The sequence below is a fragment of the Priestia sp. SIMBA_032 genome, assembly GCF_046535215.1.
In the GTDB taxonomy this organism is placed as follows: domain Bacteria; phylum Bacillota; class Bacilli; order Bacillales; family Bacillaceae_H; genus Priestia; species Priestia aryabhattai.
In genome coordinates, this window is record NZ_JAWRXD010000002.1 from 575,227 (window position 1) to 632,897 (window position 57,671).

The following is a 57,671-nucleotide window of genomic DNA, read 5'->3' on the forward strand; positions in this document are numbered from 1 at the left end:
AATCAATGAGCTGTTAGATGTAGAAAGGGGATACGTATGGGCAGTATAGCTGTTTGTCCAGGAAGCTTTGATCCAGTTACAAATGGACATTTTGATATTATTAAACGAGGCGCAAATGTATTTGATACGATTTATGTGGTTGTTTTAAATAACTCCTCAAAAAGTCCTCTATTTACAGGGGAAGAGCGAGTAGCTTTGCTGAAAGAAGTAACAAAATCACTTCCTAATGTGGTAGTAGAGTCGTACAGTGGATTATTAATGGAATATGCAAAAGAAAAGCAGGCAAAGACCATTTTAAGAGGTTTGCGTGCAGTATCGGACTTTGAGTACGAAATGCAAATCACATCTGTAAATCGCGTATTAGATAAAGAAATCGAAACGTTATTTATGATGACAAATAATCAATACTCGTTTTTGAGTTCTAGTATTGTAAAAGAGGTAGCTAAATATGGCGGGAATATTTCTGAATTAGTTCCTCCCCCTGTTAGAGAAGCGCTTGCGGAAAAATTTGAACAGCTGTCTCAAAAATAAGATGAAAAAAGAACGTGATGTTTTCTTTGCCGATAAGAAAACGTCACGTTCTTTTTTTACTAGGAGCGATGAAGAAACGCTCGTTTTGAATATATATAAATATAGCAGCACAGCGTAAAAATCGTTAAGAGCGGACCGTACACGTTTAGCCACTGAGATAGAATCGTAACGGACTCCAAGTGAGAAAAAACCGGCAGTGCTCCTTCAGATGCTTGAAAAGTAGTAATGGATTCTCGAAGAGGACCCCATAGAAAGATAGTGAATACTACCGCAAAACACCCGTGGAAAATGCGTGCAATAAAAAACGGGAAAAATCGAATATCTGTTTCGGCGAGTATGCTAGCCACTTGTGCTTGAACGGAGAAACCGCTAAAGCCTAATACAAAGCTAACGATGATAATTTGATGAAACAGCAGCGTGTCCTGTGCTTCGCTTGCTAGGCGGCTTCCTAGCGTGATTTCAAAAAGTCCCGAAATAAAGGGCAGGCTCAGTTCAGTCCCTATATGACAAAGGGAAAATAAATAAGCTAGACCGCTGCTTAAAACGGCCGTGATATGAGTAACATATAAAAGTTTGTTTAATACAGAAAATAAAATGATAAAACCGCCAATCATTAAGAGAGATTGAACTGCAGAAGTAACCGCATCTCCTAAAAGCTTGCCGATAGGACGCTTATCTTTTAATCGCGTTTTATGCATTTCATGAAAAGCTAACGATAAAGAAGGTTTTTGAATTACTTGTCCTTTAGGTTTTGCTGATCCATAAAAACGCATCACCAGTCCTACACAAATATTCCCTATGTAATGAGAGAGAGCTAATATGATACCGACCGCTGGATTGTGAAAAAAGCCAACTGCCACAGCTCCAAAAATAAAAATAGGGTTAGATGAGTTAGTAAATGATACGAGTCTTTCAGCTTCAATAGCTGTTAGCTGTTTTTCTTGGCGCAGCCGGGAAGTGATTTTTGCACCGGAAGGAAACCCAGAAGCCATGCCCATGGCTAAAGCAAAACCCCCTACTCCAGGTACTCGGAATAAAGGCCTCATAAACGGCTCTAATAAGATCCCAATGAACTTCACTACGCCAAACCCAATAAGCATTTCTGAAACAATAAAAAAGGGCAGCAGAGAAGGAAAGACGACCTTCCACCATGTATTGAGACCTCTCACTGAACCTTCTAGCGCTTCTTTTGGATATACGATAAGCGCAATAGCGAGAAGTGTTACGCTCGTCCCGAGCAAAAGTGTTTTCACCATCGATTTATTCAACGAACGATTCATCTCCTTTTCTAAGCTCACGTCATTTTGATATGAATGAAATGAGGAGTTTTAGGCAAATGTACAAGTTCTTCTATATATCAATATACGAAGCTATGCATCGACTTTATGCCTATGTGTAAGGAGAAAATAAATTCATACTGAATAAAAAGGCGTCTTGTCACATTTGGAAATACAATTCATATACATAAATCAATGCACTTCTAGGATAGTCAAGGAGTAAAAAAACCTATACGCAGCAAGAGAAGAGTAAGAATTTCTTAAAACAACCTTCAGTATAGTATAATGCTTAATAACCACCGTGGATTGAGCAAACCATATCTTTAGCTTCATACCAAATGAACAAATAGAAAATGAAGAATAGTCCTACTGAAGACAGGGCAACAATGATAGAGAAGCTCATCAAATGTTTTTACATTTTTAGAAGTCTATAAGGTAAAACGAGGGGGCAGGTAAAGTGGAAAGCCCAAAAATAGGAGTTGCGTTAGGCTCAGGTGGAGCTAGAGGTTTTGCACATTTAGGAGTAATCAAAACGCTAACAGAAAATAACATTCCTATTGATTTTCTAGCTGGCAGCAGCATGGGAGCTTTAGTTGGTGCACTATATGCGTCAGGTATTGAACTGGCAACTCTTTATAAAATGGCGCTAACGTTCAAACGAAAGTATTATTTGGATTTTACCGTGCCCAAAATGGGATTTATTACGGGCAACAGAGTAAAGTCGTTGGTTCGGACCTTTACGCAAAATAGAAACATTGAACAGTTATCTATACCGTTTGCCATTGTAGCGACAGATTTGAAAACAGGAGAGAAAGTGGTGTTTAAAAAAGGACCTATCGCTGAAGCGGTGAGAGCAAGTATTTCAATTCCAGGAATCTTTGCTCCCGAAGTAATTGATGGGCGATTGCTTGTAGACGGCGGGGTAGTGGACCGTATTCCTGTATCGGTTGTAAAAGAGATGGGATCTGATATTGTCATTGGAGTCGATGTATCAAAAGCGAAAGTAAATGCAGAAATCAGCTCCATTTTTGATGTCATTATGCAAAGTTTAGATATTTTGCAAGATGAGCTAGTAGCTCATCGGACCATTGCTTCAGACATCATGATTCGCCCTAATCTCGATACCTTTAGTTCCAGGGCGTTTACAAACATTCAAGAAATGATTTTAATTGGTGAACAAGCAGCGCATGAGCAGTTGCCTTCTATTCTACAAGCAATTGATCATTGGAAGGAGAACAAAAAAAGTGAAATCTAGAATTAGAATTTTGGTATATTTGGCTGTTATTGCAGTGGTGGCAATGCTTTGTTTTTATCCATTGCCGTACTACATTACAAAGCCTGGAATGGCAGAAGAACTTGCGCCTATTATTAAGGTAGAAGATGGATACCATGAAAAAGGGACGTTTATGCTTACAACTGTAAGAATGGGCAGAGCAACTCCTCTTTCATATGGTCTTGCGAAAATACAGGACTTTCATGAAATTTTCCCTACAAAGCAAATTTTGCAGCAGGGTGAAAGCGATGAAGATTACTCGACAAGGCAATTACATATGATGGATACGTCAAAAAATGCCGCTATTTCAGTAGCATATGAAGCAGCTGGAAAGAGCGTTTCCTATCACAATAAAGGCGTATATGTTACATATGTTGTAGAAAATATGCCCGCACATGGAAAACTTCATGTTGGAGATGTAGTGACGAAAGTAGACGAGAAAAAAATTCAAACTGCGGAGGACTTAATCAACTACGTATCGACTAAAAAAGCAGGAGATTCAGTATCAATTTATGTAAAAAGAGATGGCAAAGAAAGCAAACATACTTTAAAAGTTAAAGCATTTCCTAACGAGCCGAAACGAGTAGGCCTAGGAATTGCCTTAGAAACGAACCAAGAATTAGAAGTCAAGCCGGGTATACATATTGATACTGAAAAAATAGGAGGGCCTTCAGCAGGACTGATGTTCTCGCTTGAAATCTATAATCAGCTTGTTAAAGAGGACATGACAAAAGGCCACCGCGTTGCAGGTACAGGGACGATCAATGATAAAGGAGAGGTAGGACCAATCGGAGGTATTTCGCAAAAAATTGTAGCGGCAGATAAAGAAGGAGCAGAGATTTTCTTTGCACCAAATGAAAAAGGAGCTGCTGGCTCTAACTACCGAGAAGCGGTGAAGACAGCTAAAAAAATAAACAGTGATATGAAAATTGTACCCGTAGATTCATTTTCGGATGCCGTAACATATTTAGAAAAGCTGAAACCATAAAAAAAATCGTCTCTTGCAGACGATTTTTTTATGGCCAAATGATAGGAGGCTGCGTATATTCTTGTTTCATAAACTGAGAGCGCAGAGGCTCTTGAAAAGGCATACTATAAACATGTGTCGCTTTAATATCGGTATCAATTTCTTTTAGTTTACATTGCGATACAGTGGATACAATAGGAAGGGACACCTTTTTCTTAATTGTTTTTAAATAGGCTTGTCCTGTCTTTGACATTCCCAATAAGCGAATATAAGGATCAGCTTGCTGCATCTCACTTTTTGTTGTATTGGTTAAAAGGTGAACGAACATGCGCTGTAAACGGGTTCTCGTATATCGCTTCGTTTTAACATTTGTTAAAAAATCTTCAAATGAAGTAGATGAAGAAATATAAGATAGCAGCCGGTGTTCAATACCTTCTTCTATTTCATAAATACGCTGTAAGTCATAAAGTGGAGTAGTTAATAATTTGTATTTCAAAAATGGGAAATAGTGCTCCCAATGATGAAACTGTCCGTGTGCTTGTTTGTAAGCTGCTAATTCGTTTGCTGTACTAACTGGCATATGCTTGCTCAGGTCCCCATGGCTGCTGGTGTCAAAAATAGCTTTACGTATGCTTGTGGCACTTGAAATAAAAGAGGAAGACAGTGAATCATCGTGATAATGTGATTGAATTCGAGTGATTGTATATGGTTTAATAGATGCATGCTGTTTTTTTATGGCAGCTACATAGCTCATTCCAAGCACATTATTTGGCTGAGATAGATCAATAGGAGCCTCCGTAAAAAGCTGTAAGAAAGCATTGGAAGCTGCTTTTGGATAACTGTTTCCTTTTTTCATCTCTTGTTGAATTAAAGCGGATAGTTCTGATTCATGAGCTTCGAGCAAATCAGAGGTGCGGGTAAATGAGTCAATATTGCCATTTTCGCTCCCAAAGCATACAAAGTCAGCGTGAAGAGATTCTAAAATAGAAATAGCGCCGCTTGCGAATGTTTCAGCTTTTTGAGTAGAAAAAGCATAGGGTAATTCAACGACTAAGTCTGCACCAGCGGCTAAAGCCATTCTTGTGCGGGACCATTTCGATACAAGAGCAGGTTCTCCGCGCTGCAAAAAATGCCCGCTCATCACAGCGATCACACAATCTGCTCCGGTTTGTTGTTTCGCTTGCTGCAAATGATAAGCATGTCCGTTATGAAAAGGATTATATTCGACAATTATTCCAACTGCTTGCATAATGTCTCCTTTTAATTTATTATTTTTAGTCTAGCTCTTTGTTTTAAAAACATTTTTTTATGAAAGTAAGAAATTTTTACAAAAAAGCATATTTAAGTACATTATAGTGTAAAGAAAAAATATTGACAAATAATCTTGTGAAAGCTATAATAACCTTTGTTGCCTTGAGGTGATTAACAATGAAATGGACAATACATCAATTGTATCAGTTGCAAAATAAAGGTCTAACATTTGACGAAGTGATTGACGGCAAGGAGTTTATGAATGCTGATCCTCAAATTCGTAGAATGTCAGATGTAAACGTGAAAGGAAGAGCCGACATTAGCTCTTCGAAAGTAACGTTTCACCTTAAAATTTCAGGAGAAATGACGTTACCTTGTGCTCGTACATTAGTTGACGTTCCGTATCCGTTTGAAATTAACGCAACCGAAACGTTTTTATTGAATGTGAATGCTGATTATGAAGAAGATGCTGAAGTACGTGTTGTAGAGGGAGAAACGGTTGATTTACAACCTTTGATTCAAGAGTTAATTATTGTTGAAATTCCTCTGCAGGTATTTAGTGAAAATCAGCAAGCGGCAGGAGCAGCTCCAAAGTCAGGAAAAGATTGGGAAGTTGTTACCGAAGAAGAACAGCAGGAAAAAGTAGATCCCCGCTTAGCCGTACTCGAAAATTTCTTTAAAGACAAAAAGAAATAAAAATGCGAAGATCCGGCTTTCGGGCCTTCATATGATTTTAAAATTCTTTTAAGGAGGTGGGAATAATGGCTGTACCTTTTAGAAGAACATCTAAAATGAAGAAAAGAACGCGTCGTACGCACTTTAAATTACAAGTTCCTGGTATGGTAGAGTGCCCAAATTGTGGTGAAATGAAACTATCACACCGCGTATGTAAAGCTTGTGGTACTTACAAAGGAAATGACGTAGTAAGCAAATAATTGCTTATTTAAATAAAAGACCCTTTTAAAGGGTCTTTTATTTTTTTTTGCCTTTTTTCCTTCCCTGCCCTTTGGAAGAGAAGGATTTTTCTTATAGAACAAGAACTCTTTTTAAATAAACAATTACTGTTATAAAAGGATTCATACCTTGTCTATAAGGAGGAAAAAGCATGAAAAAAAGCGAGCTGTTCACTACAAGCCAAGGCATTGCTACATTTGTGATTAATCGTCCTGAAAAGCGTAATGCTATTGATTATGATGTGATGAATGAACTGCAGCAAGCTGTAGATTATGTGAAACATAATCAGTTAGTAAAAGCTTTTGTAATTACAGGTGCTGGTTCAGACGCATTTTGCAGTGGAGGAGATTTAAGCGTATTTCATGAGCTAAAAACTTCGAAAGAGGCGTCTCAAATGTTAACGAAAATGGGGAAAATTCTTTATGAGATCTTAACGCTCCCAAAACCAACAGTTGCTCTTTTGAATGGAACATCGGTTGGGGGAGGATGTGAGCTTGCGATTGCATGTGATTTCCGTATAAGTGCAACACATAGCGAAATGGGCTTTATTCAAGGGAATTTAGGAATTACAACAGGCTGGGGAGGAGGAACCATTCTTCTGGAAAAGCTGCGTTATCAAGAAGCGATGGAAATGATCTACAGTGCTCAGCTGTATGGAGTAGAACGAGCAAAGCAAATTGGGTTTCTTTCCTATGTCACGTCCTTTAAAGAGCTAACTATGAGGTGTGAGGAGTGGTTAGCGCCTATCACTCATAAATCGACCCAAGTATTGCAAGCTTACAAAGAAATCGCTATTGAAAAATGGGAGCAAAGCCGGGTTTGGAATCGAATGGAACAAGAAATTCATCGCTGTTCGATTTTGTGGGAGTCTCCTGAACATGAAGAAGCGGTTCAAAAGGTCATCGTTAAAAAAACATAGTTATGAACTGCATTTCCATAGCAATATAGTTAATAAGCGAAAGATGAAAGAATCACGGGTTTCCCATTTTGCTTCAAAGTATATGAAAGATTTTCTTGATTGAGAAGAGGAACAATAGTCTATCTTATCTAGTAGGTGCATATTCATTTAATAAGTACGGATAAGGAGGGATAGAAAAATGACTTCTTCTCGTCAAGATGCATGGACTCATGATGAAGATTTATTACTCGCAGAAATTGTACTGCGTCATATACGTGAAGGTGGCACTCAGCTAGCTGCATTTGAAGAAGTGGGGAAGAAACTTACACGAACATCAGCAGCTTGTGGCTTCCGCTGGAATTCTTTTGTGCGCAAACAATACAAGACTGGTATTGACCTTGCGAAAAAACAGAGAAAAGAATTAAAAGCAAGAACTGTTTCAAAAGACGACGAGCAGCCTGCACGCTTATCATATATGGAAGCAGAGAAACATATTTCGCTTAATGAGGTAATTAAGTATTTAGAAAATGTAGATCAAGGGCAAAAACACTCGTCGGAGCTTCTCGAAGCTAATGAAGAACTGCAGCAAAAGATTGAACGTTTACAAGAGAAAGTAACGATTTTGGAAAAAGAAAAAAAAGCTTTGCAAAACAACTTGTTAATTGTGGAAGATGACTATAAAGCTCTTATTGAAATTATGGAGAGGGCTCGTAAAATGGTTGTATTAAAAGAGGATGAAAAAAGTAGAAAAGTGAAATTTCAAGTGGATAAAAATTTAAACTTAGAAAAAGTTCAAAAGTAAAACGATAGCTTGAATGCTCCCTACTTCATGTTGATTATATATACCACATAGATATAAAATAAACAGCTGAAAATCAGCTGTTTATTTTTGTTCGCTCACACCGTTTGGTAGCCAAATAAGAGGGTTTTCTCCCAAATCACGATCGATATCATACGTTACAGGTACGAACCCCATTTTTGACCAAAAATCACTCGATTTTACTCGCGGGCTTGTTTTGATAGGTAATTGAAAGGACTTGGCATATTCAACGAGCGTTTGCCCTAATCCTTTGCGCTGAAAATCGCTGAGCACTTCAAGTTTCCACACTTCAATATACGTTTGAGGCGGCTCGAAATATTGATCGTACTGTTTGTTTCGCTTATAGAGACTCATGCGAGCCACTAAGCTATTTCCAAAATAAATGCCGTAAAAAGGAGAATTTATTTCATTATCGGAAATCTTAGCATGTAATTCTTCTAGCATTGAAAGTTCCTGAATGCCATATTCTTTGAATTTCTTGAACTCTTCTAGCGTTTTAAAATTAATTTTTAAATGCTTTACTTCGTAATTCATCCCATATCCCCCTTGTTATGTCTCCTTGCTAGATGAACGAACCAAGCCAGTTCGTTCATCTAATATTATATAACAAAAATACAAAATATTCTGTTTTTATGATTGGTGAACGAATAGTCAATGTGCATAAGGAAAAATGAATTCTTTCGGTTAAATATGAAGAATACATTACTATAAGCATCATTTTTTAGAAAGGAAGCAAAAGGGAAGCAGAATTCAAATAGAAAGCGTTTTCAAAAATTGTAGAGGAGTTTTAAAATTATTGTAGAATTATATGGGTGAAAGTAGAAATTTGAGGAAAGGGGAGAGAAAGGTGAAAAAAATACTGATTGCAAATCGAGGAGAAATTGCTCTTCGTATTATTCATACATGCAAACAAATGGGCATTGAAACGGTGGCTGTCTATTCCGATGCAGATGCAGAACTTCCTTATGTTCAAGCGGCTACAAAAGCACGTCGAATTGGAGAGCCTCCTGTACAAAAGTCATATTTAAATGTGGAAGAGCTGCTGCGAATTAGTCATGAAGAAAAAGTAGACGCCATTCACCCTGGATATGGATTTTTATCGGAAAATAGTGCATTTGCTAAAAGAGCGATTGATGAAGGTTTTTGTTTTATCGGTCCTTCTCCCGAAATCATTTCAATGATGGGCGACAAAATTGCTGCCCGCGCTGCGATGAAAGAAGCAGGTGTACCTGTTGTCCCCGGCAGCGAAGGCGATGTGACGTCAGTTGAAGAGGCTTGTAAAGTAGCGGGAGTAATTGGATATCCAGTTATGTTAAAAGCGAGCGGAGGCGGCGGAGGAATTGGGATGGTGCGCTGCGATAACGAAGAAGCAGTCAAACAAGTATATGCCTCAACAAAAGCAAGAGCAAAAGCATATTTTGGTCATGAAGGAATGTTTATTGAAAGGCTTATCACAAACGCAAGACATATCGAAGTGCAGGTGTTTGGAGATCAGCATGGCAATATTGTTCATCTTTTTGAACGAGATTGTTCTGTACAAAGAAGAAATCAAAAAGTGATTGAAGAAGCCCCGGCGCTTTCTTTAAAAGAAAATACGCGACAAGCTATGCAAAATCAAGCCGTTCAAGCGGCTAAAGCAATCGGCTATTATAACGCAGGTACGGTAGAGTTTATCGTGGACGAAGAAGAAAATTTTTATTTTCTTGAAATGAACACGCGGCTTCAAGTTGAGCATCCGATCACCGAGCAAATTGCAGGAGTCGATTTAGTTAAGTGGCAAATCTTAGCGGCTCGCGGTGAGAAGCTTCCTCGTGTGCAAGAGGAAATAGCAGCTAATAACTACGCAATTGAATTTCGAATTTATGCAGAAGATCCGTTTACTTTTTTACCGGCTCCCGGAAAAATTACGGGTTATCAATTACCCGAACGAACTTATGCACGAGTAGATGGCGGTTACAGAAATATGAATGCGGTTACACCTTTTTATGATCCAATGATTGCAAAAGTTATCATTACTGGTCGTACACGTTCAAATGCAATTGAACTAGCTAAATCATATTTTACAGAAGCTGTCGTAGAGGGAATCAAAACGAATATTCCTCTATTTAAGCAGTTGTTAAATGAAGAGTTATATGAAAAAGGCGCCTATAACACATCGTTATTATCAACCGTATTAAATAAAGGAGGAGCACCGCAATGAGTGAAATTAAAGCGACAATGGCAGGCATGGTATTTAATGTGTTTGTTCAGCAAGGTGCAAGTGTAGCTAAAGGAGAAGTTGTTGTTGTATTAGAATCTATGAAAATGGAAATTCCTATTGAAAGCGATCAAGCCGGTATTGCAGAGACTGTCCATATAGCCGTAGGTGACTTTGTGAACGAAGGTGACGTTTTGGTGACTATTTCATAACTCATAAAGGAGAGATATCATGATACATACAGGTGAATCTCAGAAAAAATATGATGAAAATCGTCAAAAAGTAGAGCGTGGCAACGCGGAAAAGTATAAAGAGAAACTTGCAAAACAACAGAAGCTTTTTGTAAGAGATCGTCTAGCCCTTTTATTTGATGACGGGAAATATGAAGAAGACGGCATGTTTGCAAATAATAAAGCCGAAGGGTTGCCGGCAGACGGTGTTGTAACCGTAATTGGAAAAGTAAACGGTGAAACGATTTGTGTAATGGCTAATGACTCTACTGTAAAAGCAGGGTCTTGGGGGGCCAGAACAGTAGAGAAAATTATTCGGATTCAAGAAGTAGCGGAAAAATTGCATGTGCCTTTGCTGTACCTAGTGGATTCTGCTGGAGCACGTATTACGGATCAATTAGATATGTTTCCAAACCGCAGAGGAGCTGGACGGATCTTTCACAATCAAGTAAAACTTTCCGGCGTCATTCCTCAAATTTGTTTGCTTTTCGGTCCGTCAGCAGCTGGAGGGGCTTATATCCCTGCATTTTGTGATATTGTTGTGATGGTAGATGGAAATGCTTCTATGTACTTAGGCTCGCCGCGTATGGCCGAAGCCGTTATTGGAGAAAAGGTTACGCTAGAGGAAATGGGAGGAGCACATATGCACTGCAGCGTTAGCGGGTGCGGGGATGTGTTAGCTTATTCTGAAGAAGAAGCTATTTCGTATGCCAAATCTTATTTAACCTACTTTCCACAAAACTATCAAGAGAAGCCTAAAGTACAAAAAGCTAAAGAGCCTAAGCAGACAAAAGCGTTAGTAGAACTCATTCCGGAGAATCAAAATGTTCCATTTGATATCTATGAAGCAATTGATACCCTTATTGACGAAGGGAGCTTCTTTGAAGTGAAAAAACTGTTTGCTGCCGAACTGGTAACAGGGCTTGCACGAATAGATGGAAAAGTAGTAGGGATTATTGCTAATCAGCCGAAGGTCAAAGGAGGAGTGCTGTTTGTAGATTCAGCAGATAAAGGCGCAAAATTTATTCAACTGTGCGATGCCTTCCATATTCCTTTGCTATTTTTAGCAGACGTACCTGGATTTATGATTGGAACCAAAGTAGAAAGAGCAGGCATCATTAGACATGGAGCAAAATTGATCGCAGCGATGAGTTCAGCTACAGTTCCTAAAATTTCCGTAGTCATGCGCAAAGCTTATGGCGCAGGGCTTTACGCTATGGCTGGTCCAGCTTTTGAACCGGATTGCTGCCTTGCATTGCCTACTGCTCAAATTGCCGTAATGGGTCCTGAAGCTGCAGTAAATGCCGTCTATTCTAATAAAATTAATGAAATTGAAGATCCGAAAGAGCGGTTTATGTTTGTTAAACAGAAACAGCAAGAGTATAAAGAACACATCGATATCTATACGCTGGCGTCTGAACTTATTATTGATGACATCGTTCCTGCTAACGAACTGCGTCGAACTTTAATTGACCGCTTTCGATTATATGAAACAAAGTATGTGACCTTTAGCCGTCGTAAACATCCGGTGTATCCCGTATAATAGAAAGAAACGGGACCATTCTAAATAATTAACAATAAGCCCGGTGATTTTTAATCACACGGGCTATATGAATAGGTAAAATTTAAAGAATGCATTTAATTCAAAGCATTTTTTTGCTAAAATGAAACTCAATAATAGAAAGAGGAACAAAAAATACGATGAAAACTATAGGTATTATTGGAGGCGGATCATTAGGTCTGTTGTTTAGCGCGTATTTATCAGATTGTTATGATGTAACCTTGTACACGAAAACACAAGCTCAAGCAAAGTGTATTAACGAAAATGGAATTACCTTACATAGACAAGGGGAATATCACACGAAAAAAGTCAGTGCTATCCCTCTGGAAAAAAACATAAAAGAAGCAGATTTAATCATTATTACTGTAAAACAGTATCATTTAAAAGAGATGATCCCTTTTATTAAAACCCTTACTATACATACTCCCCTTTTGTTTATCCAAAACGGTATGAGCCATATTGAAATTCTCAAAAACCTCCCGCAACTTACTCTTTATTTGGGTACAGTTGAACACGGGGCAATGCGTACAAATATGGATAGCGTCCATCATACAGGAATAGGAGCAACCCGTATTGCTTCGTACAGAGGAGAAATGGAGTCTATCTTGCCAATTATGAATTTTCCTTGGGTGATTGAAAAAGATTGGTATGCGATGCTGGTGAAGAAATTAGTTGTAAATGCGCTCATCAATCCTCTTACAGCGCTGTATCGCGTGAAAAATGGGCAGCTGATTCACAACAGCTATTTTTATAAAACGATGCGTCTATTGTTTGAAGAGATTGCGGATGTATTAAAATTAGATTCAGCTTTTAATTATTGGGAAAATGCGCTGGGGGTTTGTTCCCGCACGAGTACAAATCAATCTTCTATGCTAAAAGATATACAGGAGGGGCGGCAAACCGAGATTGATGCTATCTTAGGTTATATCCAAACACAAGCTGCTGAAAAAAGAACGTCGACGCCTATTGTTGACTTTTTATATGGGTCAATAAAAGGAATCGAAGAAGAAAAGGGTGAGTAACATGGGAAGTTTTATTGCTGGAGTTTTTGCGACGTTTGTCACTCTGCCGCTCGTCGGTTTTTTTATTCTATACATGCTTTTACGCAAACTGACGAAAAATAAAAGGAAATCTGTCCACATAGCAACGTACATTACTACGGTTTTTCTTATTTTGTCCGTGCATTATGCAGCTGTGGAAATTTTCGGGCACTCTTTTTTGTGGTTGATTGCGTTAGTCCTTTTAGTTGTAGCAATGATTATGATGTTTGTACATTGGAAAGTCAAACATGACTTAGAAATGAAGCTTATTGCGAAAGGGTTCTTTCGGATGAATTTCGTTTTGTTTCTTATTGCACATATTGTATTAAATATAGGTGGAATCGCTTTTCGTATTTCCTCTTTGTAAAGCATGTTACTAGACGTGAGCAGTTACATTATGGATAATGAAGCTATATGTAGAGAATATAAGTATTAGGAAAAGAAAGGAAGTTCTTTCATGGAGATTACAGACGTCTCTTTAAAGGCGGGAAACAAACTAACGAACGATTACATAAAAGGTGAAAAGCAAGCACTTTCCTTTTTTCATTATAATATACACGAAAAAGACGTATATGAAAAACGTTTAGCGGATGTTCAAAAGCAGTCTTATCCAAGAGAACAGCTTGCTGAGTATCTGCTTGATTTTAATAAGCGCTACGGAGCATCTTCTAAGACGATTGAAAATATTGAAAAGCTAAAAGACCCTAGCAGCGTAGTAGTCGTTGGCGGTCAGCAAGCGGGGCTGCTTACCGGTCCTTTGTACACCATTCATAAAGTGATTTCAATTGTGCTGCTAGCTAAACAACAAGAGGAAGCTTTAAACGTGCCCGTGCTTCCGGTATTTTGGATTGCTGGAGAAGATCATGATTTTGCTGAGATCAACCATGTATACACAGAGCATAAAAACCAGCTTTTAAAGAAAACGTTAAAGCATTCTTTAAAGAAAAAGCAAATGGTTTCTCAAATCGAGCTAGACCATGAAGCCTGTAGAAGCTGGGTTCGTGATGTTTTTCAAACGTTTAACGAAACGACGCATACAAATCAGGTGTTACACTTTGTTTTAGAGGCGTTGGATAAATCACGTACCTATGTCGATTTCTTTGCTCATTTGGTTACCACAATGTTTGCAGAGTCAGGTCTTATTTTAATGGATGCAGCTTCTAAAGAAGTGCGCAGCATTGAATCTTCTTTCTTTGTGACGTTAATTGAACAAAATGACAAATTATCGTTAGCCGTTATGGAACAGCAAACAGAGATTCAAAAACAGTACAAACGAATGATTGAAGTAGGAGAAGAAACGGCTCATCTCTTTTATTCACACAACGAAAACAGAGTACTTTTAGAAAGAGATGCAGAGCAAGAGCAGTTTGTTGGAAAGCAAAATGAACTCGCGCTGTCTAAAGAAGAGCTGGTTCAAATTGCTAAACAAACGCCAGAGCTTCTTAGTAATAACGTTGTGACTAGACCCCTTATGCAGGAGTACTTACTTCCTACCCTTGCGTTTATTGCAGGTCCAGGGGAAGTAGCGTATTGGGCAGAGCTTGAAAAAGCATTTTCTTTATTTAGCTTTAAAATGCCTCCCGTGGTTCCGAGGTTATCCTATGCAATCGTAGAAAGACATATCGAAAAGTATATGGATGAACTTCAGTTAGACCTTTCGAACGTAATGAACGAAGGCGTAGATGCAGAGAGGGAGCACTGGCTTAAGACAGAAGTTCACAACCCGTACGAAATGTATTTTGAAAAAGCGAAAGAAGATTTTGAAAAAATTCATAAAACTCTTCGTGAAAATATTCAAAAAGAAGACAAAACATTTGATGAAGTCATGCTTAAAAATCGAGCGATTATTCAAAAGCAGTTTGAAACCATTCAAAAGATTGTCGAATCCAAACAGCTAATTAAGCACGATGTGAAGCATTCAAAATATGCTCAAATTGAACTTGCTCTTCGTCCCTACAATGCTCCACAAGAACGCATGTGGAATATTATGTATTATTTAAATGGCTATGGTATGCAATTTGTGTCAGATTTACTAAGTGCTGAAGTCGAATTAAATCACCAGTTAAAAGTCTGCTATGTCTAATAAAATCCTGCTGAAAAGCAGGATTTTTATTTTGGAAAAGAGAACAAGTTTACAAGGTGAATGTCAACCAATTGAATCCTTATAAGGTATTTATTTCTAATTACACAAAAAACCTTATATTCCTTACATTTTATTCTACGAATATGTCCTACTTTTAACAAAATGACACTATTTGTGACAAAAAGACAAAATTCTACTTAATTCTTATATAAATAGCTGAAATAATGTTGAACTTTGATATATAATATAAACGTGTATATATATCAAAGAAAAACACCGTTTTTTGCTTTTTGTATACATAACTAAGTAGTTTAGAAAGAAGTAGGTGTCATAATGTTTAATCACACAACTGTTTTGCTCAAAGAAGCAGCGGAAGGCTTAAATATTAAGCCGGATGGAGTATATGTCGACTGCACGCTTGGCGGAGCAGGTCATAGTGAATATATCGTAAAACAGCTATCAGAAAAAGGGAAATTAATTGCGTTTGATCAAGACGATGTTGCTCTTGAAAATGCAAAAGAAAAATTAGCCCCGTATCTAGACAGAGTTATTCTAATCAAAAGTAATTTTCGCTATTTAAAAGAGCAGCTAATGAAACATGGAATTGAAGAAGTAGATGGAGTATTGTTTGACCTAGGCGTCTCGTCTCCTCAGTTGGATACACCAGAGCGAGGGTTCAGCTTTCATCATGAGGCCCCGCTTGATATGCGCATGGATCAAAACTCAAAGTTTTCTGCGTACAACGTAGTAAATGAATGGCCTTATGAAAAACTTGTAAAAATCTTTTTCCAATACGGAGAAGAAAAGTTTTCGAAACAAATTGCCCGCAAAATTGAGGCATATCGAGAGTCTAAACCAATTGAAACAACGCTAGAGCTGGTTGATCTTATTAAAGATGGTATTCCAGCGCCAGCTAGACGAACGGGCGGACATCCGGCAAAACGAATTTTCCAGGCTATTCGCATTGCTGTAAATGATGAGCTTCAAGTATTTGAAGATGCAATTGAACAGGCTATGGATGTGATCAAAAAAGGTGGACGTGTAAGTGTTATTACCTTCCATTCACTTGAAGACCGAATTTGTAAAGTAGCGTTTAAAAATGCAAGCACGGTTCCGCAGCTTCCGCATGGACTGCCGGTTATTCCAGAAGAATTTAAACCTAAAATGAAAGTCATTACAAGAAAACCTATTTTACCTTCAGAAGAAGAGGTAGAAGAAAATAAGCGAGCGCGTTCGGCAAAGCTTCGAATTGTTGAGAAATTAGTCTAATAAAAGGGTTTAATCAAAGAGGAGGGGACGAGAATGAACAATGCAGCATACAAAGTAAGAGAGCAAGATCAGCAGCAGAAGCAGCAAAAGACGGTACGTCAAGTTGTTCGAAAGACAAAAAGAAAAATCACGGTTGGTGAAAAGATTGTGTATTCTGGGTTTGTCGCACTCATGCTGTTTGGGTCTGTGCAAATCATTTCAAATCAATCTTCGCTTTATAGCATCAGTGAGGAAGTGCAATCACTCGATGGAAAGATTGACAAGCAAGAAGCAAAAAACAATGAGTTAAAATTACAGGTAACAGAATTAAGTGCATACGATCGTATTTGGACAAAAGCAAAAGAACTTGGACTAAAATTGAATGAAAATAACGTAAAAGTCGTTAACGATTAATTGCGATGACTACGCCAAGAAAAAATAGCAATATTAGTACAGGAGCAGCAATATTAATTTTAATATTTGCATTGCTCTTTTTTGTATTAGCCATCAGGTTCTTTTACATCCAAGCGACGGGCAAAGCAGACGGAGAAGCTTTAGCCGAAATTGCACAAAAACAGCATACGCGAACGTCTAAAATTGAAGGACAGCGCGGTACGATTTACGATCGAAACGGAGAGGCAATCGCCCAAGACACGGGTGCTTATACGGTTGTGGCGATTTTAGATAAAAAACAAACAAAAGACAAAGATCACCCGCAACATGTGGTAGACCCAGAAAAAACGGCTGAAAAATTAGCCCCATTATTAAATATGGACGAATCGAAAATTGAAAGCATGTTAACGAGAGGAATTAAACGTGGTACCTTCCAAGTCGAACTTGGCCCAGGCGGACGTGATATTGATAACGTGCTAAAGCAAAAAATTGAGAAACTAAATCTCCCGGGCATCACGTTTTTACGCGATTCGAAGCGCTTCTATCCAAACGGTGTCTTCGCCTCAAGTATTTTAGGATACGCGCAAAAAGATGATACGGGTAAAATCGTAGGGAAAATGGGAATTGAAAAAGTATTTGATAAGCAGCTTTCTGAAGAAGATGGATATGTAAAATACGAAGCTGCTAAAAATGGAATTAAGCTTCCGGATCCAAAAGAGTCAATTGTAGCTCCTAAAAACGGAGACAGCGTTACGCTTACGATTGATGAAAAAATTCAAACGTTTTTAGAGGATGCGATGACAGCTGCTGCTAAAGAATATAAACCAGAAGAGCTAATGGCAACAGTAGTGAATCCGAAAACCGGTGAAATTTTGGCGATGTCAAACCGACCTTCATTTGACCCGAATATTCGTGATATCACTTCTTATCGTAATCCGTTTGTTGAAAACAGCTATGAACTTGGTTCAACGATGAAAATTTTTACGCTAGCAGCCGCGATTGATGCAGGCGTCTATAACGGCGAAGACCGCTATCAGTCGGGATCTTATAAAGTAACGAAAAACAGCGTTCCGATTAACGATCACAACGGCGGAGTCGGCTGGGGAGCTATTACATTTAATGAAGGAATTCAAAGGTCTTCAAATGTAGCAGTTGCCATTTTAGCCAACGAAAAATTAGGTACCGACCGTTTGTATAAATACTTGGACAAGTTTGGCTTTATGGATAAGACAGGAATTGACTTGCCAAATGAAGCTTCTAGCAAGTTAGTGACGAAGTACCCGAGAGACCGCGTAACCACTGCGTTTGGACAGGCGTCTGCTTTTACGCCTATTCAAGAAATTCAAGCGGCTACGGCGATTGCAAATGACGGGAAAATGATGAAGCCTTACGTGATTAAACAAGTAGTTGATGAAACAAATAAGAAAACGATTAAGAAAACAAAACCTACCGTAGTAGGCCAGCCTATTTCTAAAAAAGCAGCGAACGAAACGCTAGGTATTTTAGAAACCGTTGTTTCTTCTGATGATGGAACAGGGAAACCTTACGCGATTGAAGGATACGATGTCGCTGGAAAGACGGGAACAGCTCAAATTCCTGGGCCTACCGGAGGTTACCTGCATGGACACGGGAAAAATTTCATTTCCTTTATGGGCTTTGCACCTGCTAAGGATCCAAAGCTCCTTGTCTATGTAGCCGTTAAAAATCCAACTCTCACGCCTCAAGAGACGGGTACTGCGCCGCTTACAGCTGTATTTAATCCGGTGATGAAAAATAGCCTGCAGTATTTAGGAGTGGAGCCTCAAAAAACGGATGAAGACGGAAAAGAAACGAAAGAAAAGAAAGTGGATTCAGAAATCACGCTTAAATCTTACGTTAATGAATCAGTTGATAGTGCCGTGAAAGACTTAAAACAAAAAGGGCTTGTTCCTGTTGTAATAGGTAAAGGAGATACGGTAGAAAGCCAATCACCGACTTCTGATACCATTGTTACTGGTCAACGCGTGTTCATTAAGACAAACGGAAAAGCCACAATGCCTGATCTAACAGGTTTTTCACATCGTGACGTTATTCGTTTTAGTGAATTTGTCAACGTTCGACCTAGCGCACTTGAAAATGGTTATGTTGTAAGTCAAAGTATTAAAGCAGGAGATCCGCTAAAAGCAGGAACGTACCTGAAAGTGGAACTTGAAACGCCTAAAGAATTTTCAAGCACGTTAAATAAGCTAAAAGAAACGGAAAAAAGTGAATCTGACAGTAAAAAAGACGATAAGCAACTTGACTAGAAAATAAGTTCTAGTGAATCCTGTACAAGCATATATTGGAACGAGCCGATTCAGAGGAGGTTCTAATATATGCGGGTATCAGGAGTCACAGTTCGTAAAAGGCTAGCCATTGTTTTGTTTGTCGGTTTTATTGTGTTTTTGATTATTGATACAAGGCTTGGATATGTACAGTTGCTGACTGGGGATACGCTAACTGAAAAAGCCAAAGACTTATGGAGTCGGAATATTCCTTTTGAACCTGAAAGAGGAAAGATACTAGATCGCAATGATGTGGCACTTGCTACAAATAAAAGTGCACCGACTGTTTTAGTTATGCCAAGACAAGTTGAAAATCCAGCTGTTACGGCTGAAAAGTTAGCAAAAGTGCTGGGAGCATCAAAAGAAAAAGTATATGAACAAATAACAAAAGCTTCTTCTAGCGTATATTTGCGTCCTGAAGGAAGAAAAATTTCACATGCGAAAGCAAATGAAGTGCGAAATTTAAATTTAAAAGGCGTATATATAGCTGAGGATTCGAAGCGGTACTATCCGTTTGGGAGTTATTTGTCGCATGTATTAGGCTTTGCGGGAGTAGATAATCAAGGGTTAACGGGCCTTGAATTATATTATGATAAAGAGCTAAAAGGACAAAAAGGTTCAGTTAAATTGTATTCTGATGCTAAAGGTAAAAAGATGCCCAATATAGCCGATGACTACACAGCGCCTGTGGACGGGCTGGATTTGAGATTGACCATTGATTCACGTGTTCAAACGATCATGGAGCGTGAGTTGGATAATGCTCAGACAGCTTATAATCCAGATGGTATGATTGCCATTGCCATGAATCCTAAAAACGGTGAAATTTTAGGTATGTCAAGTCGTCCGGGCTTTGATCCGACGGATTTTAAAAATGTGAAGCCCGAGGTGTATAATCGCAATCTTCCAATTTGGAGCGTATATGAGCCTGGATCAACGTTTAAGATTATTACATTGGCAGCTGCTCTTGAAGAAAAGAAAGTGGATTTACTAAAAGATCAATTTTACGATGATGGAGCCGCGGAAGTTGGAGGAGCGAGACTTCGCTGCTGGAAAAAAGGCGGACATGGACAGCAGTCTTTTTTAGAAGTTGTACAGAACTCATGTAACCCTGGCTTTGTGGAGCTTGGGGAACGTTTAGGAAAAGAGAAATTGTTCAAATACATTAAAGAATTTGGCTTTGGTCAAAAAACAGGTATTGATTTACAAGGGGAAGCAAAAGGAATTTTGTTCCCGCTTGAGCGCGTAGGTCCAGTTGAACAAGCTACAACAGCTTTTGGGCAAGGGGTTGCTGTTACGCCTATTCAACAAGTAGCTGCTGTTTCAGCAGCCGTAAACGGTGGAACGCTTTATGAACCTTATATTGCAAAAGAGTGGGTGGATCCAACTACCGGAAAAGTTGTAAGCAGTCATAAACCGGTTGCTAAGCGAAAAGTTATTTCCGAGGAAACGTCTAAGCAAGTGCGTTTTGCTCTTGAAAGTGTAGTAGCACAAGGAAGCGGAAAAGGAGCTTTTGTGGAAGGGTACCGCGTTGGAGGAAAGACGGGTACTGCGCAGAAAGCTCAAAATGGAAAGTATTTAAAAAACAATCACATCGTTTCTTTTATCGGTGTTGCACCAGCAGATAACCCTGAAATTGTCGTGTATGTTGCGGTTGATAATCCAAAAGGCACCATTCAGTTTGGTGGAGTTGTAGCAGCTCCGATTGTAGGTAAAATGATTGAAGACAGTTTGCGTGTGATGGACGTTAAACCGCGTAAAGGACAAATTGAAAAAGAGTTAACGTGGCTGGACACACCAATGATAAAAGTACCAAATGTCGTAGGAATGTCAAAAAAAGAGTTACAAGAACAGCTACTTAATTTAAAATTAGATGTGAGTGGCGAAGGAGATAAAGTGGTCAAGCAGTCTCCTGCAGCCGGAACGAAAGTTAAAGAAGGCGAAACGGTTAGAATTTATATGGGAAAATAAAAATCTCTATAAACCATTATTCTTCCTTGCATGATAATCAGCAGGTTACTCTGCGTGTGAACATGAAATCAACAAATAAGCCTTGGGGGTGTTCCCTCCGGGCTTCTTTTTCTGTAAAATGTAATAGGTTAGGTGCTAGAAAAAGAAGAATAGTTGCCATAGCGTCTTATAACAAACGTTTCACTTTACAAATAGAGAGGACATGGTAGGAATGGATTTACGAGAACTACTAACACATTTACATGATTTTGTTCAGCTTCCTGAACAGAATATTGATATTACGTCAATTGAAATGGATTCAAGAGAAGTTAAGCCCGGAGCATTGTTCATTTGTATAGACGGCTATACGGTTGATGGTCATAGCTTTGCACAGATGGCTGTGGAAAAAGGGGCAGTAGCAATCTTAGCAGAAAAACCTGTGGATGTAGAAGTGCCCGTTGTACGCGTGAAGAGTACAAAGCGAGCAATGGCAGTGCTAGCGGATGCTTTCTACAACCAGCCCACACAAAAAATGCATTTAATTGGTGTAACGGGCACAAACGGAAAAACAACGATTACACATTTAATTGAGCATATCTTTAAATCACAACGTAAAAAGACGGGTCTAATTGGAACGATTGAAATTCGTATTGGTGATACGTCTTATGATGTGAAAAACACAACGCCTGAATCGCTGACTCTTCAAAAAACATTTAATCAAATGGTGGAGGAGAATGTAGAAGTAGCGATGATGGAAGTATCATCTCACGCGCTTGACTTAGGACGCGTACACGGGTGCGACTTTGACGTGGCGGTATTTAGTAACTTAACGCAAGATCACCTGGACTATCATCATACAATGGAAGATTATCGTCGTGCGAAAGGGTTGCTATTTGCACAGTTAGGAAACGCTTATAACCATAACCGTCCTAAATTTGCTGTTCTTAATGCTGATGATGCGGCAACCGAGGAATATATTAAAAACACGGCTGCTACAGTGATTACGTATGGTATTGACCGTGACAGTGATATTCGTGCAACAAATATTCAAATTACAAACAGCGGCACAACGTTCGACTTGACAACACCGACAGAAACGGTTCGCGTAGAAATGAAGCTTATTGGGAAATTCAGCGTCTACAACGTATTAGCGGCTACAGCTTCATGTTTAGTGTCAGGTATTCCTCTGTCAGTTATTGTCGAGGAAATAAAAGTGTTAGAAGGTGTGTCTGGGCGTTTTGAAGTGGTCGATGCGGAGCAAGATTTTACGGTTATCGTTGATTATGCTCACACGCCGGACAGCTTAGAGAACGTGTTAAAAACTGTAAAAGAATTCGCAAAACGCAATATATATGTTATTGTTGGTTGTGGCGGAGATCGAGATCGTACAAAACGACCAATCATGGCTCGGATTGCAGCTGAATACAGTACACAAGCTATTTTGACATCTGATAATCCACGAAGTGAAGATCCATTGGCTATTTTAAAAGATATGGAAGAAGGTTTGGGTACAGATAACTATGTGACGATTGCTGATCGGGCAGAAGCGATTCGCTATGCAGTGGAAGCAGCGCATGCAGATGATGTTATTGTCATTGCTGGAAAAGGGCACGAGACCTATCAAATTATTGGTAAAAAAGTATTTGATTTTGACGATCGAGAAGTAGCACGCAAAATGATTGAGGAGCGAAAGTAGTAATGAAATGGGTAGAGAACAAAATGAGTCGGAATGAGTTGGAAGTTAAGGAGGGGACATCGTGCTAGAACAATCAATTTTATTGACAATCGGCGTAGCCTTTTTGATTACGGTTGTATTGTCGCCGATTTTTATTCCCTTCTTAAGAAGATTAAAGTTTGGTCAAAGTATTCGTGATGAAGGCCCGAAATCTCACCAGAAAAAATCAGGTACACCTACAATGGGCGGTATCATGATTTTATTATCTATTATTGTGGCAACTCTTATTATGGTCAATCAATATGCAGAACTTACATATAAGACGTTTCTATTATTATTTGTCACAATTGGATTTGGTTTATTAGGATTTTTAGATGATTTTATAAAAGTAGTGTTAAAGCGTAACCTTGGATTAACATCTAAACAAAAGTTTTTAGGTCAGGTTGTCATTTCAATTATTTTTTACTTTATTGCAAGACAGTTTGAGTTTTCAACTGAAGTGACGATTCCAGGAATTAAAGACCCAATCGATTTAGGTTGGTTTTATGTTGTTTTCCTCATCATCTGGCTTGTTGGTTTTTCAAACGCGGTCAACTTAACGGATGGATTAGACGGACTTGTATCTGGTACAAGTGCGATTGCTTTTGGTGCATTTGCAGTTCTCGCATGGAATGCAGAGCAGTTTGAACTATCTATTTTCTCAGTTGCTGTAGTGGGAGCTGTGTTAGGATTTTTAGTTTTTAATGCCCATCCTGCAAAAGTATTTATGGGAGATACGGGTTCTTTAGCGCTAGGAGGAGCTATCGCTACGGTAGCAGTTTTAATGAAAATGGAATTCTTGCTTGTTATTATCGGTGGTGTGTTTGTCATTGAAACACTATCGGTTATTATTCAAGTCGCATCTTTCAAAACAACAGGAAAACGTGTGTTTAAAATGAGCCCGCTTCATCACCATTATGAGCTAAGCGGCTGGTCGGAATGGCGCGTAGTTATGACTTTTTGGGCTGTAGGACTATTATTTGCAATGCTTGGAATTTATATCGAGGTGTGGATTTAAATGAAATCAGTCAATACGTATCAAGGTAAACAAGTACTTATTTTAGGATTAGCCAAGAGCGGTTTAGCAGCCGCTCAGCTAGTTAAACAGCTTGGTGCTAAAGTAGTCGTTAATGATCAAAAACCTTACGAAGAGAACGCAGCAGCACAGGAATTAGAAAAAACGGGCATTGAAGTTGTCTGTGGACATCATCCGCTTGAGCTGTTAGACAAAGCGGATGTTATTGTAAAAAACCCTGGGATTCCGTATTCAAATGTTCTATTGCAAGAAGCATTAAAGCGAAATATTCCGATTTTAACAGAGGTAGAATTAGCTTATGAAATTAGCGAAGCTCCTTTTATCGGAATTACGGGAAGCAATGGGAAGACAACAACAACAACGCTAATTTATAAAATGTTAGAAGAAGACCAAAAACAGCCGTTGATTGCTGGAAATATTGGAACAGTAGCTTGTGAAGTGGCGCAAAAAGCAACAAAGGACAATGTCATTGTAACGGAGCTTTCTTCTTTTCAGCTGATGGGAATTGAAAAATTCCGTCCGAAAATCTCTTTATTATTGAATTTGTTTGATGCTCACTTAGACTATCATGGCACAAAAGAGGAATATATCAAAGCGAAAGCAAATCTCTTTAACAATCAAACAAGTGAAGACTTTGCCGTTATTAATGCGGATGATGAGCTAGTGATGAAAGCTAGTGCAGATATTAAAGCTACAAAAGTACCTTTTTCGGTTACAGCTCAGACGACAGAAGGAGCGTATATTAAAAACGAAACGATTTTCTTTAAAGATGAAGAAGTGATGTCGTTAAAAGATGTAGTGCTGCCAGGCAAACATAATCAAGAAAACATTTTAGCAGCTGTATCCGTTGTGAAGCTGTACGGCTGTTCGAATGAAGCTATCTACCGTGTGCTCACAACGTTTGCTGGTGTTAAACACCGCGTTCAATACGTCACGACAATTAATAAACGTAAGTTTTATAATGACTCTAAAGCTACGAATATGCTTGCTACAAAAGTGGCTCTTTCCGCTTTTTCGCAGCCGACGATTCTACTTGCAGGCGGACTCGATCGCGGCAATGAGTTTGATGATTTAAAAGAAGAGTTTAAAAATGTGAAAGCTGTTATTACGTTTGGTGAAACGGCTCCTAAAATTGAACGCGTAGCCAAAGAAGAGGGAATACAAATTGTAAAACGTGTCGATAATGTTAAACAAGCAGTTTCAGAAGCATATGCTTGTTCAGATGAAGAAGATGTTATTTTATTATCTCCTGCTTGTGCAAGCTGGGATCAATTTAAAACTTTTGAAGAACGTGGTGACATCTTTATTGAATCTGTGCATAAACTGAAATAAGGGCTTGTCTAAACACCTAGAAAATACACTAGCCCTAATCTATTTTTAGAGGTGTGTGACAGTGTCGACAAAAAGGTCTACCCCAGATTTTTTTCTCATAATCGTTACGCTTTCCTTGCTAACCATCGGCCTTATCATGGTATACAGCGCAAGTGCGGTATGGGCTACATACAAGTTTAATGATTCTTTTTTCTTTGCTAAACGCCAGCTCTTATTTGCAGGGCTTGGAGTATGCGCGATGTTTGTTATCATGAATATTGATTATTGGATGTGGCGTACGTGGGCAAAGCCAATTGTAATCATTTGCTTTGTTATGCTGGTACTTGTATTAATTCCGGGAGTAGGGCTAGTACGGAATGGGTCGCAAAGTTGGATAGGAGTTGGAGCGTTTTCGATTCAGCCTTCAGAATTTATGAAGTTTGCTATGATTATATTTTTAGCGAAATATTTATCAGAAAACCAGAAGAAAATTACATCCTTTAGAAAAGGAATGTTACCGGCGTTATTACTGGTTTTCTTACCGTTTGGCATTATTATGATGCAGCCGGATTTAGGAACTGGAACGGTGCTTGTTGGAACTTGTTTAGTCATGATTTTTGTTTCAGGAGCAAAAGTAAGTCACTTTGCAGGTCTTGGGTTGCTTGGCGTTGCCGGTTTTGTAGGGCTTGTTTTATCGGCTCCTTATCGGATTAAACGCATCACCTCATTTTTAAATCCTTGGGAAGATCCGCTTGGAAGCGGATTTCAAATCATTCAATCTCTTTATGCAATTGGGCCGGGGGGATTGCTTGGATTAGGGTTAGGGCAAAGTAGACAAAAGTTCTTTTATCTGCCGGAGCCTCAAACTGATTTTATTTTTGCTATTCTGGCAGAAGAGCTCGGTTTCATCGGCGGAACACTTGTTCTGCTTCTGTTTAGCTTATTGCTTTGGAGAGGAATTAAAGTAGCGCTCGGAGCACCTGATCTTTACGGAACGTTTTTAGCCTTAGGAATTATTTCAATGGTTGCGATTCAAGTTATGATTAATATAGGCGTGGTAACGGGTCTTATGCCTGTTACGGGAATTACGCTTCCATTTTTAAGTTACGGCGGATCGTCGCTGACGCTCATGCTGGCAGCAGTTGGAGTTTTGTTAAATGTTAGTAGATATTCTCGCTATTAATTGAAAAAAATTGTATAATGTCAAGTAGGCAATGGTCTACTGAAGTAAACCGTCATCTTAAATCCAAGTGCACGCCGGATTTTGTTGGCGGTTTATTTTCGATTTTTTACAGGTAGATGATATTTTTGTATGAAATGTTTTTAAAATGTAATGTTGTGATAACCAATTTTGAGCCCAACTATGGTATGATGTGTAAGGTTAAATGTTTTATCTTAGTGAGTAGGTGAACGTATGTGCACTTATGAGCGTAGCGTTTTTTTATGACTGTCAGCATGTGTTTAACTTCTAAATGAAAAACGATAAAAAAACAATCAAAATTACTTTATATAGCAGATGAACGTACATTCTATGGGTGAATGTCATACGATAAATAAAAATGATGAAATTGACAACAGAATAGAGTGCCTTCGTAGAAAAAATGTATCTTACAAGGTGCTGCTGCTTAGTTATGAATCTGTTCTTATTATTCTTATGCATTAGAAGTAAGGGCGCATTGACATGAAAGTTTTATAACAGCAAAGAGGGTTTTAGGAGGTTCTTATGGAAGCGTTAGTAAAAGAGTTAGTCGAAGCGAATATTGGAAAGGTTCGTGAAAATGAACCGCTAGCAAAACATACAACAATGAAAATTGGTGGTCCAGCAGATGTGCTTGTAGAACCTGATTCTGTTGATCACTTAAAAGTTACAATGGATATTATTAAAAAACATAGCGTGAAATGGAGAGCGATTGGTCGAGGATCTAATCTTCTTGTCTCTGATAAGGGAATTGAAGGCGTGGTCATTAAGCTTGGAGCCGGATTAGATGATTTAACAGTAGATGGAGAGACGGTTACTGTAGGTGGGGGATACCCTAGCATCAAGCTTGCAACAGTTATTACAAAACAAGGTCTGTCTGGACTGGAGTTTTCAAGTGGAATTCCTGGATCTGTGGGAGGCGCTGTTTATATGAATGCAGGTGCCCATGGTTCTGATATGTCTCATGTAGTCGAAAAAGCGCTGATTTTATTTGAAGATGGCACTCTTGAGTGGCTGACAAATGAAGAGCTTCAATTTTCGTATCGTCATTCAATTCTACAAAAAGACCGTCCTGGAGTATGTGTAGAAGCCGTGCTGCGTTTGAAAAAGGGAACGAAAGATGATATTGTGGCGGTCATGCAGAAAAATAAAGACTATCGCCGCGAAACACAGCCTTGGAATTTCCCTTGTGCGGGAAGTATTTTTAGAAATCCGCTTCCAAATTATGCGGGAGACTTAATTGAAAAGTCCAACTTAAAAGGTTTTTCAGTAGGCGGTGCGCAAATTAGTGAGCAGCATGCGAACTTCATTGTCAATACAGGAGATGCAACGGCTTCAGACGTGCTGAATTTAATTGCTCATGTTAAGAAAACAATTAAAGAGAGATTCGATATTGATATTCATACAGAAGTTGAAATTATCGGCCGCTAATTACTCAGCCCGTCGCTGTATGGTTATGCGTGAAAAGGTAGCTTTTATGTGTTTATTCTATGCTATAATGGGGATATTCTCATGAAGCAAAGATTGGAAATAAATAGATGGTAATTCTTCGTTTATTTTCTCAAATGGATAAGGGTGAAAAAAATGGAAAAAGGTAAGTTAATTGTTTTAGAAGATCGGGTACCGAAGTTGCAAGAACAGCGAAAGCAAAAAGCAAATAGACGGCTTATTTTGTATTTATCACTCTTTTTCATCCTTATTTTATTTATTGTATATTCTCAATCTTCTCTGAGTAATGTTTCTAACATTGAAGTACAAGGGAATAAACATGTAAGTGATAAGGATATTGTCAAAGCGAGTGGTCTGTCCAAAAAAACCAGCTACTGGAAAGCTGATGCTGATCAAATTCAAGAAAAAGTCGAAAAAAACCCTGAGGTAAAGGAAGCTGTCATTCACAAAACATTTCCTAATAAGGTCGTAATCGACGTAAAAGAGTACGCAAGAATTGCATATGTAACCTCGGGGAATAAATATTTCCCTGTGAATGAAAATGGGAAAGTTTTAAATGAAGTAAGTGCTAAGAAAGTGTCATCCGACGCTCCGCTGCTAATTGACTGGAAAGACGGAGACGCTATACAAAGCATGGTTCAAGAATTAGCTAAAACGCCTAAGAGCATAAAAGGGGCTATTTCTGAGATTTACTACGCGCCGACAAAATCAGAACCTCTTCACATCGAGGTGTTTATGAACGATACGCGTGAAGTAAGCGGGAAAATTAGCACCTTCTCTGATAAAATTGTTCATTACCCAGCTATTGCAAGTAAATTGAGTGAGGATCAAAAAGGTATTATTGATTTAGAAGAAGGATATGCATTTAAACCTTATAAAAAGAGCAAGCAGTAATTATTTTTTATAAGTGTTAATTAAAGGAAATAGATGAGTTGAGACTGGCAAACTAGCCCTCGTACATTGTATAATCACATGCAAGTATTCTGCATACATATGATTTTCTTCTCCGTTGCTGTGAAATGGAAATGTAATATTTGTTCTAGGTAAGTTTCGCTTTTCTCAGTGTACATCTTAGTGTAGACTTGTAGTTAAATAGCTTTTTTCAGTGAATTTTAGGCTTAAATCTAAAAAAAAGTCAAAACCAGAACGTTTTGTTCTTTGAAAGAGATAAAGTCTGTGAAAAACTTGAAAAAAATTGATTTTACAAAAGGGAAACAGATGTATTTGTGGAATATTTTCATATAATAAAAAATTAATATTGTTGTTCTTCTTAATTTATTAAGATGACATGTGCAGAAAGAAAAAGGAGGTGCCAAAGAATGAACAGCAATGAAATATACGTTAGTTTAGACATCGGTACATCCAGTGTGAAAGTAATCATCGGAGAGATGAGTAACGATTCATTGAATATCATTGGTGTAGGGAATGTTAAATCACACGGACTAAAAAAAGGTTCTATCGTTGATATAGATGCAACAGTTCAATCTATTAGAAAAGCAGTAGAACAAGCTGAACGAATGGTAGGTATTACAATTAAAAAGGTTGTAGTGGGCATAAGCGGAAATCATGTATTTTTACAGGATTGTCACGGAGTAGTAGCCGTGTCAAGCGAGAATCGTGAAATTACAAACGAAGATATTCATCGAGTAATTGATGCTGCTCAAGTCATGTCTATCCCGCCAGATCGTGAAATCATTGATGTTATTCCAAAGCAATTTATTGTAGATGGCTTAGAAGGTATTAATGATCCTAGAGGTATGATTGGGGTACGTTTAGAAATGGAAGGCACAATCATAACGGGATCTAGAACGGTTTTACATAACTTATTACGCTGTGTAGAAAGAGCTGGTTTAGAAATCAGTGATATTTGTTTACAGCCTCTAGCCGCTGGTTCAATTGCATTATCTCGTGATGAAAAAAACTTAGGTGTCGCACTGGTAGATATCGGTGGAGGTTCGACAACGGTTGCGATCTTTGACCAAGGACATTTGAAAGTAACAAATGTACTAGCTGTTGGCGGAGAGCACATTACCAAGGATTTATCGATTGGCCTTCGCACATCGACTGAAGATGCGGAAAATATTAAGATAAAGCATGGACATGCTTTCTACGATCATGCTTCTGAAGAAGAAGTATTTAGTGTACCGATCATTGGAAGCGATCAGCATCAGCAGTTTAATCAGCTCGAAATCTCTGATATTATTGAAGCTAGATTAGAAGAGATTTTAGATATGATTACGCAGGAGGTAAATCGCCTAGGATACAAAGATATTCCAGGAGGGTTTGTTTTAACAGGCGGAGTAGTAGCGATGCCTGGTATTCTTGAGCTAGCTCAAGTAATTTTAAAGAATAACGTGCGCATAGCAGTGCCTGATTATATTGGAGTACGTGAGCCGCATTATACAACAGGCGTAGGATTAATAAAATTTGCATACAAAAATGCTAAAATACAAGGCCGGGAAATTGGAGCGCCAGTTGTGGAAGAAGAGCCGATTGAGCAAGAAATGATCAAACCTAGCCCGAAACCACAGCAGCCGCAACAATCAGCTGAGCAGCCGAAAAAGAAAAATGACCAAAATTTAATGAAGAAGTTTTTTGGATACTTCTTTGATTAACGTTACGGATTGGTAATTTCGAAGAATTAGGAGGAACTATCATGTTGGAGTTTGATACAAGTGTAGACCAATTAGCGACGATTAAAGTAATCGGTGTCGGAGGCGGCGGTAACAACGCGGTTAACCGAATGATTGAACATGGCGTCCAAGGTGTAGAATTTATTGCAGTTAATACAGATGCACAGGCATTAAATTTATCAAAAGCTGAAACAAAAATGCAAATCGGCGCTAAATTAACAAGAGGATTAGGTGCAGGTGCTAATCCAGAAGTTGGTAAAAAAGCAGCTGAAGAAAGTAAGGAACAAATCCAAGAAGCACTAAAAGGTGCAGACATGGTTTTCGTAACAGCTGGTATGGGTGGAGGAACTGGAACTGGTGCAGCTCCAGTCATTGCCCAAATTGCTCGTGAGCTCGGAGCACTAACGGTAGGTGTTGTTACTCGTCCGTTTACGTTTGAAGGTCGTAAGCGTTCTACTCAAGCAGCAGGCGGCATTGCGTCAATGAAAGAAGCAGTGGATACGCTGATTGTTATCCCAAATGATCGCTTATTAGAAATCGTTGATAAAAACACGCCAATGCTAGAAGCGTTCCGTGAAGCGGATAACGTATTACGACAAGGTGTGCAAGGTATTTCAGATTTAATCGCAGTTCCTGGATTAATTAACTTAGACTTCGCTGACGTGAAAACAATTATGTCTAACAAAGGATCTGCCCTTATGGGTATCGGTATTGCTACTGGTGAAAACCGTGCTGCTGAAGCGGCTAAAAAAGCTATTTCAAGTCCACTTCTTGAAACATCTATCGATGGAGCTCAAGGTGTATTAATGAACATCACAGGCGGTACAAACCTAAGTCTTTACGAAGTACAAGAAGCTGCAGATATCGTTGCTTCGGCTTCTGACCAAGAAGTGAACATGATCTTTGGATCTGTTATTAATGAAAACCTAAAAGACGAGATTGTTGTTACAGTTATTGCAACTGGCTTTAGCGACCAAGATTTATCACAGCCAAAACCAGGTCGTCCTTCGCTATCGGCGAATCGCATGCAGCAATCGACACAGCAACCGGCTCCGCAGCCGAAGCGTGAAGTAAAGCGTGAAGAACCTGTACAGCAAGAATATACGCGTCCATCTCAGCCACAGTCTGAAGATGCGCTAGATATTCCAACATTCTTACGGAACCGTAATCGCAGACGCTAAGAAAATAAAAAACCAAGACCTCTGTTTTATACAGAGGTCTTTTTTTATGCAATGAATCTAGAAAACTCAAAAAGAATATAAAAAACATTCGACATGGTCAATATGATGCCTTCAAAGGGTTTGTGTTTTCTTTCTAAAAGTGGTGTGACAAATATCGAATGATTTCCTCAAAAATACTGCTTGTTTCTCGGCATGAACTGACAGACTTTCTAATAGGATGTACTATATACTAATTTTTAACAGAAAAATTCAGAAAGAATGGAGAGGTTATAAACATTGCCAATCTATTTAGATTTAATATGGATGCTGAATTTTGGGTTAGATACGATCTTACTAATGTTATGTGCTGTTGTACTTAAACGGAATTACAAGTGGTGGCGGCTTTTGCTTGGCGGATTTATCGGTTCATTGATTGTCCTTCTTATGTTTACGCCTTTTTCTCATCTTATGGTTCATCCTGCTATTAAAATTTTATTCTCTTTTTTTATGGTATTGATGACGTTTGGTTATAAGCGGCTGCGCTTTTTCTTTGAGAATTTATTAACGTTTTATTTTGCAACCTTTGTTGTTGGTGGAGGGTTAATGGGCGTTCACTTTTTATTTCAAGATCAGTTTCTTGTTCTTAATCAAATGGTTGATACAAAATCTCCACAGTTTGGTGATCCTATTAGCTGGATATTTGTTCTTATCGGTTTTCCGCTATTATCTTATTTTTCAAAAGCACGAGTTGATGATTTGCGAATGAAAAACATTACATTTGATCAGCTGGTAGATGTGGAAGTTATTTTAAACGAACAGACGCTGTCGATGAAAGGACTTATTGATAGTGGAAACCAGCTTGTAGATCCGCTGACGAAAACCCCGGTTATGATTGTTACAGCAGATTCTTTAAAAGAAATATTGCCTGAAGGCTTAATGGAATTAAGCAAAAATGTCCAATCCTTTTCACACAGCGAAGATATTGATCAAGAGTGGTATTCAAAAGTCCGCTTTGTCCCTTATCGAAGCGTGGGCCAAGCCAATCAGCTGCTGCTTGCTCTAAAGCCAGACATGGTAAGGCTGGTGCATCAGTCCAACACGATTGAAGTCACTAAAGTATTAGTAGGTATTAGTCATACAACGCTTTCAGTAGAGAAGCAATATGAATGTATTGTTCATCCGAAGCTTATTGTTATTGGCGAAGTAAGTTCCGCATCGTAAAAGGTGTGAACAAATAAAGGAGGATACAGAATGGCTACATATCGAATTCGATTTCAATTATGGTGGTACAAATTATTAATTAAACTTAAGCTGAAAACAGATGAAGTGTACTATATAGGAGGAAGTGAAGCTCTTCCACCGCCTTTAACAAAAGATGAAGAAGAAGTGCTCTTGAAAAAACTTCCATCAGGAGATGAAGCAGCACGTTCACTATTGATTGAGCGTAATTTGCGACTTGTTGTTTATATTGCCCGCAAGTTTGAAAATACGGGAATCAATATTGAAGATTTAATTAGCATCGGCACCATCGGTTTAATTAAAGCAGTAAACACATTTAATCCTGAAAAGAAAATTAAGCTAGCGACGTACGCCTCTCGCTGTATTGAAAATGAAATCTTAATGTATTTGCGCCGTAACAATAAAATTCGATCTGAAGTTTCATTTGATGAGCCGTTAAATATTGATTGGGATGGAAACGAACTGTTATTGTCTGACGTGATGGGAACCGAAGAAGATATCATCACAAAAGACCTAGAAGCGAATGTAGATCGAAAACTTTTGTTAAAAGCACTGCACCAATTAAATGATCGTGAAAAGCAAATTATGGAGCTGCGCTTTGGGCTAGCCGGCGGAGAAGAAAAAACGCAAAAAGATGTAGCTGATATGCTAGGCATTTCTCAGTCTTATATTTCAAGGCTTGAAAAACGAATTATTAAACGGCTGCGAAAAGAATTTAATAAAATGGTTTAAGTAAAATAGCTGATTGTATAAGGGCTGAGAAGCATCTTATGCAATCAGCTTTTTTAGCGTGGAATTGTCAGAATTGTAAAAGTGCATATTTTTTTCTTCGGAGGAGATACTGAATTCAGAACATCATCTCCTGTTAGGAGGGAAAGAGTTGACAAGAAATAAAGTAGAAATTTGTGGAGTAGATACTTCGAAACTTCCCGTATTAAAAAATGAAGAAATGCGAAAGTTGTTTAAACAAATGCAGGCTGGAGATGGAACAGCAAGAGAAAAGCTAGTAAGCGGAAATTTACGTCTCGTACTCAGCGTGATTCAACGTTTTAACAATCGTGGAGAATTTGTTGATGACTTATTTCAGGTTGGGTGTATTGGATTAATGAAATCCATTGACAATTTTGATTTAAGTCAAAACGTGAAGTTTTCTACATATGCTGTCCCAATGATTATAGGGGAAATTCGCCGCTATTTACGTGACAATAATCCAATCCGTGTTTCTCGTTCCCTTCGTGATATTGCTTATAAAGCTCTTCAAGTTCGTGAAAGGCTTATGAGTGAAACATCCAAGGAACCTACAGCTGAGGAAATTTCAAAGGTCCTAGAAGTGCCGCATGAAGAAATTGTGTTTGCTTTAGATGCTATCCAAGATCCGGTTTCTCTATTTGAACCTATTTACAATGATGGTGGAGACCCAATCTATGTTATGGATCAGCTAAGCGATGAACGCAACCGTGATTCAACTTGGATTGAAGAAATTGCTTTGCAAGAAGGTATGAGAAGATTGAACGAGCGAGAAAAACTCATTTTACGAAAGCGCTTCTTTCAAGGTAAAACACAGATGGAAGTTGCTGAAGAAATTGGTATTTCTCAAGCGCAGGTTTCTCGTTTAGAAAAAGCTGCTATTAAACAGATGAATAAAAATATTCAAAGTTAACAAAAGCTCTCTAGACTGGCAGCTGCTCACGTTCATATAATCAATACCATCCACTTTATTTGATGTTCAACTTAATAAGCATCGTGTCTATAAAAACAGACACGGTGCTTATTTTGTATGTATCAATGAATACATGGCCAAAAGATATTCATATCAAATTTCTTATTTCTGTAAGGAGTTCTAGCTGCTTGTTAAGAATGTTTCTTGATGAAAAGCTTTGTAATTAGTAAACAAAATCCCTATAGAAAGAGAGTGGCAGAGAAAAAATAAGCTTTTCCTTCATGAAATGAAAATTTGAAAATATATATAGGCTAAGGAATAAAGTTGGCTATAGGAGGAGAGCGCATGTTAAAGATTTCAGAATTTCAGCTGAAAGATGTAGTGAATGTAGCTGATGGCAAAAAACTTGGAAATGTAGGGGATATTGATATTGACTTAACAACGGGAAAAATACAGGCTGTCATTATCGGAGGCTCTCGTGTATTAGGCTTCTTTGGAAAAGATGATGAAATTGTGATTCCGTGGAAAAATATTGTGAAAATTGGTTCTGATGTCATTTTAGTACGTTATAAAGACGCATTTCAGCCTGAAGAGAATTAGTTTTTTGTCAACAGCACCTAGCAATCTGTGGTACAATATGTGAGAACAAATGAAACAAGGGATGTGTCACATACATGAATCCTGAGCCATTAAAAAAAAGCCATCACGAGTCGTTTATGTGGCTGAGCCCTTGGGTAGAAAAGAATGATATGCTTGTTGCTGGTTTCACCACAAAAAATGGTGGCGTGAGTAAACCTCCATTTGCTTCTTTTAACCTAGGGCTTCACGTAAACGATAACGTAGAAGATGTTATTACAAATAGAAAAATTTTAGCAGCCGAACTAGACATGTCTTTTGAAAGCTTTGTATGTGCTGAACAAGTACATGAAGCAACTGTTCAAAAAGTAACAAAAGCCGACTGTGCAAAAGGACTCTACAAGTATGAAGAGGGCATAAAAGCAGCGGATGGTATTTATACAAATGAATCTGATGTTTTGTTAGCTTTATGTTATGCAGATTGTGTTCCGCTGTACTTCTATGCGCCTGATCACCATTTAGTGGGTCTTGCTCATGCTGGGTGGAAGGGAACAGTAAAAGATATTGCAGGAAATATGATTCGACGTTGGGTAGAGCAAGAAAATGTTCCGGTTGAAGATATTTACGTGGCGATTGGCCCTTCAATTGAAGATTGCTGTTATGTTGTCGATAACCGCGTCATTACACAAGTAAACGAAGTAGTTGGCCAAAATGGATATCAAGAAGTAAGCCCTGGACAATACGCGCTTAATTTAAAAAAAGTCAATAAGCTGCTGATTCAAAACGCAGGCGTATTGCCGGAACAAATTTTAACATCGTCGTATTGTACAAGCTGTGAAGATGACCTGTTCTTCTCACATCGCCGCGACCAAGGGAAAACAGGACGCATGTTTAACTTCATAGGCTTTAAGGAGGAGTAATTACATAGTGACAGCTAGCGTAAGTGAAAATCTAGAAGCAGTTCAACAAACAATTGCTGAAGCGTGTAAAAAAGTTAATCGAAATCGAGAAGATGTAGAGCTGATTGCTGTAACAAAATACGTTTCCACAAAACGAGCAGCAGAAGCAGTGGATGCAGGCATTTTACATCTTGGAGAAAACAGAGATGAAGGTCTTCTAGAAAAGTATGAATCAATCGGTGAGAAAGCGACCTGGCATTTTATCGGAAGCTTACAAACAAGAAAAGTAAAAAATGTGATTGATAAAGTTGACTATATTCATTCACTAGACCGATTATCTTTAGCAAAAGAAATTGATAAACGTGCAGGACATCGTATAAAATGTTTTGTACAAGTTAATGTTGCCGAAGAACAATCAAAGCATGGCCTTGCTGTAGAAGAGGTAATTCCATTTATTCAATCTCTTGAAGAATTTACCAATATTCAAGTAGTTGGATTAATGACCATGGCTCCTCACACAGATGACGAGTCCTTGCTTCGCAGCTGTTTTCAAGGTCTAAAAAAATTGCAGAATCGTATACAAGAACTAAACCTCCCGTATGCACCTTGTACGGAGCTATCAATGGGAATGTCAAACGATTATGCAATTGCAATTGAAGAAGGAGCAACATTCATTCGACTAGGAACCACATTAGTTGGGAATGAACGTTAAGGAGGTGTAGTTCAAGATGAGTATGAAAAATCGCTTTAGAAGTTTTTTTGCTCTTGATGACGATACTGAATATGTAGAAGAACACTACGAACAAGAAGAGTCGGTAGAAGAGCCTGTACAGCAGTCGAGACCAGCGAAAGTTAGTCAGCAGCCAAATCAGCAGCAAAACGTGATTAGCTTGCAAAGCGTTCAAAAATCATCAAAAATGATGCTTTGCGAACCTCGCGTCTATGCCGAAGCACAAGAAATTACGGATCATTTAAAGAATCGTAAAGTCGTAGTTGTTAATTTGCAGCGCATTCAACGAGATCAAGCAGTAAGAATTGTCGACTTTTTAAGTGGTACAGTTTATGCTTTAGGCGGGGACATTCAAAAAATTGGAACCGACATCTTTTTATGTACACCTGATAATGTAGACGTAAGCGGAAGCATTTCAGATATGATGGGAGAACACGATACAACAAACGTAAAGAGGTGGTAGTTTTTGGACATCGTTTTTGGGATTCTTGGGCAATTGATTGGTCTTTACTCATGGGCACTGATTATTTACATTTTGATGTCTTGGGTACCCGATGTAAGGGCATCTAAGTTTGGTCAGTTGCTTGGCAGTATTTGTGAACCTTACTTAGAGCCTTTTCGTAAAATCATTCCGCCTATTGGCATGATTGATATCTCACCTCTTGTTGCAATCTTTTTACTACGATTTGCGCAAGCAGGTGTACGTTCACTTCACAGTATGGTTGGATTTATTTAAAAAGGAATCGCTGGATTCCTTTTTTACATACCAATAGTAGGAGTAATAATATGTCTATTTATGAACATTTTAGGCAAGAAGAACATGGATTTATTGACCAGGTTCTTCAATGGAAAGAAGATGTCCTACATCAATACAGCCCAAAATTAACGGATTTTTTAGATCCAAGAGAGCAGCAGGTTGTGACGGCTATTGTCGGGACTGAAGGAGAGGTTCAAGTTTCCTTTGATGGTGGACAACCGTTTGCTGAACGCAAGCGTGCGCTGCTATATCCGGATTACTATGTGCCTGAAAGCGAAGATTTTCAGTTGCATATGTACGAACTGAATTATCCTAAAAAGTTTGTGACGATTGAACATCCTCAAGTTCTTGGTTCGGCGATGTCTTTAGGACTGCGCCGTTCAAAATTTGGCGATATTTTGGTCGCGGGAGACGATATTCAGCTTGTAGCCGCGGAGGAAATTTCTTCTTATATTGAGATGAATTTAACATCAATTGGAAAAGCCAAAGTTTCACTTTCTTCTATTCAAAGAGAGCAGCTTCATGTGGTAAAAGAAGAGCTGATTGAACACGTTTATACAGTTTCTTCAATGAGGCTTGATGTTTTGCTGTCGACCATTCACAATTTATCAAGACAAAAAGTCCAGCCGTTTATTGCAAATGGAGCGGTAAAAGTAAATTTTAAAGTCATTGAACAGCCTTCTTTTGAATGTCATGAAGGTGATGTTTTGTCGCTTCGTGGTCACGGCAGAAGTCGTATTGTTTCACTTGAAGGCAAAACTAAAAAAGAAAAATGGCGAATTGTTGTAGGAAAGCAGAAATAAAGAAATCTACTAGCAGGAAATTTTAAAAATATGTCGAATAAACCATTACTAATAATGTAATGAGACAACACGGAGGTGGCCTAGATGCCTTTAACCCCTTTGGATATTCATAACAAAGAGTTTAATCGCGGATTTCGCGGATATGATGAAGATGAAGTAAATGAGTTTCTTGACCAAGTAATTAAAGACTATGAGCTGGTAATGCGTGATAAAAAGGAGTTAGAAGGAAGAGTATCTGAATTAACAGATCGTCTTGGACATTTTACTAACATCGAAGAAACGTTAAATAAATCAATTTTAATTGCTCAAGAAGCAGCGGAAGATGTGAAGCGAAACGCCGAAAAAGAAGCGAAGCTCATTATAAAAGAAGCAGAAAAAAATGCGGACCGTATTATTAATGAAGCACTGTCTAAGTCTCGTAAAATTGCGATGGACATTGAGGAGACGAAAAAGCAGTCTAAAGTATTTAGAACTCGTTTCAAAATGTTAATCGAAGCCCAGCTTGAAATGTTAAACAGCGACGATTGGGATCAGTTGATGGATTATGAGATGCCAGCGCTAGAAGAAAAAATTGACTAGTCAAGACATCATCTTGACTTCTCACGTTTTGTTGTCATATAATTTGGTAACAGATGAAATTTCATATCAAACAGTACGGAGACAGGGACAGTAGCTTTTTTAGTTTGTCAAAGCGAATCGAGGATGGTGCGAGCTCGATAACAAACAAAAAAGTGAAAATCACCCTAGAGTACCATTGCTGAACCGATGATAGTAAGCAGTGGCGATTTATTCACGTTACGAATGCAAAGAGGATTTGCGTGCAGCAAATCTACTAGGGTGGTACCGCGGGAGGCCTTCTCGTCCCTTTTTGGGATGAGGAGGTCTTTTTGTTATGGTGCAAAAAGATATGAAATTTACGTTTTTTTTGGAGGGTAAAACATGGAATATAAAGATACATTATTGATGCCAAAAACTGAATTTCCAATGCGTGGAAATTTACCGAACCGCGAGCCTAAAATGCAAGAACAGTGGGCTGAAATGAACATTTATGAAAAAGTACAAAAACGTACGGAAGGCCGTCCGCTATTCGTCCTGCATGATGGACCTCCATATGCGAATGGCGATATTCACATGGGACATGCCTTAAATAAAATTTTAAAAGATTTTATCGTTCGCTATAAGTCGATGTCAGGCTTCTGCGCACCTTATGTACCAGGCTGGGATACACACGGCTTGCCAATTGAAACAGCTTTAACAAAAAATAAAAAAGTAAACCGCAAAGAAATGACGGTAGCTGAGTTCCGTAAGCTTTGCGAACAGTATGCTTGGGAACAAGTAAACGGCCAGCGCGAACAGTTCAAGCGTTTAGGTGTACGCGGAGATTGGGATAATCCATATGTAACGCTTCAGCCACAGTACGAAGCGCAGCAAATCAAAGTATTTGGCGATATGGCGAAAAAAGGCTATATCTACAAAGGATTAAAACCTGTGTACTGGTCCCCTTCAAGTGAATCTGCTTTAGCAGAAGCGGAAATTGAATACTATGACAAGCGTTCAGCTTCTATTTACGTAGCATTTAATGTGAAAGATGGTAAAGGTGTGCTTGAACAAGATGAAAAATTCATCATTTGGACGACAACACCGTGGACAATGCCAGCTAACCAAGGAATTGCTGTCAATCCTGAGCTTCAGTACAGCGTAGTTGAAGCAGATGGAGCAAAATATGTAGTAGCAACTGAACTTATTGAAACTGTTGCTAAAGAAATTGAATGGGCTGACTATAAGACACTTCGTACAGTAAAAGGTTCAGAACTTGAACGCGTGGTAGCTGAACATCCAATCTACAAGCGTGATTCTTTAGTTGTTCTTGGCGATCACGTAACAACTGATGCTGGTACTGGCTGTGTTCATACAGCACCGGGACACGGGGAAGACGACTTTATCGTTGGTCAAAAATACGGTTTGGAAGTTCTTTGTCCAGTTGATAGTAAGGGTCATATGACGAATGAAGCACCAGGATTTGAAGGATTATTCTATGATAAAGCGAATAAGCCGATTACAGACAAACTAGAAGAAGAAGGCGCGCTGTTAAAATTAAGTTTCATTACCCACTCATATCCACATGACTGGCGTACAAAGAAACCAACAATTTTCCGTGCAACAGCACAGTGGTTTGCGTCTATTAAAGATTTCCGTGAAGATTTATTAAAAGCAGTAGAAAAAACAGAATGGGTGCCTACTTGGGGTGAAACGAGACTTTATAACATGGTACGTGACCGCGGAGACTGGTGTATTTCCCGTCAACGTGCATGGGGCGTTCCGATTCCAGTATTTTATGCTGAAAATGATGAGCCAATCATTACGGACGAGACAATTGAACACGTATCAAATCTATTCAGAGAACATGGATCAAACGTATGGTTTGAGCGTGAAGCAAAAGACTTGCTTCCAGAAGGCTTTACTCATGAAGGAAGCCCAAATGGCCGTTTCACAAAAGAAACAGACATCATGGACGTATGGTTTGACTCTGGTTCTTCACATCAAGCTGTTCTTGAAGAGCGTGAAGACTTACAGCGTCCGGCTGATTTGTATTTAGAAGGTTCTGACCAATACCGCGGCTGGTTTAATTCAAGTCTTTCTACAAGTGTAGCTGTAACAGGTGAAGCACCTTATAAAGGCGTACTTAGCCACGGATTTGCTTTAGACGGTGAAGGTCGCAAAATGAGTAAGTCATTAGGAAATGTTGTAATTCCAGAAAAAGTAATGAAACAACTAGGTGCAGATATTTTACGTCTATGGGTAGCTTCTGTAGATTACCAAGCCGATGTTCGTGTATCTGATAACATTTTAAAACAAGTAGCAGAAGTATACCGTAAAATCCGCAACACGTTCCGTTTCTTACTAGGAAACCTAGCGGACTTTGATCCAACAACTGACGCTGTAGCTGTTGAAGACCTTCGTGAAGTAGACCGCTACATGCTTGTGAAACTGAACAAATTAATTGATAAAGTGAAGAAATCTTATGATTCATACGAATTCTCAAGCATTTATCACGCAGTGCATAATTTCTGTACAATTGATATGAGTTCATTCTACTTAGACTTTGCAAAAGATGTATTGTACATTGAAGCAGAAAATAATGTAGAGCGTCGCAGCATTCAAACGGTTCTTTATGAAACGTTATTGTCGTTAACGAAATTAGTGTCTCCAATTCTTTCTCATACAGCAGACGAAGTATGGGTTCACATTCCAAATGTAACGGAAGAAAGCGCGCAGCTAGTTGATATGCCAGAGGTTCAAGATATTGAAGGAGCAGATCAATTAGTAGAGAAATGGGATGCGTTCATGCAGCTTCGCGATGAAGTCTTAAAAGCGCTAGAACAAGCTCGTAATGAAAAAGTAATCGGTAAGTCTTTAGAAGCAAAATTAACGCTGTATCCAACACCAGATACGAAAGAGCTGTTAGCATCTATTTCTGAAAATGTAGGTCAACTCTTCATCGTTTCAGATCTTGAGGTAGCAGAAGGTGAAGCGCCTGCTGAAGCACAAAAATTCAGCTATGCTTCAATTGTTGTAAGTAAAGCAGAAGGTGAGAAGTGTGAGCGCTGCTGGGTAGTATCACCAACAGTTGGCGAAGACCAAGATCACCCAACTTTATGTACACGCTGTGCAGATGTTGTAAAAAATCACTACGTTCAGCAGTAATTAACAAAAGCACGTCCTTTTTGGGCGTGTTTTTTGCTGTACGAAATTCCCAAATACAATGGTATAAAGCATTTAAAGCCTTAGGAAAAACTTGTGTTGTAGATTCGATGGAAAACTCGGTAAACCTAACATCATTAATACTTCATCTTATCAGCACAGGAGGCGTTTGCATGTATGAAAATTATCTTTCCATTGGACAGGAATTAGCTCTTATCAAAGAAGAATTACAAGATCGCCTAGTGAGATATGCTACAGAACAATCTGGTTATATAGATGAAAAGGAACGTTACGTAATAGAGATGATTAAAGCGGATTTAAAAGATGTAGAACACGCGTTAGCAAAGCTTGACGTTGGTGCATTTGGAATTGATGAACTAACTGGCGAAGAGATGTCTATTCATAAATTAAAAGTAATGCCCACGGCCCGCACAAATGAAGATTTATTTGTTTTATGGTGAGAAGCGAGAAAAAAAATGAATTATGTGCTAAAATGCTTTAGTATGGATTCGTTTGATTTTATTGCGGGAGGAAAACGTTTGTGTTTTATTATCTTATCGCTTTAGCTGTTATACTTATTGATCAGGTAACAAAATGGATGATTGTAAAAGAAATGTATTATGGGCAAAGCATCACCGTAATTGAAAACTTTCTTTACATTACCTCTCATCGTAACAGAGGAGCCGCGTGGGGGATTTTACAAGGACAGATGTGGTTCTTTTATCTCATTACGGTGGTTGTGGTAGTCGGTTTAATAATTTATATTCAAAAGCTCAAAAAACAAGATAAATGGTTCGGTATTGCGCTAGCATTAATGTTAGGCGGCGCCATTGGAAACTTTATTGATCGAGTGGTCCGTAAAGAAGTAGTTGATTTCGTAAATACATACATCTTTACGTATGATTTTCCGATTTTTAACGTAGCTGATTCGGCACTTGTCGTCGGAGTAATCATCATGTTTATTATGACGCTGTTTGAAGGGAAAATGAAGAAGGAGCACAAAGAATGAATGTAATTGAAACAGTTATAAATGAAGAACAAGCGGGAGAACGTATTGATAAAGTACTTTCGACTGTAAATGCAGAATGGTCACGTTCACAAGTGCAGCAGTGGATCAAAGAAGGTCATGCAAAAGTGAACGAGAAAACCGTTAAAGGAAACTATAAATGTAAAGCAGGAGACGCTATTATCATTGAAGTGCCGGAACTAGAAGAGCTTGATGTGGTAGCGGAAGAAATGGATTTAGATATTTATTATGAAGATCAAGATGTGCTTGTCGTAAATAAACCTCGCGGCATGGTTGTACATCCAGCTCCAGGTCATCATAGCGGCACGCTTGTAAACGGCCTAATGGCTCACTGTAAAGATTTATCCGGTATTAACGGCGTTATGCGCCCTGGTATCGTTCATAGAATTGATAAAGATACGTCAGGTTTACTTATGGTTGCAAAAAATGATTTAGCTCATGAATCACTAGTTAGTCAGCTTGTAGCTAAAACAGTGACGCGTCGTTATAAAGCTATCGTTCACGGAGTAATTGCGCACGATCACGGTACAATTGATGCGCCAATCGGCAGAGATAAGCAAGATCGTCAAAGCATGACGGTGACTGATGAAAACAGTCGTGATGCAGTGACGCACTTTACTGTATTGCAGCGTTTTAAAGATTTTTCACTAGTCGAATGTAAGCTAGAAACGGGGCGAACACACCAAATTCGCGTTCATATGAAGTATATTGGCTTTCCGCTTGCTGGAGATCCGAAGTACGGACCGAAAAAAACGCTTCCGATTGACGGACAAGCGCTTCATGCAGGTGTATTAGGCTTTATTCACCCTCGTACAAATGAATATATGGAATTTGAAGCACCGGCTCCAAGAGAGTTTAATGAGATGCTAGAGCTTATTGAAAAAAGAAGTTGACAACTGCCATAAGTGATGGCATACTTGTATTAACTTAATAAGAACCTTTAAGAACAGTCCAGAGAGGCTGAGAAGGAAACGGTGCAGAAAAGGCATGCTTATAGCCTTTTTGAAGAAATATGTCTAAAACCAAATCCTCTTGCCTCAAAGCAAGAGGATTTTTTTATGTCAACAACTTGAGGTGAAAAACAGTGAACGTAAAAGCTACCGTACTTGACGAACAGGCTATCCGCCGCGCTTTAACTCGAATTGCACATGAGATTATTGAAAAGAATAAAGGAATCGAAAATTGTGTGCTAGTGGGGATTAAAACGCGAGGTATTTATATCGCAAAACGTTTAGCAGAACGAATTGCACAAATTGAAGGAAACACATTGCCAGTCGGAGAACTAGACATCACGCTTTACCGAGATGATTTATCGAAAGTGACAAGCAATGATGAGCCTCTCGTAAAAGGATCAGATATTCCGACAGATATTGCAAATAAGAACGTCATCTTAGTAGACGATGTGTTATATACGGGCCGTACGGTTCGAGCAGCACTTGATGCACTGATTGATATCGGCCGACCTGAACTCATTCAGCTAGCTGTTTTAGTGGATAGAGGTCACCGCGAGCTGCCGATTCGAGCAGACTATGTTGGTAAAAACGTACCGACAGCTAAAAGTGAAAAAATTGCGGTGCATTTGATGGAAGTAGACGAAAAAGACCACGTGTCTATTTACGAAAAATAAATTATATACCCTTTTAAATAGTAGTCCCGTGAGGCTGCAAAAGGGGGGTCACTATACAAGGAAAACTATACTGCGGTATAGCGTCTTCCTTGTATGCTGAAAACCTCTTTGCCTCTGCGTAAAGAGGTTTTTTAATAGTGATAGGAGGAAAAACATATGAGTCAACAACGAGATTTTGTACTTGATATACATGATAAACCAAAAGCAGTAAATTGGTTAACATTGAGTCTGCAGCATTTGTTTGCAATGTTTGGGTCGACGGTGCTAGTGCCGTTCCTAGTGGGATTCAGCCCGGCCATTGCTTTGATTTCAAGCGGGGTAGGAACGCTTGCTTTCCTGCTCATTACAAGAGGTCAAATTCCTTCTTACCTTGGTTCATCGTTCGCGTTCATCACGCCAATCATTTTCGCAAAAGCTTCGTTTGGACCTGAAGAAACGATGGTTGGCTGTTTCTTAGCCGGACTTGTGTATGGAATCGTTGCTTTGATTATAAAAGGAACAGGAATTAATTGGATTATGAAGCTGCTTCCTCCGGTTGTAGTAGGACCAGTTATTATGGTTATAGGCTTAGGACTAGCTAATACAGCAGTAGGCATGGCTATGAATGATGCAAAAGGAAATTACAGCTTAACTTACCTGATGGTTGCGCTTGTGACGCTAGCGATAACAGTTGCTTGCTCAATCTTCTTTAAAAACATTATCAGTCTAATTCCGGTACTGATGGGAATTATCGGCGGATACATCTTCGCTTATACACAAGGATTGGTAGACTTTTCAAAGGTAGTGAAAGCAGAGTGGATTGAAATACCTCACTTCTACGTGCCGTTCGTCACATACACGCCGTCCATTTCATTAGGGATTGTGCTTATCATGGTACCTGTAGCAGTCGTAACACTCTCAGAACATATCGGACACATTCTTGTCTTAAATAAGATTGTGGATCGAAACTATATTGAAAAACCAGGGCTGCACAGATCGATTTTAGGAGACGGAGTAGCCACTATGCTTGCTGCGCTGATCGGCGGACCTCCCAATACAACATACGGTGAGAACATCGGAGTGTTAGCCATCACAAAGGTGCTTAGCGTATTTGTAATAGCAGGCGCAGCAGTCTTCGCGATTTTGTTCGGGTTTGTCGGCAAAATCAACGCTCTTATTTCAAGTATACCAACGCCGGTCATGGGCGGGATTTCAATTCTCTTATTCGGAATCATTGCTTCATCAGGCTTGCGCATGATGGTGGATGCAAAGGTAGACCTTGGATCAAAACGAAACTTAATGATTGCTTCGATTATCTTAGTGTTAGGAATCGGAGGAGCACACTTAGATATCTCAGAACATGTAAAGATTGATAGCATGGCACTGTCTGCTATCATGGGAGTTCTGCTGAATCTAGTTCTGCCGAAAGAGAAGATAAAAGAAGCAGAAAACGTTCAACAAATGTCAGCACGAAAAATTTCATAGAACGCCTTTTAATTGAAATCCAGAGAGGTTTCTAAGGGTGTGTGAAAAGCGCGTTATAGACGAAGCTTGTTTTCTTACACCCTTTCTAAGTTAGAAAGGGTGTTTTTTTATAAAGAAATGCGAGGAAAGCAAAAATGGAGGGAATCGATATGAAACATTTAGTGACAGTCTCAACACTAGAAACAAATGAAATTCTAGAGATTTTAGACAGCGCTGAAAACTATCGAACGAATAAACAAGGATGGAAACCGGAAGAGAAAATGTTTGTTGCCAACTTATTTTTTGAAGCGAGCACGCGTACTCGATGCAGCTTTGAAATGGCAGAACAGCAGCTAGGATTAACAACAATTCCGTTTGAAGTAACAACTTCAAGCGTACAAAAAGGAGAAACGCTTTATGACACGATTGAAACATTAGCTTCAATCGGCGTTCAGTCAGTTGTTATTCGCCACCCGCAAGATCGTTATTATGAAGCACTGCAGGAAAAAGTATCGATTCCCATCATTAATGCAGGAGACGGATGCGGTCAGCATCCAACTCAGTGTCTGCTTGATCTACTGACAATTCGCCAAGAGTTCGGCTCGTTTAAAGGATTAAAAGTCGCAATAGTCGGAGATTTGCGACATAGCCGCGTAGCGAGATCGAATGCTGAAATGCTGACAAAACTAGGGGCGACCGTATATTTTGCGGGACCTGAAGAATGGAAAGATGAAGAAAATAGACACGGTACATATCTTGATATCGATGAAGCAATCGAAACGGTCGATGTTGTGATGCTGCTGCGTATTCAATTTGAAAGGCATGAAGAGAACACTTCAGAACTTGCACAGAACTACCACAGCCGCTTCGGATTAACCGTTGAACGAGAGCGGAGAATGAAATCACATAGCATTATCCTTCATCCAGCTCCTGTAAACAGAGGAGTCGAAATTGCAGATGAGCTCGTTGAATGTGAACGCTCAAGAATTTTTAAACAAATGCAAAATGGCGTGTACATTCGCATGGCAGTATTAGCAAGAGCGCTACAACCAATTGAAAGGGGACTTAATAATGACAACAATTATCAAAAATGCTACATGGTTAAATAAAGGGAAAATTGAAAAAGTCGAACTGAAAATTGAAAATGGTGTAATTGCTGAAATAGCTTCACACATTGACGTACAGAATGAAGAGGTCATTGATGCAGGTGGGAACTTCTTATCACCGGGTTTAATCGATGTCCACGTTCACTTGCGTGAGCCAGGGGGAGAAAAGAAAGAAACGATTGAAACGGGTACTTTAGCAGCGGCAAAGGGCGGTTTTACAGCAATTGCTGCAATGCCCAACACGCGTCCAGTTCCTGATACTGTTGAACAAATGGAGTGGGTAAACAAGCGCATTGAAGAAACAGCGCATGTGCGCGTATTGCCATACGCATCGATTACTACTCGTCAATTAGGAAAAGAATTAACGGACTTTGAAGGCTTAAAAGAAGCGGGAGCATTTGCTTTTACAGATGATGGAGTAGGGGTTCAGTCGACAGGAATGATGCTAGAAGCGATGAAAAAAGCCGCTTCATTAAACAAAGCAATCGTTGCCCACTGTGAAGATAATGATTTAATTAACAAAGGCTGCGTACACGACGGAAAATTCGCAAAAGAACATGGACTAAACGGTATCCCTTCTATCTGCGAAGCCGTTCAAATTGCACGAGATGTCCTGCTTGCTGAAGCAGCAAACTGTCACTACCATGTGTGTCACGTAAGTACAAAAGAATCCATTCGCGCCATTCGTGATGCGAAAAAAGCAGGCATTCGCGTAACCGCAGAAGTAACGCCTCATCATCTGTTACTAAATGAAGAAGATATCCCGGGACTTGATTCGAATTTCAAAATGAATCCGCCCCTTCGAGGAAAAGATGATCAACAGGCATTAATTGAAGCTTTATTAGACGGAACGCTTGATTTTATCGCCACTGATCACGCACCGCACACAGCGGACGAAAAGGCAGAAGGCATGGAGCTTGCGCCTTTTGGGATTGTGGGACTTGAAACAGCTTTCCCGCTTCTTTATACAAACTTGGTATTAAAAGAAGTAATGACGCTAGAGCAGCTAGTATCGTATTTAACAAACAAGCCGGCTGAAACATTCAATCTTCCTTATGGCACGATTGAAGTGGGGAAAACAGCGGATTTAACTATCATTGATCTTGAAACAGAAAAAGCAATTAATCCAGAAGAATTTGTATCCAAAGGTAAAAACACGCCGTTTGCTAACTGGGTATGCAAAGGTTGGCCGGTAATGACATTAGTAGAAGGTAAACGAGTATGGGAGGATGTTAAAGCATGCAACGTCAACTAATTTTAGAAGATGGAACAGTATTTATCGGAAAAGGATTCGGCAGCGACAAAGAAATGACAGGAGAAGTTGTTTTCAATACGGGAATGACAGGATATCAAGAAATTCTATCTGATCCATCATACTGTGCACAAATTGTGACATTAACATATCCTTTAATCGGAAACTACGGTATTAACCGCGATGACTTTGAGTCGATTGAACCAGCTGTACACGGTTTGATTGTAAAAGAAATTTGTGATGCTCCTTCAAACTTCAGAAGCGAACTATCAGTAGATGAATTTTTAAAACAAAAAGATATTCCAGGATTAGCTGGAATCGACACGCGAAAATTAACGCGAAAAATTCGTCAGCACGGTGCGCTTCGCGGACGCGTGTGCAGCATGGAAGTCAATGTAGAAGAAGTGGTAGCACAGCTTCAAAATCATGAACTTCCGACTGATTCAGTTAAAAAAGTATCAACGGTGAAGCCGTACCCAAGCCCAGGCAGAGGTAAAAAAGTGGTACTCGTTGACTTTGGAATGAAACACGGGATTTTACGTGAATTAACAGCTCGTCAATGCGACGTGATTGTGGTTCCTTATAACGTAACTGCGCAAGAAATTCTTCAATTAAATCCAGATGGCATCATGTTAAGCAACGGACCTGGAGACCCAAAAGACGTACCTGAAGCAATCGAGATGATTCAAGGGGTTTTAGGGAAGGTTCCGCTTTTCGGAATTTGTTTAGGACATCAGCTGTTTGCCCTAGCATGCGGAGCAGATACAGAAAAAATGAAATTTGGTCATCGTGGATCCAACCATCCTGTAAAGGATCTAAAAACTAATAAAGTAGCTCTTACATCTCAAAACCACGGCTATACAGTGTGTGAGCCATCTCTTGTCAACACGCCATTAGAAGTGACGCACGTTGCGCTTAACGATGGAACAGTTGAAGGAGTAAAGCATAGAGAATATCCGGCATTTACGGTTCAGTATCACCCTGAAGCATCACCGGGACCTGAAGATGCAAACGGATTGTTCAACGAATTTATGGATCTTATGAAAAACAATCAGAAAGTAGGTAATTGCTAATGCCAAAACGTCAAGATATTAACACAATTCTCGTAATCGGATCAGGACCAATCGTCATCGGACAGGCGGCAGAGTTTGACTATGCAGGAGCGCAAGCATGTATTGCTTTAAAAGAAGAAGGATACAAAGTTATTCTTGTAAACTCCAATCCTGCAACAATCATGACAGATTCAGAAATGGCAGACAAAGTATATATTGAACCTCTAACGGTTGAATTTGTAAGCTCAATTATTCGTAAAGAACGCCCGGATGCACTACTTCCAACGCTTGGCGGTCAAACGGGACTGAACTTAGCGGTAGAATTACATGAAACAGGCATTTTAGAAGAATTTAATGTAGAAATTCTCGGGACAAAATTATCGGCGATTGAACAAGCTGAAGACCGTGAGCAGTTCCGTTCATTAATGAATGAACTAAATCAGCCTGTCCCAGCAAGTGAAATCATTCATTCGCTAGACGAAGCATATGCGTTTGTTGAACAAGTAAACTATCCGGTAATTGTGCGTCCTGCTTATACGCTTGGCGGTACGGGAGGCGGAATTTGTGACAACGAGCAAGAGCTGATTGAAATTGTAACAAGTGGATTAAAACACAGTCCTGTAACACAGTGCTTACTTGAGAAAAGCATTGCAGGCTTTAAAGAAATTGAATATGAAGTAATGCGCGATGCAAACGATAATGCGATCGTAGTATGTAATATGGAAAACTTCGACCCGGTCGGTATTCATACGGGAGATTCAATTGTTGTAGCACCAAGCCAAACGCTAAGCGACCGTGAGTATCAGCTGCTTAGAAATGCGTCACTAACAATTATCCGAGCGCTTAAAATCGAAGGCGGATGTAACGTTCAGCTAGCACTAGATCCAGAAAGCTTCCAATATTACGTAATTGAAGTAAACCCTCGTGTAAGCCGCTCATCGGCTTTAGCATCAAAAGCAACAGGGTATCCAATTGCAAAATTAGCAGCAAAAATTGCGATAGGCTTAACATTAGATGAAATGATGAACCCGGTAACTGGGAAGACATACGCATGTTTCGAACCAGCACTAGATTACATCGTATCTAAAATTCCACGCTGGCCGTTTGATAAATTTGAATCAGCTAACCGTAAACTAGGTACACAGATGAAGGCAACAGGGGAAGTAATGGCAATTGGCCGCACGTTCGAAGAGTCAATTTTAAAAGCCGTACGCTCACTTGAGTCAAACGTTCATCACTTAGAGCTGAAAGATGCGCATGAATTTGATGATGCCATTATTGAAAAACGTATTCGCAAGGCTGGCGATGAGCGATTATTCTACATCGCAGAAGCCATTCGCCGCGGCGTAACAATTCAGCAAATTCACGAGTGGAGCAAAATCGATCTTTTCTTCCTCGTAAAACTTGAAAAAGTGATTGCTTTTGAAAATGTGTTAAAAGAAGAGATTCATAACGTAGAAGTTTTACAGGAAGCAAAAGAAATGGGATTTGCAGACTGCACGATTGCTAAGCTATGGAATCAAACAGAGCGTGAAGTATATGACTTCCGCAAACAAAATGGCGTGATGCCAGTATACAAAACGGTAGATACATGTGCAGCAGAATTTGAATCTACAACACCATATTTCTACGGTACATTTGAAGATGAAAATGAATCGATTGTTACAGATCGTAAAAGCGTTGTGGTGTTAGGATCAGGTCCGATCCGCATCGGGCAAGGAATTGAGTTTGACTATGCAACGGTTCACTCGGTGTGGGCGATTAAAGAAGCTGGATACGAAGCGATTATTGTCAATAACAATCCAGAAACAGTATCAACTGACTTCAGTATTTCAGATAAATTATACTTCGAGCCGCTGACGATTGAAGATGTGATGCATATCATCGATTTAGAAAAACCAGAAGGTGTGGTTGTACAGTTCGGTGGTCAAACAGCAATCAACTTAGCGGATGAGCTAGAAGCAAGAGGGGTCAAGATCTTAGGTACGTCGCTTGAAAGCTTAGATGCAGCGGAAGACCGTAAAAAATTCGAAGCGACGCTAGCGCGTTTAGAAGTACCTCAACCGCTTGGAAAGACGGTTACTTCAGTTGAAGACGCAGTGGTTGTCGCAAAAGAAATTGGTTATCCGGTGCTTGTACGTCCTTCATACGTACTGGGCGGACGCGCGATGGAAATTGTGTATAAAGAAGAAGAGCTGCTTCACTATATGAAACACGCGGTGAAAGTACACGCTGATCATCCTGTATTAATCGACCGCTACTTAACGGGAAAAGAAATTGAAGTCGATGCCATTTCAGACGGTGAAACAGTGGTTATTCCAGGGATCATGGAGCATGTAGAGCGCGCGGGTGTCCACTCAGGCGACTCCATCGCTGTATATCCGCCGCAAACTCTGTCACAGGACGTAAAAGATACAATCATTGATTACACAACACGAATTGCAAAAGGCTTAAACATTATTGGACTGCTTAACATTCAGTTCGTCTTATCAAAAGGAGAAGTGTTTGTTCTTGAAGTAAATCCTCGTTCAAGCCGTACGGTGCCGTTCTTAAGTAAAATTACGCGTATTCCGATGGCGAATGTGGCAACAAAAGTAATTTTAGGAACTAGTTTAAAAGATCTGGGCTATGAATCAGGCATGCACCCTGAAGAAGAAGGCGTCTACGTAAAAGTGCCGGTCTTCTCATTTGCAAAGCTGCGCCGCGTAGATATTACGCTTGGACCTGAAATGAAATCTACTGGAGAAGTAATGGGGCAAGATTCAACGTACGAAAAAGCATTATATAAAGGACTAATTGCGTCAGGTATGTCCATTAAGCCGTACGGTTCAGTACTTATGACAGTAGCGGATAAAGATAAAGAAGAGGCAACAGCGTTAGCAAAGCGCTTTGCTAATATTGGCTACCAAGTGATTGCAACGGAAGGAACAGCTTCAACGTTTACAAAAGAAGACATTCGCGTAAAAATAGTAAATAAAATTCATCATGAAGATCACAATCTTTTAGATGTGATACGAAAAGGTGAAGCGCAGCTGGTCATCAACACGCTAACAAAAGGAAAACAGCCTGCGCGTGACGGATTTAAAATTCGCCGTGAAGCAGTTGAAAATGGCGTACCTTGCTTAACATCACTTGATACAGCAGAAGCGATTTTACGAGTGCTTGAAACGATCAGCTTCCATACAACGCCAATGAAAAAAGTTCGTCCAACCAAAGAGGTGACAACCGTATGATCAAACATGAAATGATGCAAGTCGTCAGTCAGCGACCGTTAACACACAATGTATATGAATTAACCCTTCAAGGCGAGCTTGTTCGTTTCATGAATGAGCCGGGGCAGTTTGTGCATATCCGCGTCAACAACGACTATTTGCCACTGCTTCGCAGACCAATCAGTATTGCAGAAATTGACCAAACGCACGAACAGTTTACGATGATTTACCGTGCAGAAGGGGCGGGAACATCGCTGCTCGCTGAAAAACAAGCCGGCCAGTCGATTGACGTGTTAGGTCCCCTTGGCCACGGTTTTCCATTAGATGCGATAGAGTCGGGTCAAACGGCTTTATTAGTAGGGGGAGGCATTGGAGTGCCTCCGCTCTATGAGCTTTCAAAAAGACTTCGTGAAAAAGGCGTGCAGGTTATTCACGTCCTAGGTTTTCAATCAAAAGCAGACGTATTTTATGAACGAGAGTTTTTAGCTTTAGGAGAAACATATATTGCAACGGTAGACGGCTCTTACGGAACAAAAGGTTTTGTCACAACGGTGATTGACGAGCATCAATTTTCATATGACGTTATGTTTTCATGCGGTCCAACTCCGATGTTAAAAGCACTAGAAAATAATTATACAAACAAGCCGCTTTACATTTCTTTAGAAGAAAGAATGGGCTGTGGAATCGGCGCTTGCTTTGCATGTGTATGCAGGGAAAGTGAAGATTCTACGGCGTATAAAAAAATCTGCAGCGACGGTCCCGTCTTTCAAGCAGGGGAGGTGCTTCTATGAGTATGCTAAAAACGACATTACCAGGGTTAGATTTGAAAAATCCAATTATGCCAGCATCCGGCTGCTTTGGATTTGGGCGTGAGTATGCTCAATTTTATTCACTTGATGCACTTGGCGCCATTATGATCAAAGCAACTACTGCTGAAACTCGTTTTGGCAATCCAACTCCTCGCGTAGCGGAAACATCTGCAGGAATGTTAAATGCGATTGGATTACAAAATCCTGGGCTAGAAAAAGTAATGAATGAAGAGCTCGTTTGGCTTCAGCAATATGATGTGCCGATTATCGCGAACGTAGCCGGTGCTTCAATTGAAGAATATGTGCACGTGGCAAAAGAAATTTCAACCGTATCAAATGTGAAAGCACTTGAATTGAATATTTCATGTCCTAACGTAAAGGAAGGCGGAATTGCGTTTGGCGTAGATCCTGTCATCGCTGCTCGTTTAACAAAAGCAGTAAAAGATGTTTCAAATGTTCCAGTTTATGTTAAACTATCACCAAACGTATCCAATATTGTAGACATGGCAATGGCTGTTGAAGAAGCTGGCGCGGATGGCTTAACGATGATCAATACGCTTCTCGGGATGCGTCTGGATTTGAAAACAGCGCAGCCAGTTTTAGCGAACGGCACAGGCGGACTGTCAGGACCTTCAATTAAACCGGTAGCGATTCGAATGGTGTATGAAGTGAGCCAAAAAGTAAACATTCCAATTATCGGTATGGGCGGAGTGACGACTGCTGAAGATGTACTTGAATTCTTATATGCAGGTGCAAGTGCAGTAGCGGTTGGTACAGCAAACTTTGTTGATCCGTATGTATGCCCAACCATCATTGACGAACTGCCAAGGCTATTAGCATCATTAGGGTACGAGCATGTTTCAGAATGTATCGGAAGGAGCTGGAAAAAGCGTGAAGCAACCGTTAATCATTGCTCTTGATTTTTCATCAATTAACGATGTACAGCAGTTTTTAATGCCTTTTCAACAAGAATCATTATTTGTGAAAGTAGGCATGGAACTGTTTTATAAAGAAGGGCTATCCATTATTTCTGCATTAAAAGAGCAAAACCACCAGATTTTCTTAGACTTAAAGCTTCATGATATTCCAAATACGGTAAAGCAAGGAATGAAGTCTTTGGCTTCTCTTGAAGTGGATTTGGTTAACGTTCACGCAGCCGGCGGAACGAATATGATGCAAGCAGCCGTTGAAGGACTTGACTTAGGAACCGCTGCTGGCAAAAAGCGTCCGGATTGTATTGCGGTTACTCAGCTAACGAGTACATCGGATGAAATGCTAAAAGAGCAGCAGCTCATTACCCACTCGATGCAAGAAGTGGTTACGCATTATGCAGCGCTTGCTAAAAAAAGCGGACTAGACGGCGTTGTATGTTCTACTCATGAAGTGCCTTCGATTCGAAAAGCAGCAGGAGAGGACTTTTTGACCGTAACGCCGGGTATTCGTATGGGCGCAGATTCAGTAGATGACCAAGTCCGCGTAGCAACGCCTCAGCTAGCGAGAGAATATGGCTCAAGTGCCATTGTGGTTGGACGTTCTATTACTAAAGCAAAAGACCCGCTTAAAGCATATTATGAGATGTTACAGCAGTGGAAAGGGGAGCGTATTACGCGATGACAAAACTACGAAAAGAAATTGCAAAACAATTAATTGATATTGAGGCAGTAAGCCTTCAACCGAACGATCCGTTTACGTGGGCCTCTGGAATTAAGTCACCTATTTATTGTGACAACCGTCTAACGCTTAGCTACCCAAAAGTGCGAAAAGAAATTGCAAAAGGTCTTCAGCATTTAATTAAAACGTATTTTGCCAATGCAGAAGTAATTGCTGGTACAGCTACAGCTGGCATTCCTCATGCAGCATGGGTAAGTGAAGCGCTAGAGCTTCCAATGTGCTATGTGCGAAGCAAAGCAAAAGAACATGGTCAAGGAAACCAAATTGAAGGAAAAGTAACAAAAGGTCAAAAAGTAGTTGTGATTGAAGATTTGATTTCAACTGGCGGAAGTGTGTTTACCGCAGTCGACGCATTAAAAGCGCAGGGTTGTGAAGTACTGGGAGTTGTTTCTATCTTTACATATGAGCTGGAAAAAGCGCGTCAGCTGTTTAAAGAAAAAGAACTTCAAGTTTATTCTTTAACAGACTACTCTACGCTAGTAGAGGCGGCAAACGAAGCGGGATACATTGAAGAAGAAGCGATGGACAAGCTATTTAAATGGCGTGAAAATCCTTCAGATCCTTCATGGATGAATTAAACTAAAAAACCCCCCTTTCTATATTTTACATAGAAAGGGGGTTTTTATTATGACTGACGCAGCTTCAGTACAAGTTCTTCGCTAGGCGTTACGTACACCGTTTGCTGATTATCGTACGTTACAAAACCAGGTTTAGCACCGCTTGGTTTTTTTACGTGGCGAATTTTTGTATAGTCCACTGGTACCGAACTTGAATTCTTGGCTTTACTAAAGTAAGCAGCAAGGTGAGCCGCTTCTAAAATTGTTTCTTCTGAGGGCTCTTGGCTACGGATAACAACGTGAGAACCCGGTATATCTTTCGTATGAAACCAAACGTCATCACGAGCAGCAAGGCGATTTGTTAAATACTCATTTTGCTTATTGTTTTTTCCAACTAAAATCGTCGTGCCGTCGCTTGAAACGTATTGTTCAAGTGAAGGAGTTGTGTTCTTTTGTTTTTTTGCTTGTTTTTGCTGACGGTTGCGCAAATATCCTTCTTCCACAAGCTCTTCGCGAATCTCTGCAATGTCTTTGTGAGAAGCGGTATCCATTTGCTGAATAAGCGATTCAAAATACTGTACTTCTTCGTTTGCTTTTTCAATTTGTTCGATTACAATCGAAACGGAATTTTTCGCTTTTTGATACTTTGTAAAATAGCTTTGAGCATTTTGAGACGGTGATTTTTGCGGATCTAATGAAATCGTAAGTGTACCGCTATTTTCATCATAATAATTAATAACATCCACTTTCGCATCTCCTTTTTTGACAAGGTGTAAATTTGCCGTAAGGAGTTCACCGGCTAGCTGATAATCAGATGCTTTTTCTGCATTTTGCAGCGTTTGCTCAAGTTTCTTTATTTTTTTCTCATTTTTCTTTTTCTCAGTGGAAATAAACTGTACTAAATCATGCGCTTGCTGCTTTACACGATCTCGCTCTGCTTTCCCGTAGTAATAGCGGTCAAGAAGCTCGCTGATGGTTGCATACGTTTTTTTCGTGCCCTCTAAATGCGTTAATTCGAGTAAATAAAAATAGTCTTTTTGATTAACGGTTGTCAGAGTCGGTGTAAACTGACCTTCTTTGATCAGCGTCATGGTTTCGACAAATGATTTTGGAAGGGTAGAACGATTCGCTAAGCCAGAGCGAAACACCACTTCATTTGCAATTAAAGGAGAAAGCCCTGAGAAGGTCTGCACTAGCTGACTGGCTAACTTTCCGCTATTAAAATCGATTTTTTTAACCACCGTTTCTTCATCGGCTTCAAATGGATGAAGCTTATCTTGGCTAGGAGGCAGTACGTAAGGAGCTCCGGGTAGAAGCGTACGGTGCCTGTTCAAGGCCATTGGAACATGCTTAATACTGTCGATAATCGTTTGTTTTTCTTTATCTACCAGTACAACATTACTATGTCTTCCCATGATTTCAATAATAAGCTGCTTGTACGTCACGTCGCCGATTTCATTTCGTCCTTTTGTTTCAATGACTAAAATGCGGTCTAACCCAAGCTGATACACTTGTTCAATAATGCTTCCTTCTAAATGTTTGCGAAGAAGCATACAAAACATAGGAGGCTCAGATGGATTTTCATAGGGCTCATTTGTAAAATGAACGCGTGAATAGTTAGGGTGAGCTGAGATTAAAAGTTTGCGGTTTTCACCTTTAGCGCGTACTTGTAAAATCAACTCGTTTGGAAACGGCTGATATATTTTTGAAATTCGTCCTGAAACCAAGGTCTCAGATAATTCTTGTAAAATGCCATATGTAAAAATACCATCAAATGACATAGTGCTCACATCCTTAAGTAATTGAAAATTGTCCTATAGAAAAGTATAGCATTTTTTAGGACGAGTCTGAATAAGCATACGATATAAGATTGTAACAATCTAATAGGTGCATTTACAAATAAAAGGGTGTGAAAAGATGCAATGAAATGGTATGAATTAGGTGAAAAAGCAATAGTAGAAGTAACAAAAACGGACAGGCAGCACGGTCTTACACACAAAGAAGTAAAAGCACGTCAGCAGCAACAAGGGTTTAATGAATTGACTGAAGGAGAGAAAAAACCAGGCATTCTTGTG

General features: G+C 39.4%; 55 protein-coding genes and 1 other annotated feature (2 of these 56 only partly in view). Of the genes, 51 read left to right on the forward strand and 4 right to left on the reverse strand.

The window, feature by feature from the left end; translation table 11 throughout:
• Together rsmD and coaD are read left to right on the forward strand one after the other, a co-directional pair.
• On the forward strand, nt 1 holds a 1-nt sliver of the coding sequence (gene rsmD / locus SB717_RS08945; protein WP_074677375.1) for a 16S rRNA (guanine(966)-N(2))-methyltransferase RsmD. 569 nt of this gene lie to the left of the window's left edge; a 1-nt sliver of its 570-nt coding sequence is all that appears in the window; its start codon lies beyond the left edge, outside the window; the stop codon is cut by the window's left edge — 1 of its three bases falls inside, at nt 1.
• Between the two features lie 35 nt (nt 2-36).
• Nucleotides 37-531 carry a pantetheine-phosphate adenylyltransferase gene (gene coaD / locus SB717_RS08950; protein WP_013058982.1) on the forward strand — a complete coding sequence of 165 codons (495 nt, stop codon included), beginning with the start codon at nt 37-39 and terminating at the stop codon, nt 529-531.
• Nucleotides 532-590: 59 nt separating this feature from the next.
• On the opposite strand, the gene ylbJ is transcribed toward coaD, so the two are convergent.
• Nucleotides 591-1,799, reverse strand: coding sequence for a sporulation integral membrane protein YlbJ (ylbJ, locus tag SB717_RS08955; RefSeq protein WP_074677373.1), 1,209 nt, complete (start codon nt 1,797-1,799; stop codon nt 591-593).
• Nucleotides 1,800-2,265: 466 nt separating this feature from the next.
• On the opposite strand from ylbJ, the gene SB717_RS08960 reads away from it, so the two are divergent.
• A complete protein-coding gene (locus SB717_RS08960) occupies nt 2,266-3,063 on the forward strand; it encodes a patatin-like phospholipase family protein (protein ID WP_074677371.1) in 798 nt (265 codons plus the stop codon).
• Complete coding sequence (locus SB717_RS08965) at nt 3,053-4,069, forward strand: SepM family pheromone-processing serine protease (protein WP_312035979.1); 1,017 nt, start codon at nt 3,053-3,055, stop codon at nt 4,067-4,069. The genes SB717_RS08960 and SB717_RS08965 overlap by 11 nt, the downstream gene beginning before the upstream one ends.
• 28 nt (nt 4,070-4,097) lie before the next feature.
• Here SB717_RS08965 and SB717_RS08970 read toward each other — a convergent pair whose 3' ends face one another.
• Nucleotides 4,098-5,297, reverse strand: a complete 1,200-nt coding sequence (locus SB717_RS08970) for a nucleotidyltransferase (protein ID WP_071270915.1) — start codon at nt 5,295-5,297, stop codon at nt 4,098-4,100.
• A gap of 179 nt (nt 5,298-5,476) precedes the next feature.
• On the opposite strand from SB717_RS08970, the gene SB717_RS08975 reads away from it, so the two are divergent.
• From SB717_RS08975 to SB717_RS08990, 4 genes are all read left to right on the forward strand, one after another.
• On the forward strand, nt 5,477-5,995 hold the full coding sequence (locus SB717_RS08975) for a YceD family protein (RefSeq protein WP_029715045.1): 519 nt from the start codon (nt 5,477-5,479) through the stop codon (nt 5,993-5,995).
• A 65-nt stretch (nt 5,996-6,060) separates the two neighbouring features.
• Nucleotides 6,061-6,234, forward strand: coding sequence for a 50S ribosomal protein L32 (gene rpmF / locus SB717_RS08980; protein ID WP_013058976.1), 174 nt, complete (start codon nt 6,061-6,063; stop codon nt 6,232-6,234).
• A 170-nt stretch (nt 6,235-6,404) separates the two neighbouring features.
• Complete coding sequence (locus SB717_RS08985; protein WP_071270919.1) at nt 6,405-7,172, forward strand: enoyl-CoA hydratase/isomerase family protein; 768 nt, start codon at nt 6,405-6,407, stop codon at nt 7,170-7,172.
• 178 nt (nt 7,173-7,350) lie between these two features.
• Nucleotides 7,351-7,953, forward strand: a complete 603-nt coding sequence (locus SB717_RS08990; RefSeq protein WP_028411482.1) for an RsfA family transcriptional regulator — start codon at nt 7,351-7,353, stop codon at nt 7,951-7,953.
• A gap of 81 nt (nt 7,954-8,034) precedes the next feature.
• On the opposite strand, the gene SB717_RS08995 is transcribed toward SB717_RS08990, so the two are convergent.
• A complete protein-coding gene (locus SB717_RS08995) occupies nt 8,035-8,505 on the reverse strand; it encodes an N-acetyltransferase (protein WP_013058973.1) in 471 nt (156 codons plus the stop codon).
• A gap of 313 nt (nt 8,506-8,818) precedes the next feature.
• Between SB717_RS08995 and SB717_RS09000 the strand changes: the two genes are divergently transcribed.
• The 42 genes from SB717_RS09000 (at nt 8,819) to pyrE (ending at nt 55,617) form a co-directional block, all read left to right on the forward strand.
• Nucleotides 8,819-10,171 (forward strand): acetyl-CoA carboxylase biotin carboxylase subunit, encoded by a 1,353-nt coding sequence (locus SB717_RS09000; protein WP_410903592.1) that lies wholly within the window; start codon nt 8,819-8,821, stop codon nt 10,169-10,171.
• Nucleotides 10,168-10,380, forward strand: coding sequence for a biotin/lipoyl-containing protein (locus tag SB717_RS09005; RefSeq protein ID WP_013058971.1), 213 nt, complete (start codon nt 10,168-10,170; stop codon nt 10,378-10,380). The genes SB717_RS09000 and SB717_RS09005 overlap by 4 nt, the downstream gene beginning before the upstream one ends.
• Before the next feature lie 19 nt (nt 10,381-10,399).
• Entirely contained in the window at nt 10,400-11,941 is a 1,542-nt protein-coding gene (locus tag SB717_RS09010; RefSeq protein WP_410903593.1) for an acyl-CoA carboxylase subunit beta, read from the forward strand.
• A gap of 158 nt (nt 11,942-12,099) precedes the next feature.
• Nucleotides 12,100-12,981: a 2-dehydropantoate 2-reductase gene (locus SB717_RS09015; RefSeq protein WP_410903594.1), complete on the forward strand. Its 882-nt coding sequence runs from the start codon at nt 12,100-12,102 to the stop codon at nt 12,979-12,981.
• 1 nt (nt 12,982) lies between these two features.
• Nucleotides 12,983-13,366 (forward strand): DUF3397 domain-containing protein, encoded by a 384-nt coding sequence (locus SB717_RS09020; protein ID WP_013058968.1) that lies wholly within the window; start codon nt 12,983-12,985, stop codon nt 13,364-13,366.
• A gap of 90 nt (nt 13,367-13,456) precedes the next feature.
• Nucleotides 13,457-15,082 (forward strand): bacillithiol biosynthesis cysteine-adding enzyme BshC, encoded by a 1,626-nt coding sequence (gene bshC, locus SB717_RS09025; protein WP_410903595.1) that lies wholly within the window; start codon nt 13,457-13,459, stop codon nt 15,080-15,082.
• Nucleotides 15,083-15,415: 333 nt separating this feature from the next.
• Nucleotides 15,416-16,351 (forward strand): 16S rRNA (cytosine(1402)-N(4))-methyltransferase RsmH, encoded by a 936-nt coding sequence (gene rsmH, locus SB717_RS09030; protein ID WP_028411477.1) that lies wholly within the window; start codon nt 15,416-15,418, stop codon nt 16,349-16,351.
• A gap of 33 nt (nt 16,352-16,384) precedes the next feature.
• Entirely contained in the window at nt 16,385-16,744 is a 360-nt protein-coding gene (gene ftsL / locus SB717_RS09035) for a cell division protein FtsL (protein ID WP_028410764.1), read from the forward strand.
• Between the two features lie 5 nt (nt 16,745-16,749).
• Entirely contained in the window at nt 16,750-19,008 is a 2,259-nt protein-coding gene (locus SB717_RS09040; protein WP_074677359.1) for a penicillin-binding protein, read from the forward strand.
• A gap of 69 nt (nt 19,009-19,077) precedes the next feature.
• Nucleotides 19,078-20,994, forward strand: a complete 1,917-nt coding sequence (locus SB717_RS09045; RefSeq protein ID WP_013084856.1) for a stage V sporulation protein D — start codon at nt 19,078-19,080, stop codon at nt 20,992-20,994.
• Between the two features lie 211 nt (nt 20,995-21,205).
• Nucleotides 21,206-22,669 (forward strand): UDP-N-acetylmuramoyl-L-alanyl-D-glutamate--2,6-diaminopimelate ligase, encoded by a 1,464-nt coding sequence (locus SB717_RS09050; protein WP_074677357.1) that lies wholly within the window; start codon nt 21,206-21,208, stop codon nt 22,667-22,669.
• A gap of 61 nt (nt 22,670-22,730) precedes the next feature.
• Entirely contained in the window at nt 22,731-23,705 is a 975-nt protein-coding gene (gene mraY / locus SB717_RS09055) for a phospho-N-acetylmuramoyl-pentapeptide-transferase (protein ID WP_013058961.1), read from the forward strand.
• Nucleotides 23,706-25,055, forward strand: a complete 1,350-nt coding sequence (gene murD / locus SB717_RS09060) for a UDP-N-acetylmuramoyl-L-alanine--D-glutamate ligase (protein ID WP_098622907.1) — start codon at nt 23,706-23,708, stop codon at nt 25,053-25,055.
• Nucleotides 25,056-25,116: 61 nt separating this feature from the next.
• A complete protein-coding gene (gene spoVE / locus SB717_RS09065) occupies nt 25,117-26,217 on the forward strand; it encodes a stage V sporulation protein E (protein WP_013058959.1) in 1,101 nt (366 codons plus the stop codon).
• Between the two features lie 540 nt (nt 26,218-26,757).
• Nucleotides 26,758-27,663 (forward strand): UDP-N-acetylmuramate dehydrogenase, encoded by a 906-nt coding sequence (gene murB / locus SB717_RS09070; protein WP_410903596.1) that lies wholly within the window; start codon nt 26,758-26,760, stop codon nt 27,661-27,663.
• A 153-nt stretch (nt 27,664-27,816) separates the two neighbouring features.
• Nucleotides 27,817-28,575, forward strand: a complete 759-nt coding sequence (locus SB717_RS09075) for a cell division protein FtsQ/DivIB (protein WP_029714594.1) — start codon at nt 27,817-27,819, stop codon at nt 28,573-28,575.
• A gap of 425 nt (nt 28,576-29,000) precedes the next feature.
• Entirely contained in the window at nt 29,001-30,296 is a 1,296-nt protein-coding gene (gene ftsA / locus SB717_RS09080) for a cell division protein FtsA (RefSeq protein WP_013058956.1), read from the forward strand.
• 41 nt (nt 30,297-30,337) lie between these two features.
• Nucleotides 30,338-31,495: a cell division protein FtsZ gene (ftsZ, locus tag SB717_RS09085; RefSeq protein ID WP_013058955.1), complete on the forward strand. Its 1,158-nt coding sequence runs from the start codon at nt 30,338-30,340 to the stop codon at nt 31,493-31,495.
• 276 nt (nt 31,496-31,771) lie between these two features.
• A complete protein-coding gene (gene spoIIGA / locus SB717_RS09090; protein ID WP_013084851.1) occupies nt 31,772-32,695 on the forward strand; it encodes a sigma-E processing peptidase SpoIIGA in 924 nt (307 codons plus the stop codon).
• A 30-nt stretch (nt 32,696-32,725) separates the two neighbouring features.
• Entirely contained in the window at nt 32,726-33,445 is a 720-nt protein-coding gene (sigE, locus tag SB717_RS09095; RefSeq protein ID WP_013058953.1) for an RNA polymerase sporulation sigma factor SigE, read from the forward strand.
• A gap of 148 nt (nt 33,446-33,593) precedes the next feature.
• Entirely contained in the window at nt 33,594-34,373 is a 780-nt protein-coding gene (gene sigG / locus SB717_RS09100) for an RNA polymerase sporulation sigma factor SigG (protein WP_013058952.1), read from the forward strand.
• A 345-nt stretch (nt 34,374-34,718) separates the two neighbouring features.
• The gene (locus SB717_RS09105) at nt 34,719-34,973 is read left to right on the forward strand and encodes a YlmC/YmxH family sporulation protein (protein ID WP_013058951.1); all 255 of its coding nucleotides are present in this window, start codon (nt 34,719-34,721) and stop codon (nt 34,971-34,973) included.
• 74 nt (nt 34,974-35,047) lie between these two features.
• Nucleotides 35,048-35,869 carry a peptidoglycan editing factor PgeF gene (gene pgeF / locus SB717_RS09110; RefSeq protein ID WP_029714596.1) on the forward strand — a complete coding sequence of 274 codons (822 nt, stop codon included), beginning with the start codon at nt 35,048-35,050 and terminating at the stop codon, nt 35,867-35,869.
• Between the two features lie 7 nt (nt 35,870-35,876).
• Entirely contained in the window at nt 35,877-36,560 is a 684-nt protein-coding gene (locus SB717_RS09115; RefSeq protein ID WP_029714597.1) for a YggS family pyridoxal phosphate-dependent enzyme, read from the forward strand.
• 16 nt (nt 36,561-36,576) lie between these two features.
• Nucleotides 36,577-37,041 (forward strand): cell division protein SepF, encoded by a 465-nt coding sequence (locus SB717_RS09120; RefSeq protein WP_029714598.1) that lies wholly within the window; start codon nt 36,577-36,579, stop codon nt 37,039-37,041.
• 3 nt (nt 37,042-37,044) lie between these two features.
• Nucleotides 37,045-37,314: a YggT family protein gene (locus SB717_RS09125; RefSeq protein ID WP_014458382.1), complete on the forward strand. Its 270-nt coding sequence runs from the start codon at nt 37,045-37,047 to the stop codon at nt 37,312-37,314.
• Nucleotides 37,315-37,364: 50 nt separating this feature from the next.
• Nucleotides 37,365-38,138, forward strand: a complete 774-nt coding sequence (locus SB717_RS09130) for a YlmH family RNA-binding protein (RefSeq protein WP_410903597.1) — start codon at nt 37,365-37,367, stop codon at nt 38,136-38,138.
• A gap of 84 nt (nt 38,139-38,222) precedes the next feature.
• Nucleotides 38,223-38,717, forward strand: a complete 495-nt coding sequence (locus SB717_RS09135; protein ID WP_013058945.1) for a DivIVA domain-containing protein — start codon at nt 38,223-38,225, stop codon at nt 38,715-38,717.
• Nucleotides 38,718-38,786: 69 nt separating this feature from the next.
• Nucleotides 38,787-39,007: a binding site (T-box leader), on the forward strand.
• Between the two features lie 70 nt (nt 39,008-39,077).
• A complete protein-coding gene (ileS, locus tag SB717_RS09140) occupies nt 39,078-41,843 on the forward strand; it encodes an isoleucine--tRNA ligase (protein ID WP_410903598.1) in 2,766 nt (921 codons plus the stop codon).
• 170 nt (nt 41,844-42,013) lie between these two features.
• Nucleotides 42,014-42,301 (forward strand): conjugal transfer protein TraR, encoded by a 288-nt coding sequence (locus SB717_RS09145; RefSeq protein WP_029714601.1) that lies wholly within the window; start codon nt 42,014-42,016, stop codon nt 42,299-42,301.
• Nucleotides 42,302-42,381: 80 nt separating this feature from the next.
• Entirely contained in the window at nt 42,382-42,849 is a 468-nt protein-coding gene (gene lspA / locus SB717_RS09150; protein WP_013084844.1) for a signal peptidase II, read from the forward strand.
• Nucleotides 42,846-43,760 (forward strand): RluA family pseudouridine synthase, encoded by a 915-nt coding sequence (locus tag SB717_RS09155; protein WP_410903599.1) that lies wholly within the window; start codon nt 42,846-42,848, stop codon nt 43,758-43,760. The genes lspA and SB717_RS09155 overlap by 4 nt, the downstream gene beginning before the upstream one ends.
• A 191-nt stretch (nt 43,761-43,951) precedes the next feature.
• Nucleotides 43,952-44,494 (forward strand): bifunctional pyr operon transcriptional regulator/uracil phosphoribosyltransferase PyrR, encoded by a 543-nt coding sequence (gene pyrR, locus SB717_RS09160; RefSeq protein WP_013058940.1) that lies wholly within the window; start codon nt 43,952-43,954, stop codon nt 44,492-44,494.
• Nucleotides 44,495-44,650: 156 nt separating this feature from the next.
• Complete coding sequence (locus SB717_RS09165; protein WP_029714603.1) at nt 44,651-45,958, forward strand: uracil-xanthine permease family protein; 1,308 nt, start codon at nt 44,651-44,653, stop codon at nt 45,956-45,958.
• A gap of 149 nt (nt 45,959-46,107) precedes the next feature.
• Entirely contained in the window at nt 46,108-47,046 is a 939-nt protein-coding gene (locus SB717_RS09170) for an aspartate carbamoyltransferase catalytic subunit (protein ID WP_029714604.1), read from the forward strand.
• Nucleotides 47,009-48,298: a dihydroorotase gene (locus SB717_RS09175; RefSeq protein WP_098622910.1), complete on the forward strand. Its 1,290-nt coding sequence runs from the start codon at nt 47,009-47,011 to the stop codon at nt 48,296-48,298. Before SB717_RS09170 ends, SB717_RS09175 begins: the two co-directional genes overlap by 38 nt.
• A complete protein-coding gene (locus SB717_RS09180) occupies nt 48,283-49,368 on the forward strand; it encodes a carbamoyl phosphate synthase small subunit (RefSeq protein WP_074677339.1) in 1,086 nt (361 codons plus the stop codon). The genes SB717_RS09175 and SB717_RS09180 overlap by 16 nt, the downstream gene beginning before the upstream one ends.
• Nucleotides 49,368-52,580, forward strand: a complete 3,213-nt coding sequence (gene carB / locus SB717_RS09185) for a carbamoyl-phosphate synthase large subunit (protein WP_410903600.1) — start codon at nt 49,368-49,370, stop codon at nt 52,578-52,580. The genes SB717_RS09180 and carB overlap by 1 nt, the downstream gene beginning before the upstream one ends.
• The gene (locus SB717_RS09190; RefSeq protein ID WP_034265289.1) at nt 52,577-53,350 is read left to right on the forward strand and encodes a dihydroorotate dehydrogenase electron transfer subunit; all 774 of its coding nucleotides are present in this window, start codon (nt 52,577-52,579) and stop codon (nt 53,348-53,350) included. The genes carB and SB717_RS09190 overlap by 4 nt, the downstream gene beginning before the upstream one ends.
• Nucleotides 53,347-54,288: a dihydroorotate dehydrogenase gene (locus SB717_RS09195; RefSeq protein WP_410903601.1), complete on the forward strand. Its 942-nt coding sequence runs from the start codon at nt 53,347-53,349 to the stop codon at nt 54,286-54,288. Before SB717_RS09190 ends, SB717_RS09195 begins: the two co-directional genes overlap by 4 nt.
• Nucleotides 54,260-54,982, forward strand: coding sequence for an orotidine-5'-phosphate decarboxylase (gene pyrF / locus SB717_RS09200; protein ID WP_028411462.1), 723 nt, complete (start codon nt 54,260-54,262; stop codon nt 54,980-54,982). Before SB717_RS09195 ends, pyrF begins: the two co-directional genes overlap by 29 nt.
• Nucleotides 54,979-55,617 carry an orotate phosphoribosyltransferase gene (gene pyrE, locus SB717_RS09205; protein WP_013084835.1) on the forward strand — a complete coding sequence of 213 codons (639 nt, stop codon included), beginning with the start codon at nt 54,979-54,981 and terminating at the stop codon, nt 55,615-55,617. Before pyrF ends, pyrE begins: the two co-directional genes overlap by 4 nt.
• Nucleotides 55,618-55,664: 47 nt before the next feature.
• Here the strand turns inward: pyrE and SB717_RS09210 are convergent, their stop codons facing one another.
• Nucleotides 55,665-57,377 carry an Rqc2 family fibronectin-binding protein gene (locus SB717_RS09210; protein WP_074677331.1) on the reverse strand — a complete coding sequence of 571 codons (1,713 nt, stop codon included), beginning with the start codon at nt 57,375-57,377 and terminating at the stop codon, nt 55,665-55,667.
• A 141-nt stretch (nt 57,378-57,518) separates the two neighbouring features.
• On the opposite strand from SB717_RS09210, the gene SB717_RS09215 reads away from it, so the two are divergent.
• Nucleotides 57,519-57,671: the 5' end (the start) of a cation-translocating P-type ATPase gene (locus tag SB717_RS09215; RefSeq protein ID WP_071270982.1), read on the forward strand. Its footprint extends 2,526 nt past the window's final position; only the first 153 of its 2,679 coding nucleotides appear in the window; the start codon lies at nt 57,519-57,521; its stop codon lies beyond the right edge, outside the window.

What these genes read in the sequence shown, in the direction of transcription:
- murB (WP_410903596.1), top strand. Translation starts at nt 26,758, where the DNA reads ATGGAAGCGTTAGTAAAAGAGTTAGTCGAAGCGAATATTGGAAAGGTT.
- SB717_RS09050 (WP_074677357.1), top strand. Translation starts at nt 21,206, where the DNA reads ATGGATTTACGAGAACTACTAACACATTTACATGATTTTGTTCAGCTT.
- SB717_RS08995 (WP_013058973.1), bottom strand. Translation starts at nt 8,505, where the DNA reads ATGAATTACGAAGTAAAGCATTTAAAAATTAATTTTAAAACGCTAGAA.
- SB717_RS09015 (WP_410903594.1), top strand. Translation starts at nt 12,100, where the DNA reads ATGAAAACTATAGGTATTATTGGAGGCGGATCATTAGGTCTGTTGTTT.
- SB717_RS09165 (WP_029714603.1), top strand. Translation starts at nt 44,651, where the DNA reads ATGAGTCAACAACGAGATTTTGTACTTGATATACATGATAAACCAAAA.
- SB717_RS09120 (WP_029714598.1), top strand. Translation starts at nt 36,577, where the DNA reads ATGAGTATGAAAAATCGCTTTAGAAGTTTTTTTGCTCTTGATGACGAT.
- murD (WP_098622907.1), top strand. Translation starts at nt 23,706, where the DNA reads ATGAAATCAGTCAATACGTATCAAGGTAAACAAGTACTTATTTTAGGA.
- rpmF (WP_013058976.1), top strand. Translation starts at nt 6,061, where the DNA reads ATGGCTGTACCTTTTAGAAGAACATCTAAAATGAAGAAAAGAACGCGT.
- SB717_RS09155 (WP_410903599.1), top strand. Translation starts at nt 42,846, where the DNA reads ATGAATGTAATTGAAACAGTTATAAATGAAGAACAAGCGGGAGAACGT.
- SB717_RS09180 (WP_074677339.1), top strand. Translation starts at nt 48,283, where the DNA reads ATGCAACGTCAACTAATTTTAGAAGATGGAACAGTATTTATCGGAAAA.
- rsmH (WP_028411477.1), top strand. Translation starts at nt 15,416, where the DNA reads ATGTTTAATCACACAACTGTTTTGCTCAAAGAAGCAGCGGAAGGCTTA.
- SB717_RS09195 (WP_410903601.1), top strand. Translation starts at nt 53,347, where the DNA reads ATGAGTATGCTAAAAACGACATTACCAGGGTTAGATTTGAAAAATCCA.
- SB717_RS09130 (WP_410903597.1), top strand. Translation starts at nt 37,365, where the DNA reads ATGTCTATTTATGAACATTTTAGGCAAGAAGAACATGGATTTATTGAC.
- SB717_RS09170 (WP_029714604.1), top strand. Translation starts at nt 46,108, where the DNA reads ATGAAACATTTAGTGACAGTCTCAACACTAGAAACAAATGAAATTCTA.
- SB717_RS09210 (WP_074677331.1), bottom strand. Translation starts at nt 57,377, where the DNA reads ATGTCATTTGATGGTATTTTTACATATGGCATTTTACAAGAATTATCT.
- ileS (WP_410903598.1), top strand. Translation starts at nt 39,078, where the DNA reads ATGGAATATAAAGATACATTATTGATGCCAAAAACTGAATTTCCAATG.
- pgeF (WP_029714596.1), top strand. Translation starts at nt 35,048, where the DNA reads ATGAATCCTGAGCCATTAAAAAAAAGCCATCACGAGTCGTTTATGTGG.
- SB717_RS08990 (WP_028411482.1), top strand. Translation starts at nt 7,351, where the DNA reads ATGACTTCTTCTCGTCAAGATGCATGGACTCATGATGAAGATTTATTA.
- SB717_RS09045 (WP_013084856.1), top strand. Translation starts at nt 19,078, where the DNA reads ATGCGGGTATCAGGAGTCACAGTTCGTAAAAGGCTAGCCATTGTTTTG.
- SB717_RS08970 (WP_071270915.1), bottom strand. Translation starts at nt 5,297, where the DNA reads ATGCAAGCAGTTGGAATAATTGTCGAATATAATCCTTTTCATAACGGA.
- SB717_RS09075 (WP_029714594.1), top strand. Translation starts at nt 27,817, where the DNA reads ATGGAAAAAGGTAAGTTAATTGTTTTAGAAGATCGGGTACCGAAGTTG.
- SB717_RS09175 (WP_098622910.1), top strand. Translation starts at nt 47,009, where the DNA reads ATGACAACAATTATCAAAAATGCTACATGGTTAAATAAAGGGAAAATT.
- ftsZ (WP_013058955.1), top strand. Translation starts at nt 30,338, where the DNA reads ATGTTGGAGTTTGATACAAGTGTAGACCAATTAGCGACGATTAAAGTA.
- SB717_RS09040 (WP_074677359.1), top strand. Translation starts at nt 16,750, where the DNA reads ATGACTACGCCAAGAAAAAATAGCAATATTAGTACAGGAGCAGCAATA.
- SB717_RS09010 (WP_410903593.1), top strand. Translation starts at nt 10,400, where the DNA reads ATGATACATACAGGTGAATCTCAGAAAAAATATGATGAAAATCGTCAA.
- SB717_RS09105 (WP_013058951.1), top strand. Translation starts at nt 34,719, where the DNA reads ATGTTAAAGATTTCAGAATTTCAGCTGAAAGATGTAGTGAATGTAGCT.
- ftsA (WP_013058956.1), top strand. Translation starts at nt 29,001, where the DNA reads ATGAACAGCAATGAAATATACGTTAGTTTAGACATCGGTACATCCAGT.
- bshC (WP_410903595.1), top strand. Translation starts at nt 13,457, where the DNA reads ATGGAGATTACAGACGTCTCTTTAAAGGCGGGAAACAAACTAACGAAC.
- coaD (WP_013058982.1), top strand. Translation starts at nt 37, where the DNA reads ATGGGCAGTATAGCTGTTTGTCCAGGAAGCTTTGATCCAGTTACAAAT.
- SB717_RS08975 (WP_029715045.1), top strand. Translation starts at nt 5,477, where the DNA reads ATGAAATGGACAATACATCAATTGTATCAGTTGCAAAATAAAGGTCTA.
- sigE (WP_013058953.1), top strand. Translation starts at nt 32,726, where the DNA reads ATGGCTACATATCGAATTCGATTTCAATTATGGTGGTACAAATTATTA.
- SB717_RS09145 (WP_029714601.1), top strand. Translation starts at nt 42,014, where the DNA reads ATGTATGAAAATTATCTTTCCATTGGACAGGAATTAGCTCTTATCAAA.
- ftsL (WP_028410764.1), top strand. Translation starts at nt 16,385, where the DNA reads ATGAACAATGCAGCATACAAAGTAAGAGAGCAAGATCAGCAGCAGAAG.
- SB717_RS09005 (WP_013058971.1), top strand. Translation starts at nt 10,168, where the DNA reads ATGAGTGAAATTAAAGCGACAATGGCAGGCATGGTATTTAATGTGTTT.
- SB717_RS09190 (WP_034265289.1), top strand. Translation starts at nt 52,577, where the DNA reads ATGATCAAACATGAAATGATGCAAGTCGTCAGTCAGCGACCGTTAACA.
- pyrE (WP_013084835.1), top strand. Translation starts at nt 54,979, where the DNA reads ATGACAAAACTACGAAAAGAAATTGCAAAACAATTAATTGATATTGAG.
- carB (WP_410903600.1), top strand. Translation starts at nt 49,368, where the DNA reads ATGCCAAAACGTCAAGATATTAACACAATTCTCGTAATCGGATCAGGA.
- SB717_RS09135 (WP_013058945.1), top strand. Translation starts at nt 38,223, where the DNA reads ATGCCTTTAACCCCTTTGGATATTCATAACAAAGAGTTTAATCGCGGA.
- SB717_RS08985 (WP_071270919.1), top strand. Translation starts at nt 6,405, where the DNA reads ATGAAAAAAAGCGAGCTGTTCACTACAAGCCAAGGCATTGCTACATTT.
- SB717_RS09020 (WP_013058968.1), top strand. Translation starts at nt 12,983, where the DNA reads ATGGGAAGTTTTATTGCTGGAGTTTTTGCGACGTTTGTCACTCTGCCG.